General features: G+C 72.4%; 47 protein-coding genes and 1 pseudogene (1 of these 48 only partly in view). 35 read left to right on the top strand and 13 right to left on the bottom strand.

Annotated elements, in window-relative coordinates; genetic code table 11:
* A pseudogene (locus ACIO5D_RS00395) lies at positions 1 to 2,284 on the top strand (amino acid adenylation domain-containing protein) (its annotated part extends 197 nt beyond the left edge of the window); the annotation flags it as partial.
* 166 nt (positions 2,285 to 2,450) lie between these two features.
* Positions 2,451 to 2,687, top strand: a complete 237-nt coding sequence (locus ACIO5D_RS00390) for an acyl carrier protein (RefSeq protein ID WP_400651431.1) — start codon at positions 2,451 to 2,453, stop codon at positions 2,685 to 2,687.
* A gap of 60 nt (positions 2,688 to 2,747) precedes the next feature.
* On the opposite strand, the gene ACIO5D_RS00385 is transcribed toward ACIO5D_RS00390, so the two are convergent.
* Positions 2,748 to 3,605, bottom strand: a complete 858-nt coding sequence (locus tag ACIO5D_RS00385; RefSeq protein WP_363608163.1) for a sugar phosphate isomerase/epimerase family protein — start codon at positions 3,603 to 3,605, stop codon at positions 2,748 to 2,750.
* Between the two features lie 838 nt (positions 3,606 to 4,443).
* On the opposite strand from ACIO5D_RS00385, the gene ACIO5D_RS00380 reads away from it, so the two are divergent.
* The 4 genes from ACIO5D_RS00380 to ACIO5D_RS00365 all read left to right on the top strand — a co-directional run bounded on the left by ACIO5D_RS00380 (position 4,444) and on the right by ACIO5D_RS00365 (position 10,370).
* On the top strand, positions 4,444 to 5,904 hold the full coding sequence (locus ACIO5D_RS00380) for a helix-turn-helix domain-containing protein (protein ID WP_400651428.1): 1,461 nt from the start codon (positions 4,444 to 4,446) through the stop codon (positions 5,902 to 5,904).
* A gap of 46 nt (positions 5,905 to 5,950) precedes the next feature.
* On the top strand, positions 5,951 to 7,240 hold the full coding sequence (locus ACIO5D_RS00375) for an MFS transporter (RefSeq protein ID WP_400793384.1): 1,290 nt from the start codon (positions 5,951 to 5,953) through the stop codon (positions 7,238 to 7,240).
* Positions 7,241 to 7,310: 70 nt separating this feature from the next.
* The gene (locus ACIO5D_RS00370) at positions 7,311 to 9,077 is read left to right on the top strand and encodes a condensation domain-containing protein (RefSeq protein WP_400793382.1); all 1,767 of its coding nucleotides are present in this window, start codon (positions 7,311 to 7,313) and stop codon (positions 9,075 to 9,077) included.
* A gap of 3 nt (positions 9,078 to 9,080) precedes the next feature.
* Positions 9,081 to 10,370 carry a hypothetical protein gene (locus ACIO5D_RS00365; protein ID WP_363608167.1) on the top strand — a complete coding sequence of 430 codons (1,290 nt, stop codon included), beginning with the start codon at positions 9,081 to 9,083 and terminating at the stop codon, positions 10,368 to 10,370.
* A gap of 20 nt (positions 10,371 to 10,390) precedes the next feature.
* Here ACIO5D_RS00365 and glmS read toward each other — a convergent pair whose 3' ends face one another.
* Together glmS and ACIO5D_RS00355 are read right to left on the bottom strand one after the other, a co-directional pair.
* A complete protein-coding gene (gene glmS / locus ACIO5D_RS00360; protein ID WP_363608168.1) occupies positions 10,391 to 12,217 on the bottom strand; it encodes a glutamine--fructose-6-phosphate transaminase (isomerizing) in 1,827 nt (608 codons plus the stop codon).
* Between the two features lie 55 nt (positions 12,218 to 12,272).
* Positions 12,273 to 12,548 carry a hypothetical protein gene (locus tag ACIO5D_RS00355; protein WP_363608169.1) on the bottom strand — a complete coding sequence of 92 codons (276 nt, stop codon included), beginning with the start codon at positions 12,546 to 12,548 and terminating at the stop codon, positions 12,273 to 12,275.
* Between the two features lie 204 nt (positions 12,549 to 12,752).
* On the opposite strand from ACIO5D_RS00355, the gene asnB reads away from it, so the two are divergent.
* From asnB to ACIO5D_RS00300, 11 genes are all read left to right on the top strand, one after another.
* Complete coding sequence (asnB, locus tag ACIO5D_RS00350; protein ID WP_400793381.1) at positions 12,753 to 14,603, top strand: asparagine synthase (glutamine-hydrolyzing); 1,851 nt, start codon at positions 12,753 to 12,755, stop codon at positions 14,601 to 14,603.
* A 210-nt stretch (positions 14,604 to 14,813) separates the two neighbouring features.
* Positions 14,814 to 15,923 carry a hypothetical protein gene (locus tag ACIO5D_RS00345; RefSeq protein ID WP_363608171.1) on the top strand — a complete coding sequence of 370 codons (1,110 nt, stop codon included), beginning with the start codon at positions 14,814 to 14,816 and terminating at the stop codon, positions 15,921 to 15,923.
* A gap of 146 nt (positions 15,924 to 16,069) precedes the next feature.
* Entirely contained in the window at positions 16,070 to 17,509 is a 1,440-nt protein-coding gene (locus ACIO5D_RS00340) for a pyridoxal-dependent decarboxylase (protein ID WP_363608172.1), read from the top strand.
* Between the two features lie 89 nt (positions 17,510 to 17,598).
* The gene (locus ACIO5D_RS00335; RefSeq protein WP_400793378.1) at positions 17,599 to 19,038 is read left to right on the top strand and encodes a GNAT family N-acetyltransferase; all 1,440 of its coding nucleotides are present in this window, start codon (positions 17,599 to 17,601) and stop codon (positions 19,036 to 19,038) included.
* Positions 19,039 to 19,354: 316 nt separating this feature from the next.
* Entirely contained in the window at positions 19,355 to 20,617 is a 1,263-nt protein-coding gene (locus ACIO5D_RS00330) for a MurT ligase domain-containing protein (RefSeq protein WP_363608174.1), read from the top strand.
* Between the two features lie 49 nt (positions 20,618 to 20,666).
* On the top strand, positions 20,667 to 21,395 hold the full coding sequence (locus ACIO5D_RS00325; protein ID WP_363608175.1) for a glutamine amidotransferase: 729 nt from the start codon (positions 20,667 to 20,669) through the stop codon (positions 21,393 to 21,395).
* Positions 21,396 to 21,747: 352 nt separating this feature from the next.
* Positions 21,748 to 22,773: a 6-phosphofructokinase gene (locus ACIO5D_RS00320; RefSeq protein WP_363608176.1), complete on the top strand. Its 1,026-nt coding sequence runs from the start codon at positions 21,748 to 21,750 to the stop codon at positions 22,771 to 22,773.
* 175 nt (positions 22,774 to 22,948) lie between these two features.
* The gene (locus ACIO5D_RS00315) at positions 22,949 to 23,950 is read left to right on the top strand and encodes a 2-hydroxyacid dehydrogenase (protein WP_363608177.1); all 1,002 of its coding nucleotides are present in this window, start codon (positions 22,949 to 22,951) and stop codon (positions 23,948 to 23,950) included.
* Positions 23,951 to 24,097: 147 nt separating this feature from the next.
* Entirely contained in the window at positions 24,098 to 24,475 is a 378-nt protein-coding gene (locus tag ACIO5D_RS00310; protein WP_400756745.1) for an alkylmercury lyase, read from the top strand.
* A gap of 35 nt (positions 24,476 to 24,510) precedes the next feature.
* A complete protein-coding gene (locus tag ACIO5D_RS00305; protein WP_400793375.1) occupies positions 24,511 to 25,098 on the top strand; it encodes a DUF2975 domain-containing protein in 588 nt (195 codons plus the stop codon).
* A complete protein-coding gene (locus ACIO5D_RS00300) occupies positions 25,098 to 25,331 on the top strand; it encodes a helix-turn-helix transcriptional regulator (RefSeq protein WP_363608180.1) in 234 nt (77 codons plus the stop codon). Before ACIO5D_RS00305 ends, ACIO5D_RS00300 begins: the two co-directional genes overlap by 1 nt.
* 177 nt (positions 25,332 to 25,508) lie before the next feature.
* Here the strand turns inward: ACIO5D_RS00300 and arcA are convergent, their stop codons facing one another.
* Positions 25,509 to 26,771 (bottom strand): arginine deiminase, encoded by a 1,263-nt coding sequence (arcA, locus tag ACIO5D_RS00295; RefSeq protein ID WP_400793373.1) that lies wholly within the window; start codon positions 26,769 to 26,771, stop codon positions 25,509 to 25,511.
* A gap of 35 nt (positions 26,772 to 26,806) precedes the next feature.
* Positions 26,807 to 28,252 (bottom strand): basic amino acid/polyamine antiporter, encoded by a 1,446-nt coding sequence (locus ACIO5D_RS00290; RefSeq protein WP_363608182.1) that lies wholly within the window; start codon positions 28,250 to 28,252, stop codon positions 26,807 to 26,809.
* Positions 28,253 to 29,059: 807 nt separating this feature from the next.
* Between ACIO5D_RS00290 and ACIO5D_RS00285 the strand changes: the two genes are divergently transcribed.
* From ACIO5D_RS00285 to ACIO5D_RS00275, 3 genes are all read left to right on the top strand, one after another.
* Positions 29,060 to 30,484 carry a cellulose binding domain-containing protein gene (locus ACIO5D_RS00285; protein ID WP_400793371.1) on the top strand — a complete coding sequence of 475 codons (1,425 nt, stop codon included), beginning with the start codon at positions 29,060 to 29,062 and terminating at the stop codon, positions 30,482 to 30,484.
* Positions 30,485 to 30,676: 192 nt separating this feature from the next.
* Positions 30,677 to 31,177, top strand: a complete 501-nt coding sequence (locus ACIO5D_RS00280) for a ribosomal protein L7/L12 (protein ID WP_400651398.1) — start codon at positions 30,677 to 30,679, stop codon at positions 31,175 to 31,177.
* Positions 31,131 to 32,150 carry an ankyrin repeat domain-containing protein gene (locus tag ACIO5D_RS00275; RefSeq protein ID WP_400793369.1) on the top strand — a complete coding sequence of 340 codons (1,020 nt, stop codon included), beginning with the start codon at positions 31,131 to 31,133 and terminating at the stop codon, positions 32,148 to 32,150. The genes ACIO5D_RS00280 and ACIO5D_RS00275 overlap by 47 nt, the downstream gene beginning before the upstream one ends.
* 1,003 nt (positions 32,151 to 33,153) lie before the next feature.
* Here the strand turns inward: ACIO5D_RS00275 and ACIO5D_RS00270 are convergent.
* Together ACIO5D_RS00270 and ACIO5D_RS00265 are read right to left on the bottom strand one after the other, a co-directional pair.
* On the bottom strand, positions 33,154 to 33,816 hold the full coding sequence (locus tag ACIO5D_RS00270) for a hypothetical protein (protein WP_363614558.1): 663 nt from the start codon (positions 33,814 to 33,816) through the stop codon (positions 33,154 to 33,156).
* Positions 33,813 to 34,376: a sigma factor-like helix-turn-helix DNA-binding protein gene (locus tag ACIO5D_RS00265; RefSeq protein ID WP_400793367.1), complete on the bottom strand. Its 564-nt coding sequence runs from the start codon at positions 34,374 to 34,376 to the stop codon at positions 33,813 to 33,815. Before ACIO5D_RS00265 ends, ACIO5D_RS00270 begins: the two co-directional genes overlap by 4 nt.
* Positions 34,377 to 34,799: 423 nt before the next feature.
* Here ACIO5D_RS00265 and ACIO5D_RS00260 point away from each other — a divergent pair, with 423 nt between their 5' ends.
* Positions 34,800 to 35,648, top strand: a complete 849-nt coding sequence (locus ACIO5D_RS00260) for an SAM-dependent methyltransferase (RefSeq protein WP_363614554.1) — start codon at positions 34,800 to 34,802, stop codon at positions 35,646 to 35,648.
* 130 nt (positions 35,649 to 35,778) lie between these two features.
* Here ACIO5D_RS00260 and ACIO5D_RS00255 read toward each other — a convergent pair whose 3' ends face one another.
* The gene (locus tag ACIO5D_RS00255) at positions 35,779 to 38,109 is read right to left on the bottom strand and encodes a HelD family protein (RefSeq protein WP_400793365.1); all 2,331 of its coding nucleotides are present in this window, start codon (positions 38,107 to 38,109) and stop codon (positions 35,779 to 35,781) included.
* Between the two features lie 613 nt (positions 38,110 to 38,722).
* Between ACIO5D_RS00255 and ACIO5D_RS00250 the strand changes: the two genes are divergently transcribed.
* Complete coding sequence (locus tag ACIO5D_RS00250) at positions 38,723 to 39,697, top strand: cytochrome c oxidase assembly protein (protein ID WP_363614570.1); 975 nt, start codon at positions 38,723 to 38,725, stop codon at positions 39,695 to 39,697.
* A 189-nt stretch (positions 39,698 to 39,886) separates the two neighbouring features.
* Positions 39,887 to 40,885: a YdcF family protein gene (locus ACIO5D_RS00245; protein ID WP_363614550.1), complete on the top strand. Its 999-nt coding sequence runs from the start codon at positions 39,887 to 39,889 to the stop codon at positions 40,883 to 40,885.
* Positions 40,886 to 40,957: 72 nt separating this feature from the next.
* On the opposite strand, the gene ACIO5D_RS00240 is transcribed toward ACIO5D_RS00245, so the two are convergent.
* From ACIO5D_RS00240 to ACIO5D_RS00230, 3 genes are all read right to left on the bottom strand, one after another.
* Positions 40,958 to 43,177 (bottom strand): NADP-dependent isocitrate dehydrogenase, encoded by a 2,220-nt coding sequence (locus ACIO5D_RS00240; RefSeq protein WP_363614548.1) that lies wholly within the window; start codon positions 43,175 to 43,177, stop codon positions 40,958 to 40,960.
* 183 nt (positions 43,178 to 43,360) lie between these two features.
* Positions 43,361 to 43,717, bottom strand: a complete 357-nt coding sequence (locus ACIO5D_RS00235; RefSeq protein WP_400756765.1) for a DUF4180 domain-containing protein — start codon at positions 43,715 to 43,717, stop codon at positions 43,361 to 43,363.
* Positions 43,710 to 44,138, bottom strand: coding sequence for a helix-turn-helix domain-containing protein (locus tag ACIO5D_RS00230; protein WP_363614544.1), 429 nt, complete (start codon positions 44,136 to 44,138; stop codon positions 43,710 to 43,712). The genes ACIO5D_RS00235 and ACIO5D_RS00230 overlap by 8 nt, the downstream gene beginning before the upstream one ends.
* A gap of 235 nt (positions 44,139 to 44,373) precedes the next feature.
* On the opposite strand from ACIO5D_RS00230, the gene ACIO5D_RS00225 reads away from it, so the two are divergent.
* Positions 44,374 to 44,673, top strand: coding sequence for an SAV_915 family protein (locus tag ACIO5D_RS00225; protein WP_400793363.1), 300 nt, complete (start codon positions 44,374 to 44,376; stop codon positions 44,671 to 44,673).
* Complete coding sequence (locus ACIO5D_RS00220; RefSeq protein WP_363614540.1) at positions 44,670 to 44,999, top strand: hypothetical protein; 330 nt, start codon at positions 44,670 to 44,672, stop codon at positions 44,997 to 44,999. Before ACIO5D_RS00225 ends, ACIO5D_RS00220 begins: the two co-directional genes overlap by 4 nt.
* A 62-nt stretch (positions 45,000 to 45,061) precedes the next feature.
* Here ACIO5D_RS00220 and ACIO5D_RS00215 read toward each other — a convergent pair whose 3' ends face one another.
* On the bottom strand, positions 45,062 to 45,931 hold the full coding sequence (locus tag ACIO5D_RS00215) for an EamA family transporter (protein WP_400651385.1): 870 nt from the start codon (positions 45,929 to 45,931) through the stop codon (positions 45,062 to 45,064).
* Positions 45,932 to 46,227: 296 nt separating this feature from the next.
* On the opposite strand from ACIO5D_RS00215, the gene ACIO5D_RS00210 reads away from it, so the two are divergent.
* A complete protein-coding gene (locus tag ACIO5D_RS00210) occupies positions 46,228 to 47,163 on the top strand; it encodes a serine/threonine dehydratase (protein WP_400793734.1) in 936 nt (311 codons plus the stop codon).
* Positions 47,164 to 47,478: 315 nt separating this feature from the next.
* Positions 47,479 to 49,155, top strand: a complete 1,677-nt coding sequence (locus tag ACIO5D_RS00205; protein ID WP_400651382.1) for an APC family permease — start codon at positions 47,479 to 47,481, stop codon at positions 49,153 to 49,155.
* 79 nt (positions 49,156 to 49,234) lie between these two features.
* On the opposite strand, the gene ACIO5D_RS00200 is transcribed toward ACIO5D_RS00205, so the two are convergent.
* A complete protein-coding gene (locus ACIO5D_RS00200; protein WP_363614534.1) occupies positions 49,235 to 50,860 on the bottom strand; it encodes an FAD-dependent monooxygenase in 1,626 nt (541 codons plus the stop codon).
* A gap of 309 nt (positions 50,861 to 51,169) precedes the next feature.
* Here ACIO5D_RS00200 and ACIO5D_RS00195 point away from each other — a divergent pair, with 309 nt between their 5' ends.
* The 8 genes from ACIO5D_RS00195 to ACIO5D_RS00160 all read left to right on the top strand — a co-directional run bounded on the left by ACIO5D_RS00195 (position 51,170) and on the right by ACIO5D_RS00160 (position 57,348).
* Positions 51,170 to 52,336 (top strand): SchA/CurD-like domain-containing protein, encoded by a 1,167-nt coding sequence (locus ACIO5D_RS00195; RefSeq protein ID WP_400793361.1) that lies wholly within the window; start codon positions 51,170 to 51,172, stop codon positions 52,334 to 52,336.
* Between the two features lie 40 nt (positions 52,337 to 52,376).
* Positions 52,377 to 52,802, top strand: coding sequence for a cupin domain-containing protein (locus tag ACIO5D_RS00190; RefSeq protein ID WP_363614530.1), 426 nt, complete (start codon positions 52,377 to 52,379; stop codon positions 52,800 to 52,802).
* Positions 52,799 to 54,055, top strand: coding sequence for a beta-ketoacyl-[acyl-carrier-protein] synthase family protein (locus tag ACIO5D_RS00185; protein WP_363614528.1), 1,257 nt, complete (start codon positions 52,799 to 52,801; stop codon positions 54,053 to 54,055). The genes ACIO5D_RS00190 and ACIO5D_RS00185 overlap by 4 nt, the downstream gene beginning before the upstream one ends.
* Before the next feature lie 5 nt (positions 54,056 to 54,060).
* A complete protein-coding gene (locus tag ACIO5D_RS00180; RefSeq protein WP_363614526.1) occupies positions 54,061 to 55,302 on the top strand; it encodes a beta-ketoacyl synthase N-terminal-like domain-containing protein in 1,242 nt (413 codons plus the stop codon).
* 106 nt (positions 55,303 to 55,408) lie between these two features.
* A complete protein-coding gene (locus tag ACIO5D_RS00175; protein WP_363614524.1) occupies positions 55,409 to 55,669 on the top strand; it encodes an acyl carrier protein in 261 nt (86 codons plus the stop codon).
* A 1-nt stretch (position 55,670) separates the two neighbouring features.
* Positions 55,671 to 56,126, top strand: a complete 456-nt coding sequence (locus ACIO5D_RS00170) for an SRPBCC family protein (RefSeq protein ID WP_363614522.1) — start codon at positions 55,671 to 55,673, stop codon at positions 56,124 to 56,126.
* A 5-nt stretch (positions 56,127 to 56,131) separates the two neighbouring features.
* Positions 56,132 to 56,464: a TcmI family type II polyketide cyclase gene (locus ACIO5D_RS00165; RefSeq protein WP_363614520.1), complete on the top strand. Its 333-nt coding sequence runs from the start codon at positions 56,132 to 56,134 to the stop codon at positions 56,462 to 56,464.
* A gap of 218 nt (positions 56,465 to 56,682) precedes the next feature.
* The gene (locus ACIO5D_RS00160) at positions 56,683 to 57,348 is read left to right on the top strand and encodes a class F sortase (RefSeq protein WP_400793358.1); all 666 of its coding nucleotides are present in this window, start codon (positions 56,683 to 56,685) and stop codon (positions 57,346 to 57,348) included.
* Positions 57,349 to 57,542: the final 194 nt, after the last annotated feature.

Genomic DNA, 57,542 nt, shown 5'->3' with positions numbered 1-57,542 from the left:
CCCGCTCGCCGCCCGGCTGCGGCAGCGGGAGGCGGACCGTCCGCTGAGCCCCGACGACCCCGGGCTCCGGGTGGTGCTGATCCGCTACCCCGACGGCGCCGCCGACCTCGTCGTGGTGGCCCGCCGCGGTGTGCTCGACCACGCGGGCCTGCGGATCCTCGCGTACGCGCTGACGACGGCGGGCTGCGACGCGGTGGCGCTCGCGGGCAGGTTGCGGCGGTCGTCCGCGCCCGGCGCGACCGGCTGGTCGCCCGCGCCCGCACCGCCGTGGGGTCTGGCCGACGACCCGACCGGAGGGCCGGAGCAGGCCCTGCCGACGGGTGTGTTCGCCCCGGAGGTGGTGGTGGCCGCGACCGCCGTGGCGCTCTCCCGGTACGAGCGCGGCTCCACGGTGCGCCTCGCGGTGGTGTCCACCGAGCCGGCCGGGCTGAAGCCCGGCGCCAGGGTGATCCGGCTGACCCTCGGTGACGACCTGCCGCTGACCGGGCTGCTCGACCAGGTCCGGGCGGCGCTGGACGGCCCGGGCGAGCCGGCGGTGGGCGAGTTCCCGCCGGTCTGCCTCGTCCTGACCGGTCCGGACCCGGACGAGCGGTACGTCCCCCTCCCGCCGGACGCCGCGCCCCTCGTCCAGATCTGGCAGAGCCGTGCGGATCTGCTGTCCCTGTCGGGGCAGACCCACGACGCCCGGATCCATCCGGCCGTCGCGGACGCCTTCGCCCGGCACACGGCACGGCTGGCCGCGCAGGTGACCGCGGCATCGGCCGCCCGGCCGGCCGGCGGTCCGCCCGGGCGGACCGTCGGTGATCTCGCCCTGCTGGACGCTGCCGACACGGCCCTCGCACTGGATCTCGGCCGCGGCCCGCGCCGCACCCCGCCCCCCGGTGCCGCCGTCCACCAGGTGGTCGAACGGCTCGCCCGGGAACAACCCGACGCGGTCGCGGTCGGCGACGGCACCCGGAGCCTCACCTACCGGGAGCTCGACGAACTGGCGACCGCGTGGGCGCGCGTCCTCGTGGACCGCGGCGCGGGCCCCGGGCGGTTCGTCGGCGTGTGCCTGAAGCGCACCGTCGATCTGGTGACGGCGCTGCTCGCCGTCCTCAAGTCCGGTGCGGCCTATGTGCCGTTGGATCCGCAGTCCCCCGACGAACGCCTCCGCCACATCGCCGGGGACGCGGAACTCGCGCTGGTCGTCACCACTCTGTCGGGCTTTCCGGCCGGCGACGGCACCCCGGTGCTCGGGCCCGGGGCGCTCACCGCGGCGGCCCCGGCCTCCTCGGGCACCGAGCTCCCCGAGGTCGGGCCCGGCGACCAGGCCTACGCCGTCTACACCTCGGGGACGACCGGACGGCCGAAGGGGGTGGTGGTCGCCCACGGCAGCGTCCTGGCGCTGCTGGACGCGACCGCCGAGGACCTCTCCCTCGGCCCCGACGACGTGTGGACCTTCTTCCACTCCGCCGCCTTCGACTTCTCCGTGTGGGAGATCTGGGGCTGCCTGCTCACCGGGGGGCGCCTGGTCGTCGTGCCGTACCTGGTGTCCCGGTCCCCGGAGGAGTTCCACGCCCTGCTGCTGCGCGAGGGCGTCACGGTGCTGAGCCAGACGCCGTCGGCGTTCGCCGGGCTGCTCGACGCGGACGCGCGGGCCGCCGGTCCCGCCCCCCGGCTGATCGTGTTCGGCGGGGAGGCGTTCGACCCCCGCCTGGTGCGCGGCTGGTTCGGCCGGCACCCCGACAGCCGGTGCCGCCTGGTCAACATGTACGGGATCACCGAGACGACGGTGCACGTCACCGCCCGGACCGTGCGGTCCTGGGACCTGCACACCCGGACCCAGCGCGTCGGCCGGCCGATCGCCGGCTGGTCGGTGTCGGTCCGGGACGACCGGGGGCGGCCGCTGCCTCCGGGCGCCGTCGGCGAGATCTTCGTCGGTGGCGCGGGGCTCGCGCTGCGCTACCTCAACCGGCCGGAGCTGACCGGGGAACGGTTCCCCCTGGACCGTTTCAGCGGCGAGCGGGTCTACCGCAGTGGCGACCTGGGGCGGCTCCGGCTCGACGGCTCGCTGGACTGTGTGGGCCGGCTCGACGAGCAGGTCAAGATCCGCGGCTTCCGGATCGAGCTGGGCGAGGTCCGCTCGGTCCTGCTCGACGACGCCGGGGTGGTGGACGCCGCGGTGCTCGTCGAGGGGCAGGACGACGGGCCGGCGCACCTGCGCCTGGTGGGTTACCTGGTGCTCGCGGCGGGTGCGACGGCGGCCGAGGTACGCCGGCGGATCACCACGATCCTCCCGGACTACATGGTGCCGGCCGAGCTGCTCGCTCTTCCGTCACTGCCGCTGACCCTGAACGGCAAGCTGGACCGGTCCGCCCTGCCGCGCGCCCGCGGCCCGCTGCCGGGGGGGGGGGGGGGGGGGCCGCCCCCCCCCCCCCCCCCCCGGCCCCGCGGACCCGGCCGCGGCGATGCTGGCCGTCTGGCGCACGGTGATCGGCTCCGACCTCGGCCCGGACGACCACTTCTTCGAGGTCGGCGGCAACTCGCTGCTCGCCGTGCGGCTGCTCACGGCGGTGCGGGACGCGGGCTTCGGCTCGGTGAGCCTGCGGGAGTTGTACGCGCACCCCAGTCCGGCGGCCCTCGCCGCCGGTCTGAGCGCCCCGGCCACCCCGTCGGCCGCGTCCGGCCCCGCCGCCCGCGGGTGAGAACCGGTTCCGGCCCCGCCGCGCGTGCGGCGGGGCCGGACGGTTCCTCGGCAGGTCCCGTCAGCGGTGCCCGGACCGGGGGCCGGGCTCCCAGAGCCTGGCGAGGTAGTCGATACCGGCCTTCACGCTCTCGTTCCGGGTCTCGAAGGCGATGATGCCCTTCCAGTCCCGCGCCCGGATGGTGTCCGTGATCGCCCGCATCGACAGGGTGCCCTCGTCGAGGGCGAGATGCGCGTCCTGGTCCCCGCTGTTGTTGCTCAGCGACAGGGCCGCTATCGACGACGCGAACTGCTCGAACGCCGGCACCGCGAGCGACTGGTTGACGTTCGCATGGCCGACATCCAGGATGAATCTGATCCCGGGAATCGCGGCGAGGGCCGCGGCGAAATCGGACTCCCTGGTGAAGACGTACGAGAACGGACGGTATTTCGGGTAGTAGGAGAGGTTCTCCAGCCAGACCGTGACGCCGCGTTCGCCCGCTTCCCGGACGACCACGGAAAGCAGGGAGAGGAACCGCTCCAGTGCGGCATCGCGCTGTGCCTTCGTCGGCCGGGGCTCGACGAAGGCGCCCCCGTGCACGATCAGCGCGGTGGCCTCCAGGCGCGCCGCCAGGTCGATCTCGCGTCGCAGGTACTGCAGGCTCGCCGCCTGGATCTCCGGGATCTCCGAGGCCAGCGGTGCCCGGAAGTTTCCGTGCAGGAGGGGCGCGAGCCCGTGCTCCGCGGCGGCCGCCACCAGGTTCCGGGCACGGCTCTCGGACCAGTTGTGCGGCATGTCCGACAGCAGACTCGCATCGATGTACCAGTGGCTGCACCCCTCCTCGTGTGCCGCCGTCAGTCCGTCCTCGGCGGCCAGGTAGCGCTGGACGGCGACGCCGGCGACAAAGGGCAGGGACCGCGTTTCATGCGAGCTTTTCACATTGCACCCACCTCGGGAGAATCTGGCTTTTCTTGCGGGGCCACCCATTTCACATGCCCGGCCACCAACAAATGCGGCAGGAATGGGGAAAAACCGTGCCAGCAGTCTAAGCACGCCGATCGCCGGGGAGGCGGCACAACCAGCGGCAGATGAGGGGAAGTTCACCGCACCGCACCGCACCGCACCGCCCCGCCCCGCACCGCCCCGCACCGCACCGCCCCGCCCCGCCACCGCCGGGCCGCCGGGCCGGCCCCAACGGGCCGCCCGCCACCGACCGGTAGCCACCCGGACGATCAACTCCCAAGCCACCAAAGGAAAATACGTCGCTCACTCCCGCCACGACGGGCTACGGTGTAGCCTCCGACCACCAGGTGATCTCCGGTCTTCGCACACGGACGACACACGGCGGGGGGCCGCCGAACCACTCAAACGGGGGAGGGGTATTGGTTCCGCACGACGACGGGTTCATCGAGCACGGCCACAGCCCGGCCGGCCCGACGGCAGACCGCGGCCTACGCCTGCGCCTGCGCAGAGCGACGGCGGTCCGAAGAACGAGAGCGGCCCGGGCCTGCGCCCCGCGCGCGTGAGCGACCGCCGCGAACCCCCACCGGGCCGGCCCCAACACCCCCTCCCGGCCCCGGGATCCCGCTCGGCGCAGACCTCCCGCTCCCCCGTACCGACACGGCGCGGCGCCTCCCCGACCGGGAGCCCGCGCTCCGCCCGGGGCACACCGGCCCCAGCGGCCTCCCCACCTCCTGCACCCGGCGTTGGCACGTCAGGCGCCACCCGGCCGTCATCCACGACCATGACGGCCGGCCGACCAGAGAAGGACCCCCTGATGGAGCGATCGCGATCCGGCGTCGGTGGTGAGGACTTCGGACAACAGCTCCGGAAGTACCGTCAACGCTCCCGGCTCACCCAGACCGCGCTGTCCAACCTCTCCGCCGTCAGCGTGCGCGCCCTGCGCAATCTGGAGCAGAGTCAGGTGGCACTGCCACGCCCGGACACCGTGCGTCTGCTGGCGGACGCTCTGCGGCTGACCGCCCAGGAGCGCGTCTCGTTCGAGCTGGCGGCCGGCTGCGAAGCGGGCGGAGCGCTGTTCGAGGCGCTCGTCATGCCGGCCATCGCCAACGCGCGGCCGCTCCACGGGCGGGAGTGGGAGGTGAACACGATCGTCCGGCGGGTGCTGAGCGAGCACGAGCGCATCACCGCCGTGACCGGCTTCGGCGGCGTCGGCAAGACGCACCTGGCCGTGGCCGCGGCCCAGGCCCTCCACGCGCAGGCGGCCATGCCCACCGTCTGGGTGCCGCTGCGGCAGACGCCCGGCGGCCTCTCCGCGGGGGCGGCGACCCACCGCCGGGCCGGCAGTCCGCACCGGGCCCGGTCCCTCCGGGTGGAAGGGATGCTGACACGCGACGGCGAGAACCTCGACCAGCTCGTCCGGCTGGTCGAGGACCGGTCCGTCCTGCTGGTCCTCGACGGGAACGACGTGGGCCAGGTCCCGCGCGACACCCTGCGGACGCTGATGTGCGAATGTCCGAGACTGCAGATCCTGGAGACCGCGCGGACCCCGCAGGGATCGCCCGAGGAGTACCAGCTCGCACTGCGCCCGCTCACCCTCGCGGCGGCCACCGCACGCCCGGAGGAGATCACCACCGCGCCGGCCATGGCGCTGCTGCTCGAACTGATCACCGATCTCCAGCCCGGCTTCGACCCCGACACCACCACCCTGCGGATGCTCACCGAGATCTGCCACCGGCTGGACGGCCTGCCGAGAGCCCTGGAGGCGGCCGCCTCCTGGTTCACGATCGTCTCGGCGGACGAACTCCTCGGCATGGCCCGCAACGAGCCGCTGCTGCTCGCCACGCATCCCGGGGACCGCGCCGACGCGGTGGCGATGGTGCGGGACGCCGTGCTGGCGCAGCCGCTGCCCTACCGCAACCTCCTCACCCGCCTCTCGAACCGGCCCTGCCCGTGGACGGTCGAGACGGTGGTCGCGTACCTCGGCATGCCACGGGCACAGGCCGCACGCGCGGTCTACGCTCTGCTGCAGTGCGGGCTCATCACCAGAGTGACGTCACCCGTCGAACAGCGGGTGGGCTTCACCGTGCTCAACGCCGTCCGGGCCTATCTGCGGAGCATGCGCGAAACCGCCGGCCAGGCCACGGCGGGGCAGCGCAGATGGCCCCGGTCCAAGGACTGCTCGACGGCGAAAGCCCTGCCGCGGCTCCCGGACCGGCAGTTGAGCGGCAGTTCACCCGCGCCCGTCGAGGACCGACCCAGACAGCTGGCACTGTAGACCGCGAGCCCGGACAGGTGCCACCCGAACAAGGCAGGACGAATCAGTGACCCAGCCGGCAACACCGCAGGCCGTCATGGCAAGGCCGAAGGACTCGCTCTGGCGGAACAAGAACTTCATGCTGCTGTGGTTCGGGCAGGGAGCGGGAACACTCGGTCCACGGATCGCGATCATCGCCCTGCCTCTCCTGGCGCTCGACGTCCTGCATGCCAGCACCTTCCAGGTCTCCCTGCTGACGTCGCTGAGCTGGCTTCCCTTCGCGCTGTTCTCGTTGCCGGCCGGCGTGATCGCGGAGCGGCTGGACCAGCGGAAGATCATGATCTTCTGCGATGTCGCCCGCATGCTGCTGATCCTCTCGGTCCCCCTGGTCGCCCTGGCCGACCGGCTGAGCCTGTTCTACCTGTACGCCGTCACCAGCGTGTCCGGCGTGCTGACCGTCCTGTTCACGGTCGCCTACCGCACCCAGCTGCCGAAACTGGTGAAGAGCACCCAACTGGTCGACGGCAACGGCAAGCTCGGCATGTGCGAGTCCCTCGCGGAGCTGATCGGGCCCGGCCTGGGCGGCACGCTGGTCGGGCTGGTCGGCGCCTCGCGCACGCTGTTCGCCAACGTCCTGACGTACGCCCTCAGCGCCCTGACCCTGGGCATGATCCGCGTCCCGAAGTCCGCGTCCGACGCACCGGGCGGTTCGAACCGCGTGTCCTTCAAGTCGGCCATGGGCGAGGGGCTCACGTTCGTCCGCCGGGAGCCCGTCCTCCGCAGGCTGCTGATCTGCACCAGTGTGACCAACTTCTTCGTGACGGCGACGTACTCGATCGCGGTCACCTTCATGCTGCGCGGCCTGGACGCGTCCCCGGCCGCCGTCGGTCTGGTGTTCACCCTGGGTTCCGTCGGCGGCCTGCTCACCGGCGCCTTCGCCCGGCAGATCTCCGACCGGGTGGGCTCCGCGCGCATCATCTGGGTCGCCATGCTGGTACCCGGCCCGCTGTACCTGCTGATGCCGCTGGCGATGGCGGGCTGGGGCATCGTGCTGTACGCCGTCGGCCTGGCCGCCCTGTCGGCCAACTCCACCCTGTTCAACACCGCGTCGATCTCCTACCGGCAACTGGTCTGCCCGCCCGACCTGCTGAGCCGGGTGAGCGCGGTCTACCTCTGGATCGCCTACGGTGTCATCCCGCTCGGCTCCCTGTTCGGCGGGGCGCTCGGCGCCTCGATCGGGCTCCGGCCGACCCTGCTGGTCTGTGTTCTGGGGATGTGGAGCGCCTCGCTGTTCGTGGTGTTCTCGCCCCTTCGCACCATGCGTGACGTGCCGGTTCCCGTCACCGCGCTCAGCTAGCCACCGATCCTTCGGCCACGCTCCCGCCGCCGTTCCCCGTGGCATGACGCAGGCCGACTACCGAAGGGACATGACGGGCATGGCGGAACCGCCGAAGGACCTCGTCCGCACACCGCCGGCCGACTTCCCCGCGGCCGACTCCCCCGCGGCCGGACCGGTCGACCCGGCGGACCCGGCCGACATCCTGCTGGCCGTGTTCAAGGAGCATCTCGCCGTCGAGCAGATCGACCGGGACAGCAGGTTCTACGCCCTCGGCGGGGACTCGCTGATCGCGGTGCGTGTGGTCAACGCCGCGCGCGCCCGGGGAATCCCGGTCTCGCTACGGGATCTGATGGTCCATCAGACCGTTCGGGGCGTGATCGGCTCGCCCGCCGTGGTCGAGGCGCTGGCCGCCGGCGGCGGCGCCGACCGGAGCACCGCGGCGGAGACCGCCTTCTCCCTCCTCGACCCGGCGGACCGCTCCCTGGTCCCGGCGGGCGTGGTGGACGCCCTGCCCGCCTCGGCCCTCCAGGTCGGCATGCTCTATCTCTGCGAGACCAGCCAGGATCCGCTGCTCTACCACATCATGCACGGCTGGGAGGTGTGCGCGCCCTTCGACGAGAGCTGCTTCCGGACCGCCCTCGCGGAGCTCGGCCGCCGCCACCCGGCCCTGCGGACCTCCTTCGACCTCGGCGAACTCTCGGAACCGGCACAGCTGGTGTGGGAGCGGGCCGAACCGGCCCTGAGCGTCGACCGGGCCGCGGACGCCGGGAAGGCCGAGGCGCTGGTCCGCGACTGGCGTGACCGCCGGGCCGACACACCGCTCGACTGGCAGTCCCCGCCGCTGTTCCACTGCCAGGTGGTGGCCCTGCCGGCGTCCTTTCACGTCGCGCTCGCGGCACACCACGCCATTCTGGACGGCTGGAGTTTCAGCCGGCTGGCCGTGGAGCTGATGACCCTCTACCACCTCGGGCTCGGCGGTCAGGGCGTCGAACTGCCCGGGCTCGCACCGGACGTGCAGCGCGACTTCATCGCCGCCGAGCGCGCGACGGCGGGCTCGGCGGCGGCGGCCGACCACTGGTTCGGACAGGCGAACGTTCCCGCGCTGCTGTTCGGCGCGGCGGCCTCCGGCCGGGTCCCCGATCCGCGGGAGCGCTGCGAGACCGCCCTCGACCCGGAGCTCGTGGGCGCCCTGTCCGCCGTGGCCCGGATGCTCGGCGTCCCGGTGAAGTCCGTCGCGCTCGCCGCCCACGCCCGGGCCCTGGGGAGCTGGACCGGACGCGAGCACGACGTCGTCACCGGTGTCGTGTTCAACACCCGCCCGGAGAGCGCCGGTTCGGATCTGGCGGCCGGGCTCTTCCTCAACACCCTGCCGATCCGCTTCACGACGGTGGACGACACCTGGACGGGTCTCATCAGGGCGGCGGCCACCGCCGAGCGGGAGGGCGCCCCGTACCAGGCCTACCCCCAGGCCAGGGTCGTGGAGCGGCTCGGCCGCCCGGCCTTCGACGTCACCTTCAACTTCATGAACTTCCACGCCTACCAGGAGCTCGACCGCCTGGCGTCGCTGCCCACCCGCGGCTGGTGGCGCCGGGGCAAGCCCAGCTTCCCGTTCCACGTCAATGTCGAGATCACCGGCACCGACGGCCAGATACGGATCGGCTTCGACCCGGCCTTCGTGCCGCGGACCGCCGCGGAGGCCTACGCGGACCTCCTGCGGCAGTCACTGTCCGCGCTGGTGGCGAACCCGGTCAGCCCGGCCGCCCCGCCCGGGCCACCCAGGCCATCGGCGCCATCAGCGCCGTCTGCACCGCCCGCACCGCCCGCACCGCCCGCACCGAACGATCGGGGGATATGAGCGATGGCCGACGCCTCTCGGACCCGCTTCGCCGTGCTGTACGACGCGGGCGCGGTTCCCGCCGGGGAGATCGGTGCGGGCCTGGCCGACCTGGGCGACATCGTCTTCCTGGTGCCGCCGGAGTCCGCGCACGTGGACCAGCTCCGGCCGGTGATGGACCTGCTGGGCGAGGTCCGTACGCTCACCGGGGACACCGCGGCGGACACGGAGCTCGTACGGGAGATCGCTCCGGACGCGATCCTCACCTTCTGCGAGGAGATGATCCGCCCGGCCGCCGAACTCGCCGCCGCCGTAGGGCTTCCCGGTCAGTCGGTGCGGACCGCCCGGCTCTTCACCGACAAGGGCGGGCAACGCCGCGCCCTGAGGGAAGCGGGCGTCGACACCACACGCACCCACGTGGTGGAGGACCTCGCGGACTGGCCCACCGCCCTCGGGGCGGTGGGCCTGCCCGCGATCGTCAAACCGGTGACCGGTTCGCGAAGCCGGGACGCCTACGCCATGTGGTCACCGCAGGACGCCCGCACCGTCCGGTCCCGGCTCGCGGACCTCGCCGCCGGCGGGTCGTGGTCCCCCTTCATCATCGAGGAGTTCCTCCCGGGCCGGCCCAGCGAGCCGTTCGGCGACTACGTGTCGGTCGAGAGCGTCTGCACCTCCTCGGGCATCACCCACCTGGTCCTCACCGGCAAGACCCCGGTCATGCCACCGTTCCGGGGGACGGGGCGGATCTGGCCCAGCCACCTGCCGGGCACCGAGGAACAGGAGATCTTCGACCTCGTCACCCGGGCACTGGAGGCCGTGGGATCCGACTTCGGCTTCGCCCACACCGAGCTGAAGCTCACCCCCGAGGGGCCGCGCATCATCGAGCTCAACGGGCGGATCTCCGGCCATGTGAACATGATGGCCCGCGAGTCCTGCGGGCTGGATCTGGTGCGCGTCGGGGCGCTGCTGGCACTCGGCGAGAAGCCCTGGCTGCCGACCTTCGACTTCGGCGGCAGGGTCCACTTCCAGTACAACAACCTCGCACCGCTGCTCCCCTGCCGGCTGGACGCCGTCCACGGAGCCGAGACCGTCCGGGGGCTGCGGGGGGTGACCGCCTACCGCAACTTCGTCCGTCCGGGCGACCGACTGCCCGGCGGCTCGGCGACGCTGACCCTGGACACCATCTCGGGTGTGGGCGACAGCCATGCGGCGGTGGCGCGCACCATCGACGAAGCCCGCTCGGCGCTCACCTTCGAGTTCCGCTTCGCGGACGGCGTCCGCCGGATCAACGGCCTGGACCTGCCGCGACATTGAGACGGGCCGGGCACCGGGCGCTACTCCACGGTCACGCTCTTCGCCAGGTTGCGCGGCTTGTCGACGTCCCGCTTCAGCGCCACCGCCGCGTGGTACGCGAGCAGTTGGAGCGGGATGTTGAGGAGCAGCGGGTCGAGCTCGGGCTCGCTCCTGGGGACGAGGATGCAGTGGTCGGCGAGCTTCGCCTCGGGCCTGCGGTGGGCGACGGCCAGCACCCGGCCGGAGCGGGCCTTGATCTCACCGAGCGTGGTGAGGTTCTTGTCGAGCAGCTCGTCGTCGGGCACCAGGGCGACGGTCGGCAGCGCGGAGCTGATCAGGGCGAGCGGGCCGTGCTTCAACTCGCTCGCGGGGTACGCCTCGGCGTGGACGTAGGAGATCTCCTTGAGCTTCTGCGCGCCCTCCCGCGCGACGGGGTAGCCGCGGACCCGGCCGATGAACATCATGCCCTCGGACCGCGCGTACTCGGCGGCGAGTTCGGCGATGGCGTCGTTCTGCGTGAGGATCTCCCGGATCTGCCCGGGCAGCGCCTTCAGACCGGCCACGATGCGGCGGCCGTCGGCGGGCGAGAGGTCGTGGATGCGCCCGAAGTGCAGGGCGAGCAGCGCGAAGGCGACCACCGTCGAGGTGAAGGCCTTGGTCGAGGCGACCGAGATCTCCGGGCCCGCGTGCAGGTAGATGCCGCCGTCGCACTCGCGCGCGATGGCGCTGCCGACGGTGTTGACGACGCCCAGTACACGGCCGCCCTTGCGCTTGATCTCCTGGACGGCGGCCAGCGTGTCGTAGGTCTCGCCGGACTGGCTGACCGCGACGTACAGGGTGTCCGCCTCGATCACCGGGTTGCGGTAGCGGAACTCGGAGGCGGGCTCGCTGTGCGCGGGGATCCGGGCCAGCTCCTCGATCAGCTGGGCGCCCATCTCACCGGCGTAGTAGGCGGACCCGCAGCCGAGGATCTTGACCCGGCGGATCTCGCGCAGCTCGCGGGCGTCCAGGTTGAGGCCGCCGAGGTGGGCGGTGGCGAACCGCTCGTCGAGCCGGCCGCCGAGGGTGCGCTCGACCGAGCCGGGCTGCTCGTGGATCTCCTTGAGCAGGAAGTGCTCGTAGCCGCCGGTGTCGTAGGAGTCGGTCTCCCAGTCCACGGTGGACGGCTGGCGGTGCGTGGTGCGGGCGTCCTCGGTGAAGGTGCGGAAGCCGTCGGCGCGGACGGTGGCCAGCTCGCCGTCCTCCAGGTGGACGACCTGCCGGGTGTAGCGGACCAGCGCCGAGACGTCGGAGGCGGCGAACATCTCCTTCTCGCCGATGCCGAGGACGATCGGGCTGCCGTTGCGGGCGACCACGATGCGGTCGGGCTGGGCGGCGTCGAGCACGGCGATGCCGTAGGTGCCGACCACCCTGCCGAGCGCGGCGCGCACCGCGTCCTCCAGCTCGGCCCCGGCCGCGGCGTGGGCGGCGATCAGGTGGGCGAGCACCTCGGAGTCGGTCTCGGAACGGAAGACGGCGCCGTCGGCGGTGAGCCTGGCGCGCAGCTCGTCGGCGTTCTCGATGATGCCGTTGTGGACGACGGCGATCCGGTCGGCGTTGTCCAGGTGCGGGTGGGCGTTGGCGTCGCTGGGTTCGCCGTGGGTGGCCCAGCGGGTGTGGCCGATCCCGGTGGTGCCCTTGAACCGGGCGGGCACGGCGGCGGCGAGGTCGGCGACCCGGCCCTTGGTCTTGCGGACCTTCAGGCCGCCGGTGCGGCCGGTGACGGCGACGCCGGCCGAGTCGTAGCCGCGGTACTCCAGCCGGGCCAGCCCCTCCAGCAGAAAGGGGGTCGCGTCCTTGGGGCCGATGTAGGCCACGATTCCGCACATCTGGGTGGACTCCTTCACGAGGCGGGAAGAGGCGGGGGAAGCGGGCGGGCGGCGGTCAGCCGTAGACCATCCGGCGCAGCTGGCGGGCCGAGAGCCCGGGCGCGGCGACCCGCCTGGCGGGCAGTTCCTCGGCCAGCCGGGCGAAGATCCGCTCGTTGGTCAGGCCGCGCGCCTGCAGCTCACCGTGGCGGCGCCGGACGTACTCCTCGGTCGTCTCGGAGAAGTACGCCAGGACCTCCGCCACGACCCGCGCCGCCTCCCTGGGCCCGAGCGGGCTGGTCCGGGTGAGGTGGGCGAGCAGGTCTTCGTGAGGGTGCGGTGAGCTGGACACGAGCCAGGAGCCTAGGCCGCGCCCGGCGGCGAAACCAAAGATCTTGCCCGAATCCGGGCAGATCTCGGGGCTTTCGGCTCAATCGGGACCCGGAGTCGGTTCACCCCCTTCTCGCCCCACCCTTGTAGCGACCCCCGGTGGCGACGTAGCGTGATTCTCCGCATACGGATCGCAGACGCGTATCGGGAGACCGGAGGCTTGCAGATGTGCGGGATCACCGGATGGGTCGCCTTCGACCGCGACCTCACCGCCGAACGTCCGGTACTGGACGCGATGACGGCCACCCAGTTCTGCCGCGGCCCGGACGCCGGCGGAGTCCACCTGGAGCGGCACGCCGCACTGGGCCACCGCCGCCTCGCGGTGATCGACATCGAGGGCGGCACCCAGCCGATGACGGTCGAGCACGACGGCCGGGCCCTGGCCGTGCTCACCTACAGCGGCGAGGTCTACAACCACCGCGAGCTGCGCGCGGAGCTGGAGGCGACCGGGCACCGCTTCCACACCCGCAGCGACACCGAGGTCGTGCTGCACGCCTACCTCGAATGGGGCGAGGGCCTGGCCGAGCGGCTGAACGGCATGTTCGCCTTCGCCGTCTGGGACACCCGCAGCGAGGAGCTGCTGCTGGTCCGCGACCGGATGGGCATCAAGCCGCTGCACTACTGCCCCACCCCGGACGGCGTGATCTTCGGTTCCGAGGCCAAGGCCGTGCTCGCCCACCCGGCGGTCCGGCCGGTGGTGGACCTCGACGGCCTGCGCGAACTGCTCGCCGTCACCAGGACCCCGGGGCGGACGATCTACCGGGGCATCGCCGAGGTCCGGCCGGGCCATGTGGTCCGGATCCGCCGCACCGGGATCTCCGTCCGCCGCTACTGGGCCCTGGAGGCCCGCGAGCACACCCACAACCTGGAGACCACCGTCGCGACCGTCCGCGCCTTGCTGGACGACATCGTGCACCGCCAGCTGGAGGCGGACGTACCGCTCTGCTCGCTGCTCTCCGGCGGCCTCGACTCCAGCACCGTCACCGCGCTGGCCGCCAGGGCGCTGCGCGAGGCCGGCGCCGGCCCGGTGCGCTCCTTCGCGGTGGACTTCGTCGGCCAGACCGAGCACTTCCAGGCCGACGAGACCCGCCCGACCCCGGACCGGCCGTACGCCCGGCTGCTGGCCGACCACGTCGGCGCCGACCACAGCGTCATCGAACTGGACAGCGCCGCGCTCACCGACCCGGCGCAGCGGGCCGCCGTGCTGCGCGCCCGGGACGCGCCGGGCGGCTTCGGCGACATGGACACCTCCCTGCTGCTGCTCTTCCGCAGCGTGCGCCGGAAGTCGACGGTGGCGCTCTCCGGGGAGTCCGCCGACGAGCTGTTCGGCGGCTACCGCTGGTTCCACGACCCGGGGATCGTCGCCGCCGACGACTTCCCCTGGGCGGCCGCGGCGGTCCAGCTCGGCGGCAGGGGCGCCAGGCCGCGCGAACAGCTGCTGGATGGCGGTCTGCTCGACAGGCTCGATCTGGACGGCTACCGGCGGGCCCGCTACCGCGAGGCGCTGGCCGAGGTCCCGCACCTGCCCGGCGCCGACCCGGTCGAGCGGCGGATGCGGGAGATCTCCTACCTCCACCTCACCCGCTTCGTCTGCATCCTGCTGGACCGCAAGGACCGGATGAGCATGGCCAACGGCCTTGAGGTGCGGGTGCCGTTCTGCGACCACCGGCTGGTGCAGTACGTCTTCAACACCCCCTGGGCGATGAAGACCTTCGACGGCCGGGAGAAGAGCCTGCTGCGTGCCGCCGTCCGGGACGTGCTGCCGCAGGAGGTCGCCGACCGGGTGAAGAGCCCGTACCCGGCCGTGCAGGACCCGCACTACCCGGCGATGCTCCGTGACGAACTGGCCGAGCTCGCCACCGACCCGGCCGCCCCCGTGCTCGCCCTGCTGGACCGGCGGCGGCTCGCCGACGCGCTCGCCCCGGACACCGACCCGCAGACCGTCCGGCTCGGCGTCGATCTGGCGCTGGACATCAACGCCTGGCTGACGCGGTACCAGGTCTCCCTGGAGCTCTGACCGTTCCCCCGTACGGCGCGGCGGCCCCGCGCCATCCCGCTGCGCCGTACGGGTGGTGACCCCGGGCCATCCCGCGTCGTTGGGCAGGTGGGACGTGCGATAGCGTCGCCGACACCTCCCGAATGGCGGTCGAAAACGCGGAATCCCACCCCCCGTGCCGTCAGGATGGGAAGCGAACCGTCCGCCTCGATCCGCCGGGGGATCTCCGTCATGCAACCGCGAGCATTCGCGATTCTCACCGCTCTTCTGCTGGGGGTCCTGGGCCTGGGATCGGTGGCCGTCACCGACTGGACGCCCGCGCCCGCCGCCGCGGTGGGCGCCCCGGCCGCAGCGGGTGCGGCCGACGCCACCGGCCCGGCGGGCGTCGCGAGCGCCACCCCGACCGGCGACCCGGCGGTGTGGACCCGCTCGACGCTGCGCAACAAACTGATGACCGAGATGCAGGCCACCGACCCCGGGGTCGCGCTGGCCGACCTCGACCGGATCACCAAGCAGCTGCCGTACACCGTCCGGTTCTGCCACCCGATCGCCCACGAGCTCGGGCACGAGGCGGTGAAGCGGTTCAACGCGGACTTCCAGAAGGTCATCTCCTTCCCGCACGAGACCTGCGCGGCCGGCTATCTGCACGGCGCGGTCGAGGAGATGCTGAACGCCTCCCCGCAGCCCGAGGTGGACCTGCTGAAGCTCTGCGCGCCGACCAACATCGGGCCGTGCATCCACGGCGTCGGCCACGGCACCATGTTCGTCGCCAAGCAGGACGTGGCGGCCGCCCGGGCGCTGTGCGACAAGTTCCCCTCCGACCAGAACAAGATCCGGTGCTCGGAGGGGCTGTTCATGCAGCTCTTCGGCCCGGACGAGGAGGACGAGAAGGCGAAGGCCAACCTGCCCGCCGACAAGCTCGCCCAGGACCCGCTGTACCCGTGCAAGGACCAGCCGTCGCTGTTCCAGTCCGCCTGCTTCTTCTACGCGCCGACGTTCTACCTCTCGTCGCACGACTACCCGAACCACCCCGAGGTGTACGCCGACGCGCTGAAGTGGTGTCTGAGCGGCAAGGGCGCCGGCGGGGCCGTGGACTGCAGCCGGGGTGTCGGTTCGCGCACCATGAAGTACAACCTGGACCGCGAGGACTGGGCCGCCCAGCAGTGCGCGACGGCCGCCGACGGCTGGCAGCGCAAGGCCTGCGCCGAGGGCCTGGTCAGCTACTACACGGTCAACTACACCGACGGCGGCGCGGCCGGCCGGCTCTGCGCCAAGCTCACCGACAAGGAGATGCAGGGCTACTGCCGCTCGGCGAGCGGGCTCTCCGCCTCGCTCGACTGACGCCCTCCCCGACCGTTCCCCCCGGGGCCCGCGCCGCACGGCGCGGGCCCCTTCCGTAGGATCGGGCCCCTTCCGTAGGATCGGGCCTGATCACAGGTGCGCCGAGGACGCCGCGCCCCAGGCCCCCACCCGCTGGAGCAGCCCTCATGGACGGACCCGAGGACTTCCGCGCCGCCGCGCACGCCACCGCCGAGCTGGTCTCCGACTACCTCGCCGGGCTGCCCGACCGCCCGGTCTGGCAGCCGATGGACGACACCGCCCGGCAGGCCCTGCTGGACGCGCCGCTGCCCGAGGACGGCCGCCCGCTCGCCGAGCTCCTGGCCGTCATCGGCCAGGACGTCCTGCCGTACCCGATGGGCAACGGCAACCCGCGCTTCTTCGGCTGGGTGAACTCCGCCCCCGCCCCCGCCGGGGTGCTCGCCACCCTGGCCGCCGCCGCGATGAACCCCAGCTCGGCCGGCGGCGACCACGCCGACGTCCATCTGGAGCGCGCCGTGGTGCGCTGGATCGCCGAGCTGGTCGGTTTCCCGCACCCGGCCGGCGGCGGGCTGCTCACCTCCGGCACCTCGATGGCGACCATCGTCTGTCTGGCCGCCGCCCGCGACCGCGCCGCCCGGCAGGCCGGGTGGAACGTCCGGGAGGACGGCCTGGCGGGCCTGCCGCCGCTGGTCGGCTACGTCACCGGGGAGACCCACTCCTGTGTGCGCAAGGCCGCCGAACTGCTGGGCCTGGGCAGCAGGCAGTTGCGCACCGTCGCCACCGACCCGGACGGGCGGCTCGACCTCGCCGATCTGCGGGCGGCGATCGAGCGGGACCGGGCCGCCGGGCTGCTGCCGTTCCTGGTGGTCGCCTCGGCCGGCACGGTCGGCACCGGCGCCGTGGACGCCTTCGGCCCGATCGCCGACCTCTGCGCCGAACAGCGCCTCTGGCTGCACGTGGACGGCGCGTACGGGGCGTTCGGCGTGCTGGACCCGGTGATCGCCCACCGCTACGCCGGGCTGGAGCGCGCCGACTCGCTCGCCCTCGACCCGCACAAGTGGCTGGGCGTGCCGGTGGACTGCGGTTGCGCGCTGGTCCGCGACACCGAGGAACTGCGTGGCACCTTCAGCCTGGTGCCGTCCTATCTGCGCGACGAGGCGGCCGGCGCGCTCGGCTGGTTCTCCGAGTACGGCACCGAGCAGACCCGCCCGTTCCGCGCGCTCAAGGTGTGGGCCACCATCGCGCACCGGGGCCGGGCAGGGCTCGCCCAGGACATCGCCCGGTGCACCGAACTGGCCCGCCACCTCGGTGAACTCATCGAGGCCGACGAGGAGTTGGAGCTGCTGGCACCGGTGCAGACCTCGATCACGGCGTTCCGCCACCGGGCCGCCGGACTGGACGAGGCCGCCCTGGACGCGCTCAACCGGGAGCTCCCGGTGGCGGTGCAGCGGCGCGGGCGGGTCTTTGTCACCGGCGCCCGGCTGGCCGGCCGGGAGATGCTGCGCGCCTGCCTGCTCAACGCCGCGACCACCGAGGCGGATCTGGAGCTGCTGCTGGCCGAGGTGAAGGCGGCGGCGGCCGAACTCCTCGGGCGAACGGCCCGGTGACTGCGGCCCGCCACCGAGGCCCGGAGACATTTACCGACAGGTCACGGGGGATTCGTGATCGCGAAACACCGAGGCGGCAGATTGATGCCATGGAGCACCCGGAGAAGCTGACGACGACCGAACAGACCGGACAGGCCGGGCAGACCGGGCGGACCGGGACCCCGCCGCCGGCCCCCTCCCGTGCCCGGCGGCGCGGCGCCAGAGGCCACCGCTGGCGCCGCGACTCCGTGGAACTCGCCGCGGTCTTCCTCTCGGTGACCACCGCCGACCTGGTCGCCAAGATCGTCGTGGACGGTCCGGACGGCCCGGTGGTGCTCGCCGCCTCGGCCGCCGCCCTGCTCGCCACGGCGCTCTTCCACACCTGGTGGTCACAGCGCCACCAGCTGCACGGGCCACCGGGCCCGGACGATCCGGCGCCCTCCGCCACGCCCGGACCGCAGGGCCCCCTGGACGAGTTCGAGCCGACCGCGCTCTGGCGGGTGCGCACCACCGTGCCGGACTCCCCCGGCAGCCTGGCCCGGGTCTGCACGGCCTTCGCCGAGCGGCAGGTGAACATCGTCTCGATGCAGTCGCACCCGCTGCCCAGCGGCGCCGTGGACGAGTTCTTCGTCCGCGCGCCGCGCTCGCTCACCCGGGCCGGCCTGGCCGCACTGGTGGCGACCGCGGGCGGCCACGACATCTGGACCGACCCGGCCGACGCACACGATCTGGTGGACGTTCCCACGCATGTCCTGGCACTCGCCACCCGCACCGCGCTGGACGCCGCCGAGCTGCCGGTCGCGCTGCGGCAGTTGTTCGGGCAGTGCGCCATCCGGCAGTACCCGGGCGCGGGCGGGCGGTCCGGCGCCGGGGTGGACGGGCATGTGATGCGGCTGCCCGTGCCGTCCGGGGACCTGATCGAGCTCACCCGCCCGCACCTGCCGTTCACCCCGACCGAGTTCGCCCGCGCCCAGGCCCTGGTGGAGCTGGACACCCTGCTCGGCCCCCGGGTGCCGGACGTCCGGGCCCGGCTGACACTGCCGGCCGGGGCGGACCTGACCGTGCGGCGGGCGGACACCGGCGACAAGGAGGCGGCGCTGGCCATGCACCACCGCTGCTCCCCCGACACCCTGCGCAAGCGCTACCACGGCCCGGTCCGGGACGCCGACCGCTACCTGGACCACCTGCTGGACGCCCGGCACGGCCAGACGCTCGCGGTGGAGACCTCCGACGGGCGGATCGTCGCCCTCGGGCACCTGATGTGGGACGACGACGGCGCCGAGGTCGCGGTACTGGTCGAGGACGCCTGGCAGCGGCGCGGGCTCGGGCTCGACCTGATGCGGCGGATGGCGGCGCTGGCCCTGGAGGCCGGGGTGGAGACGGTGTACGCGGTCACCCAGTCCTCCAACACCGGTCTGATCACCACCATGCGCAAGCTCGCCGCGCCGCTGGACTACCAGGTCGAGGAGGGCACCCTGGTGATCACCGCGCACCTGGCGGAGGCCACCGAGGAGCTCCCCGTCCCCTGGCCCACCCGGCCGGGCGGGTAGCACCCGCCCCCGGATCTTCACCACACCCTCACCCGGGCCGGACGGCGACCTCGCCGCCCGGCCCGCGGCACTCCCCCGCCGGGAACCGGCCCGGCTCCGGGAGCGTCCCCACGGACGAACGGCCCGTTTGCCCACCACCCGTCCTGACGTGGCGTCAGGTGGCCCGCCACCCGGCCGTCACGGCCGTCGCAGCTGGCCGCACGGGGTCCGGAGGGCCGAGCCGGGCGGCGGAGTCGGTAGGCTGGCCCCGTCCCCGCCGTCCGACGGCCTGTTATCCGGTCCCGGGCGGTGCCGCAGCAAGGAGGAACCACTGAGCATGGCAGGCACCGAATCGGAGCCCACAGGCGCACGCGACGCCTCGCTGCCGGCCCGCGCCAAGATCGCGGTCACGGCCGGCCGGGTGGCCGCCGTCCTCTCGCAGAAGGCGGGCCGCGGCAGCGGCTCGGTGATCGGCGGCAAGATCGCCCTGAGGCTCGACCCCGATCTGCTCGCCACCCTCGCCGACCACCTGGACGTGGTGCTGGTCAGCGCCACCAACGGGAAGACGACGACGACCCGACTGATCGCCGAGGCGCTGCGCGCCGCCGGCCCGGTGGTCTCCAACGCCCTGGGCGCCAACATGCCGGCCGGCATCACCTCCGCCCTGGCCGGCGGCTCGGACGCCCGCTTCGGCGTCATCGAGGTGGACGAGAAGTACCTGGCCGGGGTCGCCCGCGACACCCGTCCCAAGGCGATCGCCCTGCTCAACCTCTCCCGCGACCAGCTCGACCGCGCCGCCGAGACCCGGATGATGGCCGAGAAGTGGCGCGAGGGCCTCCAGGACACCGAGGCCGTGGTGATCGCCAACGCGGACGACCCGCTGGTGACCTGGGCCGCCTCCTCCTGCAAGAAGGTGGTCTGGGTGGCCGCCGGGCAGGCGTGGAAGGAGGACGCCTGGTCCTGCCCCGCCTGCGGCGGTGTGATGCAGCGCCCCGGCGACGACTGGTTCTGCCAGGAGTGCGGCTTCCGGCGTCCCAACCCGCACTGGGCGCTCCAGGGCACCCACGTCATCGACCCCCAGCGCGGCGCCTGGCCGATCCAGCTCCAGCTGCCCGGCCGGGCCAACCTGGCCAACGCCACCAGCTCCGCCGCCGTCGCGGCCGTCTTCGGCGTCTCCCCGCAGGTGGCGCTGGAGCGCATGCGGTCGGTGACGGCCGTGGCCGGCCGCTACGACGTGGTCCAGTACCAGGGCCGCGACATCCGTCTGCTGCTGGCGAAGAACCCGGCCGGCTGGCTGGAGACCTTCTCGCTGATCGACGGCCCGCCGGCGCCGGTCATCCTCTCCGTCAACGCGCTCGACGCCGACGGCACCGACACCTCCTGGCTCTGGGACGTCGACTACGAGCGCCTCGCCGGGCACCCGGTGTTCGTGATGGGCCAGCGCAAGCTGGACCTCGCGGTCCGCCTGGAGGTCGCCGGGCTGCAGTTCCACGTGGTGGACTCGCTGGAGCAGGCCGTCCGGATGGCCCCGCCCGGCCGGATCGAGGCGATCGCCAACTACACCGCCTTCCAGCAGCTGCGGAAGGCCGTGGCCGGCTGATGCCGGCCCAGCAGCCCCATCGAGTGATCGTGACGGAAGGCCTTCGAGGATGAGTGAGAGCAGCCTGCGCGTGGTCTGGGTCTACCCGGACCTGCTCAGCACCTACGGCGACCGGGGCAACGCCCTGGTCGTGGAGCGCCGGGCCCGCCAGCGCCATCTCAATGTGACCAGGATCGACGTCCGCTCCGACCAGGCGGTGCCCACCAGCGGGGACATCTACCTGATCGGCGGCGGCGAGGACCGCCCGCAGCGACTGGCCGCCGAGCGGCTGCGCAACGACAGCGGGCTGGTCCGGGCGGCCGAGAACGGCGCGATCATCTTCGGCGTCTGCGCCGGCTTCCAGATCCTCGGCCACGAGTTCATCAACGACCTCGGCGCGCGCGAGCCGGGTCTCGGCCTGCTCGATGTCTGGACCACCCGCGGCGAGGGCGCCCGCTGCGTCGGCGACGTGCTCGCCGACGTCGACCCGCGCCTCGGTCTGCCGCAGCTGACCGGCTTCGAGAACCACCAGGGCATCACCCACCTCGGCCAGGGCGCCAAGCCGCTGGCCACCGTCACCGTCGGCCAGGGCAACGGCACCGGTGACGGCACCGAGGGCGCCTGGCGGGACACCGTGCTCGGCACCTACCTGCACGGCCCGGTGCTGGCCCGCAACCCCGCCCTGGCGGACCTGCTGCTCAAGCTGGCGCTGGACGTGAACGCCCTGCCGCCGGCCGACACCACCTGGTACGACGCGTTGCGCGCCGAGCGCATCGCGGCCACGTCGCGCCCCGCCTAGTCACTCCGTCCGCCCCGTCCCGGGTGCCCGCGATGCGGTCACCCGGTTCGCGGGCGGGTCCGGACGTACGACAATGGGGCTGCCAGCTGCACACCCTCCTCGGCAGCAGGCTGCACTTCCCCGCGGGGGCGCCGACGGCGCCGCTCCCGCGTCGGCTCCTGCCCGGCCGGACGCAGGGGCCGTATGCTCGACTTCACGGCCGTTTTCGGACGTTCTGTCCGGATCGACCGGTCCTTCACCCCTCGGTCATCTCCCCGCCATCTCGGCGTGGGGTCCGACCACTACGGTGACGGTCGTCGTCCCAGCCTGGTAGTCCGGCCGTTCCTCGGTTCTGCTCGGGAGTTGCAAAGCAATGCGTATTGGAGTGCTGACCAGCGGCGGTGACTGCCCCGGCCTGAACGCGGTGATCCGCTCCGTGGTTCACCGGGGGGTGGTCGACCACGGCGACGAGATCATCGGGTTCGAGGACGGCTGGCGCGGTTTCCTGGAGGGCGTCCACCGACCCCTGACCCTGGACTCGGTAAGCGGCATCCTGGCCCAGGGCGGCACCATCCTCGGCTCCTCCCGGGTGCAGCCGAGCCACCTGCGCGACGGCGTCGAACGGGCCAAGCGGTACTGCGCGGACCTCGGCCTCGACGCGGTGATCCCGATCGGCGGCGAGGGGACGCTCAAGGCCGCCAAGCTGATGAGCGACGCCGGCCTGCCGATCGTCGGCGTGCCGAAGACCATCGACAACGACATCGCCTGCACCGATGTCACCTTCGGCTTCGACACCGCCGTCTCGGTCGCCACCGAGGCCCTGGACCGGCTGAAGACCACCGCCGAGTCGCACCAGCGTGTGATGGTCGTCGAGGTCATGGGCCGGCACACCGGCTGGATCGCGCTCAACGCGGGCATGGCGGCCGGCGCCCACGCGATCGTCGTCCCGGAGCGCCCGTTCCACATCGACAAGCTCACCGCCGTCGTCCGCGAGCGCTTCGACCGGCAGAAGAAGTTCGCGATCGTGGTCTGCGCCGAGGGCGCCAAGCCCGAGCCCGGCACCATGCACTGGGAGGAGGGCACCAAGGACATCTACGGCCACGAGCGGTTCACCGGCATCGCCACCCAGCTCTCCCGCGAGCTGGAGCACCGGCTCGGCAAGGAGGCCCGCCCGGTGATCCTCGGCCACACCCAGCGCGGCGGCACCCCGACCGCGTACGACCGGGTGCTGGCCACCCGCTTCGGCTGGCACGCCATCGAGGCCGTCCACAAGGGCGCCTTCGGCCACATCACCGCTCTGCAGGGCACCAACATCAACCTGGTGCCGCTGGGCGAGGCCGTCGCCGAGCTGAAGACCGTCCCGCAGGAGCGTTACCTGGAGGCGGAGACGGTCATCTGACCGGCCCCCGACCTTCTTGCACCCGGCCCCCTGGCACCGCGCACCGTGCACCGCGCCAGGGGGCCGACGCGTACCGCCCGGGGCAGCGCGCCGCGCTGCCGGCCGACCTGCACGCCCGGTCAGCGTGACCGGGGTGCCCGCCGGCACCCCACTCACGACCGGAAGGGACCAACCGATGGAGATCCTCGCCTACGGTGTACAGGCCGACGAGCGGCCGCTGCTGGAGAAGGCTTTCGCCGGCCGCCACGGCCTCCGCTGCCTGGACGTCTTCCTCAACCGCGACACCGCCCCACTGGCCGCCGGCTACCCGGCCGTCAGCAGCAGCGTCAACGCCGTCCTGGACGCCGAGACGCTCACCGTCCTCGCCGCCGGCGGCACCCGGCTGATCGCCCAGCGCTCCACCGGCTTCAACAACATCGACCTGGACGCCGCCGCCGAACTGGGCCTCACCGTCGCCCGGGTCTCCTACTACAGCCCGTACGCGGTCGCCGAACACGCTTGGGCCCTCGCCCTGGCCGTCAACCGCCGACTCACCCGCGCCGCCAACCGCACCCGCGAGTTCGACTTCCGCCTCGACGGCCTGCTCGGCCGGGACATCCACGGCATGACCGTCGGTGTGATCGGCACCGGCAAGATCGGCGAATGCTTCACCCGGATCGCCGCCGGCTTCGGCACCGAACTCCTCGGCTGGGACATCGCCCCCAACCCCGCCTGCCTGGAACTCGGCATGACCTACACCGAACTGGACGACCTGCTCACCCGCGCCGACCTGATCAGCCTGCACGTCCCCCTGCTGCCCGCCACCCGCCACCTGATCGACGCCGCCGCCCTCACCCGGATGAAGGACGACGCCATCCTCGTCAACTCCAGCCGCGGCGGCCTCGTCGACAGCGCCGCCCTGGTCGAAACCCTCCGGGCCGGCCGCCTCTCCGGCGTCGGCCTCGACGTCTACGAGGAGGAGACCGGCGTCTTCTTCACCGACCGCTCCATCCACGGCATCACCGACGACGTCCTCGCCCGCCTCGTCACCTTCCCCCAAGTCCTCGTCACCAGCCACCAGGCCTACTTCACCCACACCGCCGTCGGCCAGATCATCGACGCCACCGCCCGCAACATCGACGACTACGAAGCCGGCCGCCGCAACGAGAACACCCTCGTCCCCACCGCGAACGCCTGACCCGCCAACAGTCAGACGCCGAGAACCCGGCACAGACAGCGCGCGTCGCCCCCGGAGTCCCGGCCCTGCCCACGACAAGATCATCAGGCTTCACCCCGCCGGACCGGAAGGTCCAGCGTGAACTGCGCGACCAGAAAGGTGCCGCCGATGCGCGTGGAGATGCTGCTCGTCCCGGACTGCCCGAACGGGCCGGTGCTCAAGGAACGGCTGGCGCTCGCCCTGGCCGGCCGCAGCGACGTGGAGGTTGCCGAGCGCGTCGTCGAGGACCAGGCGGAGGCCGAACGCCGGGGCATGCACGGCTCGCCGACGCTGCTGGTCGACGGCCGCGACCCGTTCGCCGCTCCCGGCACCGCGGCCAGTGTGTCCTGCCGGCTCTACCGCGGCGCGGACGGCCGGATCGGCGGAGCGCCGTCCGTCGAGGAACTGCGGCAGGTCCTCGGCACCACCGCCACCGCGGGCGCGGACCGGCCGCCAGGCCGGACCGGCGGGGATCCGCGACTTGTCGATTATCGATATGCCCCCTAGTCTGGGCATATCGATAATCGATGGGGAGGCATGTGGTGAACACGCGACTCACGAGGACCCTGGCCTCGGTGACTTTTGTGCTGGCGGTGTTCTGCGGACTCGCCTTCATCGGCAAGGGGGTCACGCACACGCTCGACAACGGGGCGGTCTGCATACAGACGGACTTCTGGCGCAATGCCTCACTGGCACCGGACAGCCTGCCGACCGGCAAGGGCCTGGAGGCGTCCAGCAGTGCCACGCGCCTCTGCCAGGACAGTCCCTCCGTGGGTCAGCGCGCCGCCGACCTCGGGGGCGAACTGCCCTGGCTGCTGTTCGGATCCCTCGCGCTGCTGCTCTTCTCCCGGCTGCTGAAGGCCGTCCTGCTGCAGGGACCGTTCACCGACGCGGTGTCGCAACGGCTCTCCGTTCTCGGCTGGTTCGTCGCCGTTGGTACGCCGCTGGCCGGCCTCGTCGTCGGCTGGTCGCAGTCCTGGCTCGTCGGGAGCATGGCGCCGGTCGTGGGTTCCGGGCCGACGGTCTCCGGGCCGCAGGTGCTCGTCCTCGCCGGCCTCGCCGCAGTGATCATGGGGAAGATCATGCGCGACGGCGTGCGCATGCGAGAGGACCTCGAAGGGACCATCTGATGCCCGAAGAGGAACTCCACACGATCCGGATCCACCTCGACCGGCTCCTCGCCGAGCGCGGCATGACGCTCACCGAACTGTCCGCGCAGGTGGGCATCACCGTCGTCAACCTGTCCGTGCTCAAGAACGGGCGGGCCAAGGCCATCCGTTTCTCGACCCTGTCGAGGATCTGCGACGTCCTCCGGTGTCAGCCAGGAGACCTGATCACCCATGATCCCGCCGAGTCGGCCTAGCCGGTCATCCCCGGCAGGGTCCACCGGGGAGTGGCCAGGCCGTTCCTCCGCGGCAACTCGTCGTCCGTCGTCCTCGTCGGCCGAGGGAGTTGAAGCACACCCGCTCGAACTCCTCCGCATCGGCGAAACCCGCTGCCGCCGGCTGGAAGCCTGAAACCCCACCGGCGAGGTCACCGGTCAGAAGTCGACCGGATCGCGGCTGATCGGGCAGGTCATGCAGTGGCCGCCGCCGCGGCCCCGGCCCAGTTCGGCGCCGACGATGGTGATGACCTCGACTCCCGCTTTGCGCAGGAGGGTGTTGGTCTGAGTGTTGCGGTCGTAGGTGACGACCACGCCCGGTTCCAGTGCGACGGCGTTGTTTCCGCTGTCCCACTGCTGACGCTCGGATGCGTAGACGTCGCCGCCGGTCTCGATCACCCGCAGCCCGGACAGCCCGAGTGCCCCGGCGACGACGTCGACGAAGGGGCGGGAGCCCTCGTCGGTGATCTCGACACCGGGGGCGGTGTCGCTGGGCCGCAGGGAGAACGTGTGGACGCCGTCCATGATGTTCGGGTAGAGCGTGACGATGTCGCGGTCGGCGAAGGTGAACACCGTGTCGAGGTGCATGGCGGCGCGGAGCTTGGGCATGCCGGCCACTACCACCTGCTCGGCCGCACCGTTGTTGAACAGTGCGGCCGCGACCTGGGTGATCGCCTGCCGCGAGGTGCGCTCGCTCATGCCCATCAGGACGACGCCGTTGCCGACCGGCATGATGTCGCCGCCTTCGAACGTCGCCTGCCGCCAGTCCTGTTCGGGGTCTCCCCACCACACCGTGGAGCCGGTGTAGTGCGGGTGGAACGTGTAGATGGCCTTCATCAGAAGGGTCTCGTCGTGTCTGGCCGGCCAGTACAGCGGGTTGAGGGTGACACCGCCGTAGATCCAGCAGGTTGTGTCGCGGGTGTAGAGGGTGTTCGGCAGGGGCGGCATGAGGTACTCGCGGATGCCCGTCGACTCACGGGCCAAGGCGATGTAGCCGGGGCGGAAATCGCCGGGGAGGTCGGATACGGCCAGGCCGCCGATCAGGTACCGCGCGAGTTGGCGCGGTTCCAGGGACTCCAGGAAGGCCCGCGTGCCGTCGATGAGTCCGATGCCGACCTCGTTCGCGATGATCTTGCGGTCGAGCAGCCACGACTTCGCTTCGGGGATCGCCATCGTCTGGGCGAGCAGGTCGTGCAGTTCGACGACGTCGATGCCGCGCTCGCGGAGCTTGTTGACGAAGTCGGCGTGGTCGCGCTGGGCGTTCTCCACCCACAGCACGTCGTCGAAGAGCAGTTCGTCGGCGTTGCTCGGAGTGAGCCTGCGGTGCGCGAGTCCTGGCGCGCAGACCAGGACCTTGCGCAGCTTGCCGACCTCGGAGTGGACGCCGTGCGCCGACGTGGCCGTGCTGGTCGGGTGTTCCATGGAGGGGCCTTTCCGTCTGGGGTGTGTCTTGGCGTTCACAGGCTGATCCAGCCGACTGCCAGGGCGATCACGCCGATGACCGCACCGGCGATCGAGACCGCGAGGATGACGAGTTCCGCGGGCGAGAACAGGCTTCTGCCCTGCTCGCGCCGGGCCATCACGAACAGGATCGTGGCGGGTGCGTAGATGATGAAGGACACCAGGAGGAACTTCGGACCGGCCGCGTAGAGCAGGAACGCCGTGTAAATGGTGGCGAGCGCGCTGACCACCAGGTCGCGGGAGAACCCTTCGCGGCGTTCCGTGCGGGAGTCCGGCTTCAGCACGATCTTGAGCGCGTAGGCCGCCGCGAGCAGGAACGGGATCAGGGACAGCGCGCTGGTCAGATCGAGAGCGAGGTTGAACGCGTCGTCGGAGAACAGGGTGACGATCAGGAAGACCTGGGACAGGGCCGTCGTCATCACCAGCGCCGGAACCGGAACGTCGCCGGCGCTGGAGCCGCGCAGGAACCGTGGCATGTCGTCGTCCTTCGCGGCGACGAACAGGACCTCGGCGGCCATCAGTGTCCAGGCGAGGTAGGCCCCGAGCACGGAGACGATCAGGCCGACGCTGATGAACACCATGCCCCAGGTGCCGACCGCCAGCTCCAGTACGCCCGCCATCGAGGGCTGGCGAAGCTGAGCGATCTCGCCCATCGGCGCGATGCCGTAGGACACGATGGTCACCGAGGCGAAGACGGCGAAGACGCTCAGGAAGCCCAGGACCGTGGCGCGCCCGACGTCCTCGCGCCGTTCCGCGTGCCGCGAATAGACGCTGGCACCCTCGACGCCCAGGAACACGAACACCGTGGCCAGCATGGTTCCCCGGACTTGGTGGAACAGGGAGCCCGCGTAGTCGGCGCCCGCGAAGTTCTCGGCGAACACGTGCGGTTTGAGATAGAACAGCGCCAGGACGATGAAGACCACGATCGGGACGACTTTGGCGACGGTCACGATCTTGTTGACCGCCGCCGCCTCCTTGACCCCGCGGCAGATGAGCAGGAAAAAAGCCCACAGGCCGACCGAGGACAGGGCCACGGCAAGCAGTGTGTCTCCGTCGCCGAGCGCCGGCGCGATCGCCCCGATGGTCGACATGATCAAAACCCAGTACGTCACGTTGCCGACGCACGCGCTGGCCCAGTACCCGAATGCTGCGAAGAAGCCGAGGTACTCGCCGAACCCGGCTTTGGCGTAGGCATAGACACCCGCGTCGAGATCGGGTTTGCGAACAGCGAGGGTCTGGAAGACGAAGGCGAGCATCAGCATGCCGGTACCGGCGACCGCCCAGGCGATCAGAGCACCTCCCACCCCGGTCTCCTGGGCGAAACGGCTCGGGAGCGAGAACACGCCGGCGCCCACCATCGAGCCGACGACCATCGCGGTCATGGTCGGCAACGAGAGTTTGGCAGCCGCCGGCGTCTCGGCAGGGGTGTCGGCGTTGGTCATCTCTTCTCTTCCCTACTCTGTGCGGCGTGGCGCAGGCACGGGCCGCCCTGCCGCTGAAGGTCGATCGGGGGCTCTGCCAGGGCCGGTTCGATCCTTCGCGGTCCTGAAACCGGTGATCGCGTCGGACACGCTCAGCACCGGGCCGGCGCGGCGGAAGACGCGGCACGGCGGCAACGACAGCACCGGCACGCCCGCAACGGCACCCGCGAAGGCGCCGCAGGAGCTCCACGGGACGGGCGGGGAGGTCGCCATGACCACGGGGATGACGGCATCCGCCAGGGCCGGCTCACGCTCAGGATGCCGCATCTCGGTCCCCGCATCTCCTGCCACGCCACCCGGCCCAGGCCCGTCCCGCGTGTCCCGGTCCCGGTCCCGGTCCCGCACGCTACCGACCGGCTGACCTGAATGCCCGCAATGACTGACGATGAGTCAATTGTGTCGAGTGAAAGGCACACGCCCTCCGACGTGGCGAAGGGCGGACACGGCAGTCTCCTGCGGCAGCGGCCGGACCCCGGGCGGCCGCCCGTGCTCCCGGCTGCCGCCGCAGGCCTCCGCGGTCGGCGTGCCGGAGACCTGTCGGCCGAGGGGTCGGACGAACCCGCGCCGGGGGTGGGCACTATCGGCCACTCCTGGGGGCCCGCGTCCGGTTCCGGCCTAATGGGTCCGACCGGGGTTGACGGCCAAATTGGTCTATGCCACTTTCTGATCGCGCGGCCCGCCGCCTCACCCCCACTGCTCCGCCTGAGGTCGACCGGGCTCCCCTCCGTCGGTGCCGCGCACCGTCCCCCACCACAGGAGAGGAACCCCATGAGCATCAGAACGACCGTCCGGCGCCCCCGGATCCGGGCGGCACTCGCCGCCGCCGTCACGACCGGGCTCGGCATCGGCGCGCTGACCGCCCTGCCGGCCGCCGCGGCGGGCGAAGCGGTCTCGGTGCAGTACCGCAACGGCGGCAGCGGCAGCTCACAGGCCTCGCCCTGGCTGAAGGTCGTCAACACCGGTGCCACGAACGTGGCGTTGAGCCAGGTGAAGGTGCGCTACTACTTCAAGGCCGACAGCGCCTCGGCCACCTACAGCTACTCCTGCGACTGGGCCGTGAAGGGCTGTGCCAACGTCACCGGTACGTTCGGCAGCATCGTCGAACCGGGCGCGGCCGCCGACCGCTACCTGGAGATCGGCTTCACCGCGGCCGCCGGCTCGCTGGCCCCCGGCACCGACACGGGAGACCTCCAGCTGCGCTTCAACCGCACCGGCTGGCTCCCCCTCGACCAGGGCGACGACTACTCCTTCGGGCCGGCCCAGAACACGTACACGGCCTGGTCCAAGGTCACGGCGAGTGTCGGCGGGGTCCCGGTCTGGGGCACGGCACCCAGCGGCAACACCCCGAACCCGACTCCCACGCCCTCCGGCCCGACCACGCCGCCTCCGGGCGCCGTGCTGTTCGACGACTTCGACTACACCGACCACACCGACCCGGCAATCGGCGCGCACGGCTGGAACGTTCGCTCCGGCGGCGGTGGCCCGGGCGTGTCCGGTGCCACCTGGGCGCCCGAGAACGTCTCCTTCGCCAAGGAGGGCGCGAACTCGGTGATGACCCTGCGGAGCACCACCGCCGGAACGGGCGACTCCACCCGGCAGGCCGAACTCAACACCCGGGCCATGAAGTTCAAGAACGGGACCTACGCCGCCCGGGTCCGGTTCTCCGACGCCCCGGTGAGCGGCCCGGACGGCGACCACCTCGTGCAGAGCTTCTTCGCGATCAACGACCTCAAGGCCCCGATGGCCGACGACTACTCCGAGTACGACTTCGAGTACCTTCCCAACGGAGGCTGGGGCGAGCCCGCCAACATCCTCTACAGCACCTCCTGGGAGACCTACGGCCCCGACGGCTCCGTCAACCAGCACACCGAGGCCCGGGCCGGGTACGAGGGCTGGCACGACCTCGTCATGACCATTGACGACACCGCCATCGTCTACTACGTCGACGGGGTCGAGTTCGCCCGCCACGACGCGCGCTTCCTGCCGGAGCGGCCCATGGAGATCCACTTCAACCAGTGGCTGATCGACTTCACCGGCCAGGCCTCCACGGCGCCGCGTACGTACGAGGAGAAGGTCGACTACGTCCTCCACGTCAAGGACCAGGTCCTGACCCCCGCCCAGGTCAACAGCGCCGTGGCTGCCTACCGCTCGGCGGGGACCACCTTCACCGACTCGGTCCCCGCCACCCCGTGACCGCGGCTCACGGCTGATCGGCCGCCGCCTGGAGGCGGGGCACCGCCGGGTGCCCCGCCCTCCGCCCCGGCCGCCGGTGCCCTCGGTGAGGTCGCCGGCCCGACTCCCAAGTGGAGCTCCGACGTCGCCGAGGGCCAGGTCATCGGATATGCGTTCTATGCTGCTGCCCAACCTGGAGCCCGAGGAGTCACGATGACGGGCAAGTACTTCTTGCTGATCTGCGACGACGTGCCCAATGCAGTGGTTCTGACCGACCCCGGACCCCATCCCGTCGAGGTCGTGAAGCTGCTTCGCCGGAGGACCGGGCTGAGCCTGTGGCACAGCAAGTCCCTCATCAGCCGCCTGCCGGCCACCATCCTCGAAGACGTACCGCAAGAGGTGGCTGAAGCCACGGTGCGCGAACTCCTCCTTCAGGGCGTCCTGCTGGTCGTTGAGGAGCCAGGTGGCGTCGGCGACCCCGGCGCGTGCGACGAACTTGCCGTACGGCGCGAAACCGTCGTGGTAGCCCGGGACGAACATCTCGTTCGGCAGCCACTCTTCTTCTTCACACCGGCTGCCCGGCCGGCGGCCCCGTCGGGACGTGACCGAACGTCGAAGCCGGCAGCCGAAGCGACAAGGGAGCGGAGCGTTGTCAGACCGTTGCGCGATGCTGGGCGTGCAGGTGGTTCGAGGGGTCGCCCGCACCGGCACTGAAGGGGGCATGGTGGCAGATCAGGATGACGGCTGGGCGGGCGTGGGCTGGGAGGGCTGGCAGGACTACGAGGGCATCCGGCGGCGTCTCGATCGGGGTGCCGATCCGGAGGTGTGGGGCGGGGGACGGCCTCTGCACCGGGCCTCGGTGTTCGGCTCGCCGGAGGTCGTCGCGGAACTGGCTCGGCGCGTGACGGATGTGGACGCGTTGGCGGGCGGGACGACCGCGTTGTGGGAGGCCGTCCTGTGCCGCAGGCCGGACAATGCGCGAGCCCTCGCCGCTGCGGGGGCCGATCCCTGGCGGCCCTTGGTCGGTGGCTGGTCGCCGGGGCGGCTCAGCCTGGCCGGACCGACGCCGGACCTGTTCGTCATGCCTGAGGAAGAACGCGGGCTGACCGAGGCGGAACGCACGGCGGCGCGGGAGGGCAGGCGGCTCGTCTCGGCGCTGGGAAAGCTGTACTACGACGGCACGGGGCTGGCGTGCGTAGCCGGGATCGACGCGGGGGACGCGATACGTCGCTTGGAGGCGACGCCGGCCGAAGGCGACGGCCTGGACGAACTACTGGAGGATCCCTACGCGTACGACATGGACGACAGCTTGAGAATTATCGGCGTGACGACTGTCCCGGGCGGCTGCGTCGTCACCCAGCCGTGGGGGTACGCACCGAAGGTGCCAGGCGTGCTGGCCCGGCTGTCCGTCGACACCGTCTGCTACGGCATGTACGCCAACCCCAAGAGCGGCAATCAGGGCAGCATCGCCCGCAACGGGACCATCGAAGCCTGGGACCTCCACCCGGGCGGCCCACCGCGCCCACAGGCCGGGTCCCAGGAAGTTCTGGCCTCCTGCCTCTACCAATCCAGCGCGGTGGCCTACTCGTGCGCCTTCGCAGGACTGCGCCTGGCCGACGCGCGCGCCATCGTCGGGCCACCCGACATGTGGGTCGAACTGCCGCAGCGCGACTATTGGGAGCGCTGACACGAGGAGGCTGCCACGACCAGTGGAGTGGCCTCGCCGTGCGAACCGATCAACTCGCCATTGCCTACCAGTCCGCACTCCACCTCGCGGCCATCCTCGGCCGGGCCCGCAGCTGGTCGAAGAGACGGAACCCAGTGCGGCGTGCAGGTGGGAACGAGGGCGTCCGGACGCGGGATCGGCGTGCCGGTCCTGACGGGTCGCAGGTCATGATCTGACCGGCCTCGTTTCGCGCACAGGTGCCGTCCGGGCCGGGATGGGGCTTGCTCTGGCAGTCGGTACAGGGCTGCGGCGGGATCTCCCAGGGCTTCGGCGTCGTGGGCGGGGCCGGCTCCACGGAGGGCGCCGGGCTCGCCGGAACCTCGTGAAGCCGTACGAGCGCCGGCCTCTCGCGCGGCTGCCGCTACGGGAGGACCGCATCCACAAGCGTCCGGAGCCCGAGCACCGCCAGGGCCGCCCCTGCGGCCGCTCCCGCGATCTGCACAATCACCGAGCGTCCTCACCGACTGCCGCCCTCACCCTTGCCCCGAAACCTACGGCAAGCCGAACCCCGGCCTCCTACGGCGGACCTGGCAGGCCCCCGACTGGAACGACCACGCCTCGGTGCTGCGCCGCGTCCTCCCCCAGCTCGCGGCCGCCGTAGCCGACAGCTCATCGGAGTCCTTCCGCTACCAGGACGAGATCGGTCTCTCGCTCGCCCGCGGCCGCTGGCAGGAATGGCCCCGGGAACAGGCCGCAGCGGTGCGGGAGTTCCTGCGCGCCTTCTGGGCACGCAGCCTCGTCGCTGCCGGGGTCCTCCGGCTCGCGCCGCGCCGCGGTGAGCACGTGGTGTGTGCCGGAGGGGGGAAAGTACTGGGCGCCGGTGAGATCGGCTTCCGCGTGGAGTCCGGGCGGTGGGCGGTCGATGAGGTCAGCAACCAGTCGACCGGCTACTGCCCGGGCGTCAGCTCGTGGCCGGCTGTCGCGGCGGCCCCGGCGACCGCAGAGAGCGCCGGAGCCGCCGCGTTCAGCCGGCTGCGGCCAGGTGGCGGACGAGGTGGGCCGATACCTGCGGGATCTCGCCGTACTCGTGGTCGCCGTCGTCGGCCGGGAGCTGGTGGATCACGGCGGCCAGGCGCGGGGGAAGCCGTACGTCGAGGCCGAACCGGCAGCGGCTGATGATCTCGTCGCGCACCTGGGCGGGCAGCAGTTCGTACGGTGAGTCCAGGATCCGCTGGGAAGGGCGGGGCGCGGCGCCCAGCGATTCGGCCTCGCGGCGCCAGACCTCCGCGTCCAGGACCTCCCCGAGGCTGCGGTGCAGCATGCTGAGGCAGGAGGCGGAGGTGTAGTTGCCGCCGCCGGCCGCGAACTTCCACCAGAACTCGGCGCCGTCGCGGTGTCCGACGGTGTAGAGGAGCGCGCCGAGGACCAGCGCGCCTTCGGGGTGGATACGCCGGTCGTTGATGAGCAGGTCCAGCGAGGGCGCCGCCGTCGGCACGGCGAGGATCATGGCGGTGACCAGGTCGAGTTCGTGGCCGGCCTGCTCGTGGTCGGCGGACATCGGCGCTGGGGCGGCCGCCAGCCGCTCCCAGGCCGAGCCCGCATTCGCCGCGTACTCGCCGTACGGCGGGCCGGCCGCCGCGGGCTGCGCGGGGTCGCCCCGCAGCAGGCGGTCCTGTCCGGTGGTCACCGCTGCCCTCCCCGCCGGCCACCGAGCGCGACGGCGAGCCGGTCCAGGGCCTGTGTGGCGGTGGAGCGGACGTTCGCCTCCGTCATCCCGAGGTAGTCCGCGATCACGCTGTCCGGCAGGTCGACCAGGTACCGCAGCACCACCACGTCGTGCCGGCGCTCGGACAGTCGCCGGATCGCCGCGTACAGCTCCTCGTGACTCCCCTGGGCCTCCACGAGGTCCAGGGTGCGCGCCGCCGAGCGCCGCACCGCCACCACCCACCCTGGGACGGTGGCGGGTCGGGGCCGGTACTCGGCTCTGATCATCGCCTCCGCCAGGGCCGCGCCGATCTCCTCCTTCAGCAGCGTCCAGGTGTGGAAAGCCGGTACCTGCTGGCGCAGGATCCAGGCCCACCGCTGCCACATCCGGTCCTTGGCGCGCTCGACAACGCGCCGGGCCTCGTCTTCGTCACCCAGGCGGGCCCGGGCGATCCCGCTCCAGGCCCGCTCGTGCGTGTCGCAGAACGCGTCGAACGTCAGGAGGCGGCTGCTCCGCCGCACCGCCCAGTCGCTCTCGTTCACGTTCCATTCCTCCCTGACGGCCACCCCGTTGGGTACCCGACCGACTGTAGGCCACCCTCGACCGACCGGCCGGCCCGGGCGTCTGGCGCGCCTGCTCACGTCGAGAACTTCCGCCCCCGACAGGAACATTGGAGCGCACGGCGCGCCCCCATGTTCAGCGGGGCGAGAGAATTCACTATCAGACATAAGAAGTGATGAACAATCAAATGACCTGTCCCATAGAGAAACACGGCCAGTCGGAATATGATCCTTTGCGGTCACTCCCCGGTGCGCTCGATTCACCCACCGTTCCGACCCGCGATTGCCGGGACGCGGGCCCGGGCATAGTGGGAGGGGCCGCGCCAGGGCCCCGCGCCGTGGGTGGTGCGGGTCGTCGCTCCGCCCTGTCGTAGGAGCTGGACGCCTATGAACCAGGGGGAACAGATGGCCGACGAAAGCACAGACGCCCGATCCGGCACCGAACCCGACGTGGCGGTCGAACTCGACATCCACGTGGCGCACTCCGCCCGGATGTACGACTACTACCTGGGCGGCACCACCAACTTCCCCGCCGACCGGGAGGCCGCGGGCCGGGCCCTGGCCGTCTTCCCACAGGCACCGGCCGCCGCACGCGCCAACCGCGGCTTCATGCACCGCACCACCCGCCACCTCGCCCGGGCCGGCATCCGCCAGTTCCTCGACATCGGCACCGGCATCCCCACCTCGCCGAACCTGCACGAGGTCGCCCAGCAGATCACCCCCGAGGCACGGGTCGTCTTCGCCGACAACGATCCCATCGTCCTCATCCACGCCGTCGCACTGCTGCGAGGCACCTCCCAGGGACTGACGACCTACGTCCAGGCCGACGTGCACGAGCCCGACACCGTGATCAGCGCCGCCCGGAAGGTCCTCGACTTCACCCAGCCGATCGCGCTGAGCATGAACGCCCTGCTGCACTTCGTCCCGGACGAAGCACACCGGATCACCGAACAGCTCAAATCCCAACTTCCCTCCGGCAGCGCCCTGGTGATCAGCCACCTCACGGCCGACTTCGCGCCGCAGGAGACCGCGCGCCTCATTCAGGTCTACCGAACCGCCGGCACCCCGGTAGCGGCGCTGCGCCGCGAGGAGTTCGGGGAGTTGTTCACCGGCTGGACCGTACTCGACCCCGGCATCGTCTCCACACCCCGCTGGCGCCCCGACCACACCCACGACTCCGCCACCGCCCACAACTCCGCCCCCGTCACCGACGCCGAGGCGTCCTGCTACGGTGCCGTCGCCATCCGGCCGTGAACCGGACCCTCACCGCCGCTCTGACAGCCCACCGCCCCCTGCGTTGAAGGCGCGTCCGACGACGCCGATGCCGATCGAGGCTTCAGACCAGAGCCCTGAAGCCTCGACCAGCGGCACCCGCCCCCTCCGGTCAGCGGGGGTCCAGGCCCTCCAGCATCTCCGGCAGCTCCCGGCTGTGGATGACCCCGAGGCTCTTCGTCGCGCGCGTGAGTGCGACATAGAGGTCGTTCACGCCGCGGGCGTGCGCCGCGAGTATCTCCGCGGGCTCCACCACGAGGACCGCGTCGAACTCGAGCCCCTTGGCCTGGGCCGCCGTCATCAGCACGACGGGCGAGTCCAGCGCCGAAGGACCGTCGATGACGGTGACGCCGTCCAACCCGGCCAGCCCGTTGATCAGTTCGGCCGGCCATGCCGGGGCGTGGATGATCGCCATCCGGCCGCCGTCCAGCGCCGCGATCTCCTTCTCGACGGCGGTGCGCAGCGCCCGTCCCCGGTCGGCTTCGGGGATCCGGAGGCTCCACGGACGGGTCCCGCCGCTGCGCACCGCGCTGGGGGCGGTGCGTGCCGGGTCGGCCGCCCGCAGGACGCCCTCGGTGACCCGCATGATCTCGGCCGGGGTCCGGTAGTTGATGGTGAGCTCCACCGTGCGCCAGCGTCCCGCCGTGTACTCGTCGAGCGCCTCACTCCAGGAGCTCAGCCCGGCCGGCGCGCCGGTCTGCGCCAGGTCGCCCACAATCGTCATGGAGCGGCCGGGGCAGCGGCGGGTCAGCAGCCGCCAGGCCATCGGGGAGAGTTCCTGCGCCTCGTCCACGATCACGTGCCCGAAGCCCCAGGTCCGGTCCTCGGCCGCGCGCTCGGCCAGGGGACGGAACTCCCCCTCGCCGCGGTACTGGCGCGTCAGCATCTCCGCGTCGATCTCGGCCAGCCCGGCGCCGAAGTCCTCGAGGACGACCTTGGCGAATTCCAGCTCCTCGGCCCCGGCGGCGGCATCGGCCCGGCGGGAGACGGCGCTGCCGGGCAGCGGGCCGAGCAGTTCGGCGGCCTCGTCGAGCAGCGGCACGTCGTCGGTGGTCCAGGGGGCGGCCTCCTGGTCCGGGCCCGGGTGTTCACGCAGCAGTGCGGCGCGTTCGGCCTCGGAGAAGTCCGGCATGGCCCTCGCCAGCAGCTCCGGGGAGCCGAACAGCGCGGTGAGCAACCGCTCCGGGGAGAGCAGCGGCCACAGCTTCTCGGCCAGGTCCTGGAAGTCACGCTCGACGACGAGCGCGTCGGCGAGGTCCACCACGTCGTCCAGGTCCATGGACCCGCCCCGGTCCCTGGCGATCCGCAGGGCCAGCTCCGAGGAGAGCCGCTCGACCAGGGCCGCTCGGGCCGCGTTGTGGGGTTCGCCGGTCCTGTGCGCGGCGGCGTGGGCCCGCTCGCAGAGGGCCCGACCGATCACGAGCTCCTCCTGGTGGGGCGAGCTTCGGCCCACGGTGATGGTCCATGACTCCTCCGGCAGCTGCCGGAGGCCGTCCAGCGCGGCGGCGAGTACCCCGGCCATCCGTGCGTCGCCCTTGACGGCGGCCGCCTCGGGCGTCTCCGTGTCGGTCCCGGTCACGCCCGGGTAGAGCGCGCCGATGCTGCTCAGTACGACCTCGCTCTCGCCGAGCGCGGGGAGTACCTGGTCGATGTAGCGCAGGAACGTCGTGTTCGGCCCGATGACCAGCACACCGCGCCTGGCCAGCCGGTCGCGGTGGGTGTAGAGCAGGTACGCGGCGCGGTGCAGGGCGACCACGGTCTTGCCGGTCCCCGGACCGCCCTGCACCACCAGGACGCCGCCGAGCTCGGAGCGGATGACCCGGTCCTGTTCGGCCTGGATGGTGGAGACGATGTCGCCCATCCGCCCGGTCCTGGCCGCCGTCAGTGAGGCGAGCAGGGCGGTCTCCCCACTGAGCTCGGCGCTGTCCCGGTCCTCCAGGGCACTCACGCCGAAGGCGTCGTCGTCGAAGCCGACGACCGTCCGGCCCTTGCTCCGCAGGTGCCGTCGCCCCACCACACCGCCGGGCACGGCTGGCGTCGCCCGGTAGAACGGCTCCGCGGCCGACGCCCGCCAGTCGGTCAGGAGCGGCTCGTGGTCGTCGTCCGCCAGGGCGATCCGGCCGATGTACCGCCGCTCGCCGTCGGCGCTTTCGATCCGGCCGAAGCAGAGCCCGTACTCGGCGGCGTACAGTTCCGACAGCCGGCGGGTGTGGTGGATCTCCAGCGTGTCCCGCTCCATCCGGGACTGGAAGGTTCCGCCCTTGTCCTGGAGATGGATCTCGCGCAGCCGAGCCGTCGCGAGTTCGCGCTGGGCTTCGAGGCGGTCGTACAGCTCACCGACGTATTCGTTCTCCGCTCGCAGCTCTCCGGTCCGCCGGTCGTCGGAGGGCTGAGCGCCGTCACCGCCCGGATTCGTCCCGTTTCCGGCTCCGGCGCTGACCACTGAATTGAGTTCGGACGAGGACGATGCCGATGACGCGGGGACCAAGGCTTGCTCCATTGACTCAGGACCCTCAATTGATCGAGCAATTGAGAGTGGCGGCGGAATCTCCGCTATTCACAGCACAAAAAACTGGGTCCAGGACCTGCGCGCACGCGACAGACCGGACCGGGCCCGCTCAGAACTCCTCACAGAATGGCCCTGGAAGCCAGGGCCGTTGCTCGCCGGTGAGTACGGCGCCGGAAACCTTCCGTAGCTCGACGATTCTGCAGCACGACCCGGGCCTTGCCGCAAGCCCCCCGGTGCGCTATAAGTTGGGAGTGGAAAGGAGTGGGTACTCCCCTTTCCCATTCATCGTCCGATATGAACGGACAAGCCCTCCGCCGACCAGATCCTTCCATGCCGGGGGCCTCCGCTGCGAGCCCGTTCGACGGCCGCCGATTCGGCGGCCCCGACGGCCTGTCCCACTTCCCGGCCGTCCGGGCGGGGGGCGGGGCGCGGGCCGGGGTAAGGCCCGCCTAGGCTGTGTCCCGAAGCAAAACGGGCGAACCGGACCCCTCCGGGGGACCGCGAGGACGGAAAGCAGGACCCGCCGATGGGCGACGGAATGTCAGGCATGCACCACCACGGCGGGATGACACAGCTGGGCCCCTTCTCCCTCTCCAACGTCTGGACCTGGTCCCCCGACTGGGTGTTCCTGATCGGCAGCCTGGTCGCGCTGGCGCTGTACGCGACCGGCGTGGTGCGGCTGTACCGGCGCGGCGACCGCTGGCCGATCGGCCGGAGCATCGGCTGGGCGGCGGGCGTCGGCACGGTGATCCTGGTCACCTGTACCGGGCTGAACGACTACGGCATGGCGCTGTTCAGCGCGCACATGATGCAGCACATGGTGCTCTCCATGCTGTCGCCGATCCTGTTGCTGCTCGGCGCGCCGATCACACTGGCGCTGCGCGCGCTGCGCCCGGCCGGCAAGGGCCGGCCACGCGGGCCGCGCGAGCTGCTGGTGGCGCTGCTGCACAGCACCTACGTCCGGGTGATCTCGCACCCGGCGTTCACCATCCCGCTGTTCATCGCAAGCCTGTACGGGGTCTACTTCACCCCGTTGTTCGACTTCCTGATGCAGTACCGGCTCGGGCACATCTTCATGATGGTGCACTTCCTGGCCACCGGACTGGCGTTCTTCTGGCCGATCATGGGCGTGGACCCGGGCCCGCACCGGCCCGGCCATGTGATGCGGATCATCGAACTGTTCATGGGCATGCCGTTCCACGCCTTCTTCGGCGTGGCGGTGATGATGGCCAGCCACCCGCTGGTGACCACCTTCACCGAGGCGGGCGCACCACCCGGCACCGACCTGCTGGAGGACCAGAAGCTGGCCGGCGGTATCACCTGGGCGTTCGGCGAGATCCCGACCGCGATCGTGCTGATCGCGCTGGTCTACCAGTGGATGGGCTCCGAGCAGCGCCAGGCCCGGCGCCGGGACCGTGCCGAGGACCGCAACGGCGACGCCGAGCTGACGGCGTACAACGCCTACCTGGCCTCGCTGGACAAGCGGAGCCAGCGCCCGGCCCCGGCGGCCGACGCCGGCTGACCGGCCCTCCCCGCCGCAGGCACCGCGGAACCCCCGCCCGATCCGGGCGGGGGTTCCGTCGTTTCCGGGGCCCGGCCCCTCCCGCGGCTGCCTGCGGGCTCAGACCGGACCGCCTCCGGCGGCTTCCTGCTCCCCCGCCGGACCCATCGGACCCGCCGGACCCGCCGGACCCGTCCTAGGATCCGGAACATGCAAGCGCTTCTCATGGCCGCCCTGCTCGCCGTGGTCCTGCTGTCCCGGATCCACGAGCCGAGACGGTTCGGCAACGGGGTGCTGATCGGGCTGATCGGGGTGTGCGTCGCGCTGGGGACGGTGAGCCTGGTCGGGCACGTCTCCGCCCCGGCGGGGCGCGCCGTCACGGCCGGGGCGGCCTCCGCGGTCTGGCTGAGCGGGCTGGTGACGGCCGGGCTGCTGGTGGCCAACGGGGTCACCATGGTCCGCCGCGAGGGCACCCGTCCGGCGAGCCTGCTGGCGCTGCTCACCGGCGCGGCCGTGCTCGCGCTGCTGGGGCTGCTGCTCTCCGCCACCTACCTCGACGTCCGCGCGCTGCGGGCGGCGGCCGGGGCCGCCCTGCTGATCGGCGGGTACGCGGCGTTCCTGCTGCTCTGCTTCCTCGGCTACACGCTGCTGTACCGGCGGGTGGTGGTCCGCCCCGGCTACGACTACCTGGTCGTCCTGGGCGCCGGGCTGGACGGCTGCGAGGTGCCGCCGCTGCTGGCGGCCCGCCTGGACCGCGCGCTGGAGCTCTACCGCGCCGCGGAGGCGGCCGGGCGGCCGCCCCTGGTGCTCGTCACCGGCGGCAAGGGCCCGGACGAGGGCTGCACCGAGGCCTCGGCGATGGCCGACTACCTGGTGGCCCGCGGCTGCCCGGCCGAACGGATCCGGCGGGAGGACCGGGCGACCAGCACCACCGAGAACTTCGCGTTCGGCCGGGAGCTCATGGAGCGCGAGCACCCCGGCTACCGCTGCACCGTCGTCACCAGCAGCTTCCATGTGCTGCGCTCGGCCGTCACGGCCCACCGGGCCGCCGTCCCGGGCCATGTCGTCGGCGCGCCGACCGCCGGGTACTACTGGCCCAGTGCCGCGCTGCGCGAGGCGGTCGCGACGGCCGCGCTGTATCCGCGGGTCAACGCCGCGGTCTGCCTGGTGCTCGCCGCGGCCGGAGCGGTGACCGGCTGGCGGTGGTGACCGGCCCGCCGCTGACGCGGAGAGGTCCCCGGGTCGTGGACCCGGGGACCTCCCTGTTCAGCTCGTCGACGGTCAGCCGAGGTTGGCCAGCGCCTCGTTGAAGGTCTTCGACGGACGCATCACGGCCGCGGCCTTGGCGGCGTCGGGCTGGTAGTAACCGCCGATGTCGACCGGCGAGCCCTGGACGGCGATCAGCTCCTCGACGATGACCGCCTCCTGGTCGGCCAGCGTCTTGGCGAGACCGGCGAACGCCTCGGCCAGCGCGGCGTCGGCGGTCTGCTGCGCCAGCTCCTGGGCCCAGTACAGGGCCAGGTAGAAGTGGCTGCCGCGGTTGTCGATGCCACCGAGGCGGCGGCTCGGCGACTTGTCCTCGTTGAGGAAGGTGCCGGTGGCGCGGTCGAGGGTGTCGGCCAGCACCTTGGCGCGGGGGTTGTCGGTGGTCTGGGCCAGGTGCTCGAAGCTGACCGCGAGGGCGAGGAACTCGCCCAGGCTGTCCCAGCGCAGGTAGTTCTCCTTGACCAGCTGCTGGACGTGCTTCGGGGCGGAGCCGCCGGCACCGGTCTCGAACAGGCCGCCGCCGTTCATCAGCGGGACGACCGACAGCATCTTGGCGCTGGTGCCCAGCTCCAGGATCGGGAACAGGTCGGTCAGGTAGTCACGCAGCACGTTGCCGGTGACCGAGATGGTGTCCTCACCGCGGCGGATGCGCTCCAGCGAGAACTTGGTGGCCTCGACCGGGGACTTGATCTCGATCTGCAGGCCGGCGGTGTCGTGCTCCGGCAGGTAGGTCTTGACCTTCTCGATCAGGACGGCGTCGTGCGCGCGGGTCTCGTCCAGCCAGAAGACGGCCGGGTTGCCGGTGGCGCGGGCGCGGGAGACCGCCAGCTTGACCCAGTCCTGGATCGGCAGGTCCTTGGTCTGGCAGGCACGGAAGATGTCGCCGGGCCGGACGGCCTGCTCCAGCACCACGTTGCCCTCGGTGTCGACCAGCCGGACGGTGCCGGCGGTGGCGATCTCGAAGGTCTTGTCGTGGCTGCCGTACTCCTCGGCCTTCTGCGCCATCAGGCCGACGTTCGGCACCGAGCCGATGGTCGCCGGGTCCAGGGCGCCGTGGGCGCGGCAGTCGTCGATGACGGCCTGGTACACGCCGGAGTAGCTGCTGTCCGGCAGGACGGCCAGGGTGTCGGCCTCCTTGCCGTCCGGGCCCCACATGTGGCCGGAGGTGCGGATCATGGCCGGCATCGAGGCGTCGACGATGACGTCGGACGGCACGTGCAGGTTGGTGATGCCACGGTCCGAGTCGACCATGGCCAGGGCCGGGCCCTCGGCCAGCTCGGCGTCGAACGAGGCCTTGATCTCGGCGCCGTTCGGGAGCGCGTCCAGGCCCTTGAGGATGGCGCCGAGGCCGTCGTTCGGGCTCAGGCCGGCGGCGGCGAGCGCCTCGCCGTACTGGGCGAAGGTCTTCGGGAAGAAGACGCGGACCACGTGGCCGAAGACGATCGGGTCGGAGACCTTCATCATGGTGGCCTTGAGGTGCACCGAGAACAGCACGCCCTCGGCCTTGGCCCGGGCGATCTGGGCGGCCAGGAACTCGTTCAGGGCGGCGGCGCGCAGCACCGAGGCGTCCACGACCTCGCCCGCGAGCACCGGCACCGACGGGCGCAGCACGGTGGTGGCGCCGTCCTCGGCCACCAGCTCGATGCGCAGCGAGCCGTCCGCGGCGATCACGGCGGACTTCTCGGTGGAGCGGAAGTCGTCGGCGCCCATGGTGGCGACGTTGGTCTTGGAGTCGGCCGTCCAGGCGCCCATGCGGTGCGGGTGCGCCTTGGCGTAGTTCTTGACCGAGGCGGGGGCGCGGCGGTCGGAGTTGCCCTCACGCAGGACGGGGTTGACGGCGCTGCCCTTGACCTTGTCGTAACGGGCGCGGACGTCCTTGTCCTCGTCGGTCTGCGGGTCGTCCGGGTAGTCCGGCAGCGCGTAGCCCTGCTGCTGCAGCTCGGCGACGGCCGCCTTCAGCTGCGGGATGGAAGCCGAGATGTTCGGCAGCTTGATGATGTTGGCGCCCGGGGTCTTGGCGAGTTCGCCCAGCTCGGCGAGGGCGTCCTCGATCCGCTGGCCCTCCTCGAGACGCTCCGGGAAGCTCGCGATGATCCGCCCGGCCAGGGAGATGTCGCGAGTCTCCACCTGTACGCCGGCCGTCGAGGCGTAGGCCTGGACCACGGGCAGGAACGAATACGTTGCCAGGGCAGGCGCCTCGTCGGTGTGCGTATAGATGATGGTCGAGTCAGTCATCGGTACTCCGCTTCACGTCTCCAACGTCTTGATGTCAAGATATCTCGTGATTGCCCCTTCGCTCCACCTCCCCCCGCTCCGGAGCGCACGCCGGGCGCCCGGTGGGCTCGTCGGGAGTCAGCTCCACCGTCGTCCCGGGGCGGGCCCGGGGCAAACGGAGCACCGCCGGAACCGGCCCAAGACCTAGGACTGTCCGGCCAGGCGCCGGTCGAACTCGGCGGTGTCGGACACGAACCAGAGCTGGCGGCCGCCGTTGCTCTCGCGGACGAAGTCCCGCAGGGCGCCGCTGGCGGCGGTGTGCCGGGAGATGTCGCCGACGACGGCCAGGCCCAGGCGGTAGTTGGCGAACTTCTGGACGATCCCGCCGGCGATCCGGGTGCTCAGCCGGAAGAAGTCGTCCTCGAGGCGGGCCACCGGGACGACGACCCAGGTGGCGCCCTGCCCGAAGGCGTCGCCGATCACGTCGGTCGCGTCGTGCTCGTCGCGCAGCGGCGGGCCGTCGGCGGGCAGCCACAGGACGGTGGCGGTGGGCTCAGACATGGCGGTTCTCCCCGATCAGCGCGTTGACGATGGCGAGCAGCTCCGCGGTGTCGGCGAGCCCGCCCAGAATGATCACCTTGAGCGCCGACCGCTCCTCGTGGTGGACGGTCTCGACGAACAGCCGGCCGCCGGCCGCCCGGGGGCCGGCGATCGCGGCCATGACCGTGTTGCTCAGGCGCGCGGCCTCCTCGACGCCGACGCCGTCGATCCGGACGACCGTGGACGCCTCGGCGTGCCGCCGCTCCGGCTCGGGGGCCGGGGCCGGGGTGCCGGTGAACGCCTCCAGGTCGGAGCGGGTGATCCGGTACTGCTTGCCGATCCGCGTCGCCTTCAGCCGACCGTCCCGGACGTAGCCGCGGACGGTGCGGACGTGCAGGCCCAGCAGTTCGGCCACCTGTTCCACCGAGTAGTACTGCGACACCGACCGCCACTCCCTTCCCATTTCCCTATACTTACGCAAACTACCATTCGGATGGTCCTTATAGGTAACGATAGTGACGGTTCACGGGCAGGCCGCCGGGCCGAACGTCAAGAGTCCGTCAACGCACCGCTTCATTCGGTCAACGCCGCGTCAGGACGGGCGCCGCCGGGCGGAACGCGGCCTAGCGTCGAGGAAGCAGTTCCGGCAGGCCCCTCCACCACTCGGGAGCACCCGCATGGCCCGCGTCGTCTGGCACGTCCCGGTCACCGTCACCGGACGCACCACCGTCCTCCGCCTCTTCCGCCTGTGCGACGGCCGCCGCCGCGCGGTCGGCTTCAGCTCCGCCGAGGCGCCGGCCGCCCTCCTCGGGCCGGCCCGGTCCGCCACCGAACCCGGTGAACCGGCCCTGCGCGGGCTGACCACCCCGCTCGGCGTCGACACGCTGGTGCTCGACCCCCGACTGGTGGCGCCGCCGGTCGCCGGCACCGCCGCCCGTCCGACACCCGCCGCGGCCGCACAGCTCCAGCACCGGTGACGGCTCTCCAGCTGCTCCCCGGAGACCGGCAGCCCGAACGGGCCAGGACACTGCATGCCCTGGCCCGGATCCGCTTCGGCCCGGTGCCGCTCGACTTCGACCGGCTCGCCGCCGAGTTCCCCGCCGTCCAGAGCGGTCTCGCCCTCGCCGGCGAGGCCGACCTGGAGCTCCGTCTCGCCTGCACCGGCCCCGAGGAGTTACGCGCCATCTCCACCGCGCTGCTCCGCGCGGGCGCCGCACGCGTCAGGATCGACCTCGTCCTGCGCGCGCTGGCGCCCGCCGCGCCCGCGCTGCGGTCACTGCCCGCGCCCGCCCGGAGCCGCTGACCGGGGAACCCGGTCCGCCCGCCGCCCCCGAGGGTGCGACGGGCGGACCGGCCCGGGGCCGCTCAGCCGGACTCGCGGGCGAGGGCGGCGACGGCGGTGAGCAGCAGGGCGGAGCCGGCCAGGAGCGCGGGGGTCACCTCCTCGTCGAAGAGGGCGGTCGCGATCAGCGCCGCCGTGGCGGGTTCGAGCAGGACGAGGACCGAGGCGGTGGCGCCGGGGACGACGGTGAGACCGGCGAAGTACCAGCGGTAGGCGAGCAGGGTCGGCACCGTGCCGAGGAAGAGCAGGGCGCCGGCCGTCAGGGCGAGGTCGCCCGCGGTGGGCAGGACACCGGCGGCCGCGGCCGCCGGCAGCAGGCAGAGCGTGCCGGTCGCGAACGCGCCCGCCGTGGCCCCCGTCGAGCCGCCGCCGCGCGCCCAGAGGGTCAGTCCGCTCTGCACCGCGCCCGCCAGCACGGCGAGCGCGACACCGAGCGCCGGGCGCGGGCCGGCCGCCGGGGCGGCGACCAGCAGCGCCAGCCCGGCCAGTGCCAGGGCGATCGCGGACACCGCCCGTACGGTGAGGCGCTCGCCGAGCAGCAGATGGGCGCCCAGGCTGGTCAGGACGGGCCCCGCGCCGATGGTGATCAGGGTGCCCAGCCCGAGGCCCGCGTACTGCACCGAGCCGAAGTAGGCGGCCTGGCTGACGGCCAGCCCGAGCCCGGTGAGGACGGCGGCCCCGCGCCGGCCGGGCGTGGCGCGGCGCCGGCCGGACGGCAGGAGGGTCAGACAGGCGGCGGCAACGGCCAGGCGCCAGAAGCAGACGGACACCGGGCCCAGTCCGCTGGTGCGCAGCAGCAGCGCCGCCGCCGCTCCGCCCACGCCCCAGGCGACCGCGGCGGCCGAGATGGACAACAGGCCGCGCCGGAACGGCACGGCGGTGTGCGAGGTCATGCGTCGGTTCTCCACGATGAGATGCCGGATGAGGTCCGCGGGTGGTGCGGGCGGCAGCTATCGACCCGGTGGCGGCAGGGCCGCCGGGCAGGGAGTCGTGGAGTGTGCCGCCCGCTATCGGACGGGCGGCGGCAGGATCACAGGACGCATACGGGTCAGGGTACGCGGCCGGGCCGTCGACGACGGCCCGGGCCCGGGCCGCCCGCGGCCTTCTCATCGTTCGCTTGCGCAACGTACGGTCGGGCCGGGACATGGTGGAGGTCGGCCTCCGCCCCCGGGCGGAGGAGAGCAGCGGCGTGGACCACCTGACATACGACGAGGTCAAGGCGGCCGGGGAGCGGATCGCGGGCCGGGTACGGCCGGTGGCGGTGGCGCCGGGGGACGACGGCGGACGGGTCTGGCTGGCGCTGGAGTTCCTGCAGCACACCGGGAGCTTCAAGGCGCGCGGGGCGCAGAACTTCCTGCTGGCGCACGCCGAGGCGGGCGGCCTGCCGGCGGCCGGGGTGACCATCGCGTCGGGCGGGAACGCGGGGCTGGCCTGCGCCTGGGCGGCGCGTGAACTCGGCGTGCGGGCCACGGTGTTCCTGCCGGAGACGGCACCGGCGGTGAAGCTGGCCCGGCTGCGCTCGTACGGTGCCGAGGTGCGGCTCGCGGGCTCCGAGTACGCGGAGGCGCTGGCCGCCTGCGCGGAGTTCGCGGCGGAGAGCGGCGCGCTGACCTCGCACGCGTACGACCACCCGCTGATCGCGGCCGGGGCGGGCACCGTCCTGGAGGAGATCCGGGCCCAACTGCCGGGCCTGGACACGGTGGTGGTGTCGGTGGGTGGCGGCGGGCTGTTCGCGGGCGTGGCGGCCGCCGCCCGGGAGCACGGCGTCCGGGTGGTGGCGGTGGAGCCGGAGCGCAGCCGGGCGCTGAACGCGGCGCTGGCGGCGGGTCACCCGGTGGACGTCACGGTGGAGTCGGTCGCCGCCGACGCACTGGGGGCCCGCCGGGCCACCGCGCTCGCCGTGCACGCCGCCCAGCACGACGGTGTGCGTTCGGTGCTGGTCCCGGACACCGCCATCGTCCGGGCCCGGCAGGGGCTGTGGGACGAGCGCCGGATCGCGGTGGAGTACGCGGCCGCCACCGCCCTCGCCGCCGTGGAGGCGGGGGAGGCCGCGGAGGGCGAGCGGGTCGCCGTGCTGCTCTGCGGCGCCAACACCGACCCGTCGGACCTGGCGGCAACCCGCTAGCGGGCGGAGGAAGTTCGTACCCGCCCGCCCCTGGAAGGCGCCGCATCACCATGCGGCGCCTTCCATTTCCATAAGCGCGTCGGCCGTTCACAATGCCACCCTCGGGGGCATTCTCAATTCCCGCTCAAATCCCCGGACCTACTGATCGGTCACGTAACGAGTCCGCGACCGCACCACCCCCTACCAGCGCGTATATCCAGAAAAGTACGTAAACATTCAGTAACGGAATCTGTGCAGGCGCCTCTGCATGCGCCTACTGTGTGGCAACTCTCCTTGCTCCGACCACCGGGGCCCCCACACACAGAGAGACGACGAATGGTTTCCCTCAACCAGCTGTCCTCGCCGGGCACGGGCACCGGCTCCGATTCCCCCACCGGAGCCCCCAGTCCCTCCCACCGCTCGTTGCGCCGCGAGGTCGGCCTGATCGGCCTGCTATGGGCTTCGGTCGGCTCCATCATCGGCTCCGGCTGGCTGTTCGGCGCCAAGAACGCCGTCGTGGTGGCGGGCCCGGCGGCTGTCGTCTCCTGGGGCATCGGCGCGGTCGCGATCGTCCTGCTCGCGCTGGTGCACGCCGAGCTCGGCGGGCTCTTCCCGGTCTCCGGCGGCACCGCGCGCTACCCGCACTACGCCTTCGGCGGCCTGGCCGGCATGTCGTTCGGCTGGTTCACCTGGCTGCAGGCCGCGACGGTGGCGCCGATCGAGGTCGAGGCGATGATCGGCTACGCCGGGCACTGGGAGATCGCGCGGAGCCTGCTCAACGACAACGGCACGCTCACCGCGAGCGGTTTCGTGGTGGCGACCTTCCTGATGGCGATCTTCGTCGCCGTCAACTTCCTCGGTGTGCGGGTGCTGGCCCACACCAACAGCGTCGCGACCTGGCTGAAGATCTTCGTCCCGCTGTTCGCCATCTTCGTGCTCGCCGTGACCAACTTCCACGGCTCCAACTTCACCTCGCACGGCTTCGCGCCGTTCGGCGTCAAGGGCGTGCTGGCCGCGATCAGCTCCAGCGGTGTGATCTTCGCCCTGCTCGGCTTCGAGCAGGCGATCCAGATCTCCGGTGAGAGCCGCAACCCCAAGCGCGACATCCCCCGCGCGGTGCTCGGCTCGGTGGCCGTCGGCACCCTGATCTACACCCTGCTCCAGGTCGTCTTCATCGGCGCGCTGCCCGCCACCTCCTTCGCGGGCGGCTGGGGCAACCTCGACTTCCCCGGCATCGAGGGCCCGTTCGCCGGCCTCGCCACCCTGATCGGCCTCGGCTGGCTCGCCTGGGTGCTCTACTTCGACGCCATCGTCTCCCCCGGCGGCACCGGCCTGATCTACACCACCTCGACCTCCCGGATCTCGCTCGGCCTGAGCAAGAACGGCTACGCGCCGCAGCTCTTCGAGCGGCTGGACAAGCGCGGGGTGCCGTGGTTCGGGCTGATCACCTCCTTCGTCACCGGGGTGATCTGCTTCCTGCCCTTCCCCAGCTGGCAGGAGCTGGTCGGCTTCATCACCTCCGCCAGCGTGCTGATGTACGCCGGTGCCCCGCTGGCCTTCGGCGCGCTGCGGCGCCGGCTGCCCGAGCGTGAGCGCTCCTACCGGCTGCCGCTGGGCGGGCTGATCTCCCCGGCCGCGTTCGTGGTCTCCAGCCTGATCATCTACTGGTCCGGCTGGCACACCCTGTCCCGCCTGGGCGTCGCGATCCTGATCGGCTACGCCCTGCTCGGCGGCTACGCCGCGTACGCGATCCGCAAGGGCCTGCCGAACGCGCCCCGGCTGGAGTGGCGCGCCGCCCAGTGGCTGCCGGTCTACCTGGTCGGCCTCGGGATCATCTCCTGGCAGGGCGGCTTCGGCGACGGCCTGGGCAACCTGCCGATGTGGTGGGACATCGCCGTGGTCGCCGTCTTCTCGCTCGTGGTCTACTTCTGGGCGATCCGGGTCGCCCTGCCCACCGACGCGATCGAGCGCAACATCGAGGACGTCGAGGTGGTCGACGAGGGCGGCCACTGACCCTCCGCGCCACCCGCGTGTGGGCCCGCCGATCCGGCGGGCCCACACGTCGTCCGAGGCACGTCCGACGGCTCCCGCCCTACAGCTTCAGCACCGCCCGCAGCGCCGCCGCCACGGCCGCCTCCGGATCGTCCACGGCCCCCTCCGAGCGCCAGGCGACGAAGCCGTCCGGGCGGACCAGCACCGCGCCGTCCCGCCGGACACCGTGCAGCTCGGCGAAGTCCGCGCCCGGCTCGGGCGCCAGGTCGTCCTCCGCGCCGGTGCCGATCCGGTAGCCGTCCAGCGGCACGGCCAGCCGGTCGGCGGCCCGCCGGGCGCCCTCCTGCCAGGCCGTCCCCTCGGGGCCGGTGAGCAGCACCATCGTCTGCTCGTACAGGTCCAGGGTGGAGAGCCGGACCCCGGCCCGCAGCAGCCACTGGTGCGGCGCCCGGCTGCCGGGCTCGCCCGCCGACTCGAACCGCTCCGGCACCACCGCACCGGCCGGGTCCGCCCCCGCCACCGCGCCCACCGGGTAGCGGTAGCCGAGCGCCACCGCCAGCACCCCGGCCTGCCGGCCGGCCCCCGGGACCACCGAGTACCCGGGGTGGCTGTGCTCGGCGGACCGGGCCGAGGCCCGCGCGCTGGTGACCTCGGCGACCGGGCGGCGCTCCTGACCGTACGTCTCCAGCAGCTCCGGGCCGGCCCAGCCGCAGAGCACCGCGGCCAGCTTCCAGGCCAGGTTGTGCGCGTCCTGGATGCCGGTGTTGGAGCCGAACGCGCCGGTCGGCGACATCTCGTGCGCCGAGTCCCCGGCCAGGAAGACCCGCCCGCCGGAGTAGCGCTCCGCCACCCGCTCCGCCGCGTGCCAGGGCGCCCGGCCGGTCACCTCCACGTCCAGGTCCGGCATACCGATGGCGGCCCGGATGTGCCGCACGCACCGCTCGTCGGTGAACGCCTCCAGCGGCTCGCCGTCCTCGGGGTGCCAGGGCGCGTGGAAGACCCACTCCTCCTGGTTGTCCACCGGCAGCAGCGCGCCGTCGGCCGTCGGGTTGGTCAGGTAGCAGGCGATGAAGTGGCGGTCGCCCACCACCTCGGCCAGCCGCTTGGCCCGGAAGGTGATGCTGACGTTGTGGAACAGCTCGCCCTTGCCGGTCTGGCCGATGCCCAGCCGCTCCCGGACCGGGCTGCGCGGACCGTCCGCCGCCAGCAGGTACCGCGCCAGCACCCGCCGCTCCTCGCCGGTCTCCCGGCTGCGCAGCAGCGCCGTCACCCCGTCGGCGTCCTGTTCGAAGGAGACCAGCTCGGTGCTGAAGCGGACGTCCCCGCCCAGCTCGCGGGCCGACCGCAGCAGCACCGGCTCCAGGTCGTTCTGGCTGCACAGGCACCACGAGCTGGGGCTGAACCGGGCCAGCCGGCCGCCGGGGTCGATCTCCCGGAACAGCCACTCCTGCTCCTCACCGGTCAGCGAGGGGGCCTGCAGGATGCCGTGGTTCGCGGCGAGCACCGAGGCCGCCTCACGGATCGCCGGCTCGATGCCGGCCACCCGGTAGAGCTCCATCGTGCGGACGTTGTTGCCTCGGCCACGCGGGTGATGCGAGGTGTCCGCGTGCTTCTCGACCAACAGGTGTCTGACACCCAGTCGGCCCAGGAAGAGGGAGGCCGACAGCCCGACCAGCGAGCCGCCGACGATCAGGACCGGCACCCGGTCGTCAACTTTCGGATTCATCAGTTGCTCCAGCCTGTAAGGGGATCCGCGGCACCGCCGCGGTGGCCCATGCCGCCCTCCGCGGGGCCGGCGTGGACGGCCCCCGTCCTTCCATCCCCCGCGCCGACGGCCTTCTGCCGCCCCTTCGCCCGGATGGCCCGCATATCTCGCGCCGTCCGTGGGCTCCGCGCACGATCGACCTCAGGCCTGGCGCCGACCGCCCGGGCCGAACGCCTCCGCCCGCCGCACCGCCCGCCGTCCCACCCGAGATCCCCGCCGGACGCCGCCCACCGCGGCCCGCGGCGAGCGGCCCAGAGCAGAAAGTGGATCATGACGACTCTGTCAGAACCTCAGGCGCGGCAGCACGCCGACTCCGACACCCGGCTCCGGGTGGTGCTGATGCTGGAGATCCAGGACGGCGCCCAGCAACGCTTCCTCGACGTCTACGAGAACCTCCGCCACCAGGTGGCCTCGGTTCCCGGCCACGTCAGCGACCAGCTCTGCCAGTCGATCAACGACCCGCGGCAGTGGCTCATCACCAGCGAGTGGCGGGACCAGGAGACCTTCCTGAAGTGGGTGGAAAGCCCGGCGCACCGCGAGATGGTCAAGCCGATGCACGGCTGCGTCAGCGACACCTTCCGCTCGATGCGCTACACCATCCTCCGGGAGACCTCCGTGGCCGGGGCCACCGGCACCGCCCGCCCCGTCGAGGTGCCGCCCGGCCTGCCGCGCACCACGCCCGCCGGACACGTCGGCCCGCCGAAGGCCGACCCCGGCCCGGACGGCGTCGTCCGGCACGCCCTCACCTTCACCGTCAAGCCCGGCAGCGAACACGAGGTGGCCCGGATCCTGTCCGGCTACACCTCGCCCAAGGCCGAGGTGGACGAGACCACCCGGCTGCGCCGCACCTCGCTGTTCATGCACGGCAACCGGGTGGTCCGGGCCGTCGAGGTGATCGGCAACCTCGGCGACGCGCTGCGCCATGTCGCGATGCAGCCCGAGGTGCGGAGCGTCGAGGCGGAGCTCAACCCCCATCTGGAGGAGGCCCGCCAGCTCGGTGACCCGCAGTCCGCGCGCGCCTTCTTCGCCCGCGCCGCGCTGCCCGCCGGACACCAGGCGGTCGCCGGCTCCCCCACCGCCGGCCGGCTGCACCGGCACGCCGTGCTCTACCCGGTGAAGCCCGGCAGCGGGCAGGCGGTCGCCGACCTGCTCGCGGCGTACGACGACGAGGCCACCGCCGACCCGACCGGGCCGGTCGTGACCGGCACCGTCTTCCACCGGGACGACACCGTGGTCCGCCTGGTGGACCTCCGGGTGCCCGCCGAGGCCGACCCGGCGGCGGCGCTCGGCGTGGCGGGCGAGCGCGAGGCCGCCGCCCTCGGCCGGCTGCTCGACCTCGGCCCCGGGGGCGACCTGCGCACCGTCGCCGGGCTCAGCCGCTTCCTCGCCGCCCGGGCCATGAGCCCGGTCACCGACCGCAGCTCGCAGGACAGCTGACCAACCACCCGATCCCAGCCCAGCCCCGGAGGAAGAAACCATGTCCACGCAGTACCCACGGATCGTGCACGTCGACGAGGCGCCGGAGAACCGTCGGCGCGGAGGCGATCTGCGCGCCATGCTCACCCCGACCACCTGCGGCGCCACCAGCGGGTTCATGGGCCTGGCCATCGTGCAGCCCGGCGAGCGGATCGGCGAGCACTACCACCCGTACTCCGAGGAGTTCGTGTTCGTGGTCTCCGGCGACCTGGAGGTGGACCTGGACGGCGTCACCCGCACGCTCAAGCCCGACCACGGCCTGATGATCCCGCTCAACATGCGCCACCGCTTCCGCAACGTCGGCGACACCGAGGCCCGGATGGTCTTCCACCTCGGCCCGCTGGCACCGCGCCCGGAACTCGGCCACGTCGACACCGAGGAGACCGCGACGTCCGGCCCGCCGGAACACGCCAAGGCGGCTTCGTGACCAGGCGTGTCGCCGTCACCGGAATCGGCGTGGTCGCACCCGGAGGCGTGGGCGTGCCGGCCTTCTGGCGGCTGCTCACCTCCGGCCGGACGGCGACCCGGGGCATCACGCTCTTCGACCCCGCCGGATTCCGTTCCCGGATCGCCGCCGAGTGCGACTTCGACCCGGCGGCCCACGGGCTGAGCCAACATGACGTCCAACGAGCCGACCGCTACGTGCAGTTCGCGATGGTGGCGGCGGACGAGGCGATCGCCGACGCGGGCCTGGACCTGGCCGCGGAGGACCCGTGGCGGATCGGCGTCTCGCTCGGCACCGCCGTCGGCGGCACCACCCGGCTGGAGCACGACTACGCCCTGGTCAGCGCCGGCGGCGCGCGCTGGGACGTCGACCACCTGCGGGCCGAGCCCCAGCTGCACCGGGCCTTCGCGCCCAGCACCCTCGCCTCGACCGTCGCCGAACGGGTCGGCGCCCACGGCCCGGTGCAGACGGTCTCCACCGGCTGTACCTCGGGGCTGGACGCGATCGGCTACGCCTTCCAGGCGGTCGAGGAGGGGCGCACCGACATCTGCGTCGCCGGTGCCTCCGACTCACCGATCTCCCCGATCACCGTCGCCTGTTTCGACGCCATCAAGGCCACCAGCGAGCGCAACGACGACCCGGAGCACGCCTCCCGCCCCTTCGACGCCCACCGGGACGGCTTCGTGCTCGGCGAGGGCGGCGCCGTCCTGGTGCTGGAGGAGCTGGAGCACGCCCGCCGTCGCGGCGCCCGGATCTACGGCGAGATCGGCGGCTTCGCCACCTTCGGCAACGCCTACCACATGACCGGCCTCACCCAGGAGGGGCTGGAGATGTCCCGGGCGATCGACGACGCCCTCGACCACGCCCGGGTGGACCGCACCGGCGTCGACTACGTCAACGCGCACGGCTCGGGCACCAAGCAGAACGACCGGCACGAGACGGCGGCCGTCAAACGTTCCCTCGGCGGGCACGCGTACAAGACGCCGATGAGCTCGATCAAGTCGATGGTCGGGCACTCGCTCGGCGCGATCGGCGCGATCGAGCTGGTCGCCTGCACCCTCGCGCTGGCCCACGGCGTGGTACCGCCGACCGCCAACTACGAGACTCCGGACCCGGAGTGCGACCTCGACTACGTACCGCGCACGGCGCGGGAGCTGCCACTCCGTCACATCCTGTCGGTCGGCAGCGGATTCGGCGGATTCCAGTCCGCCGTTGTGCTCAACAGAACGGGGTGAGATCCATGACGTCACGTCAACAGGGCCGCCGGTCAGCGGTCACCGGCCTGGGCGTGGTGGCGCCGAACGGCGTGGGGGCCGACGCCTTCTGGAAGGCCACCAGGCAGGGCGTGAGCGTCCTCGACCGGATTTCCCGCGAGGGCTGCGCGGATCTTCCGCTGCGCGTCGCGGGCCAGGTGCGGGACTTCGACCCGCAGGCCGTGATCGACGGCCGCTACCTCGTACAGACCGACCGCTTCACGCACTACGCGATGGCGGCCGCCGACCTCGCTGTGGCGGACGCCGGGTTCAGCCCCGACCCCAAGGATCCGTTCACGGTCGGCGTGGTGACCGCGGCCGGCTCGGGCGGCGGCGAGTTCGGCCAGCGCGAACTCCAGCAACTCTGGGGTCAGGGGCCGAAGTTCGTCGGCCCCTACCAGTCCATCGCCTGGTTCTACGCGGCCAGCACCGGCCAGATCTCGATCCGCGGCGGCTACAAGGGCCCCTGCGGGGTGGTCGCCAGCGACGAGGCCGGCGGCCTGGACGCGCTCGCGCACGCCGCCCGCGCGATCGAGCGCGGCACCGACGCGGTGGTGGTCGGCGCCGCCGAGGCCCCGCTGGCGCCGTACTCGATGGTCTGCCAGCTCGGCTACCCCGAACTCAGCCTCGCCGAGCACCCGGACCGGGCCTATCTGCCGTTCTCCCCCGCCGCCAACGGCTTCGCCCCCGCCGAGGGCGGCGCGATGCTGCTGCTGGAGGACGAGGAGGCCGCCCGCCGGCGCGGCGCCACCGTCCGTGCCCTGCTGGTGGGACACGGCGCCACGTTCACCGGCGCCTCCCGCTGGGAGGATTCCCGCGAGGGTCTGGCCAACGCCATCCGGATAGCGATGAACGACGCGCGGATCGCCGCGGAGGAGATCGACGTGGTCTTCGCCGACGCCCTCGGTGTCCCGGCCGCCGACCGAGCCGAGGCCCTCGCCCTGGCCGACGCCCTCGGCCCGTACGCCGAACGCGTCCCGGTGACAGCACCCAAGACCGGCACCGGACGCGCCTACTGCGGCGCGCCGATGCTGGACACGGCCGCCGCCGTCCTCGCGATGGAGGACGGCGTCCTGCCGCCCACCCCCAACGTCACCGAGGTCTGCCATGAGCTCGCCCTGGTGACCGGCCATGCCCGACCGGCCGAACTGCGCACCGCGCTGGTGCTCAGCCGCGGGCTGATGGGCTCCAACGCCGCGCTGGTGCTCCGGCGCGGCCGGCTGGACTGACCGGGCCCGACCGTTCCCCCGGTCCGGCTCGGCTCGGCTCCCGATCGCCTGTCGGCCCGCCTGTTGATCCGTCTGTTGATCCGCTCTTGTTTTGAAGGGACATCCCGTGAACAACACCCTCAGCTATCCCGAACTGGCCGCCCTGATCCAGGCCCGGGCCGGCGTCGTGGTCAACCCGCTCGACCTGGAGCGCCCGGGCGCGAGCTTCGACCAGTTCGGCGTGGACTCCCTCGGTCTGCTCGGCGTGGTCGGCGAGCTGGAGAACCGGCACGGACTCAAGGTCGCGTCCGGCGCGGAGTCGTCCAAGACCCCGGCCGAGTTCGTGGAACTGGTCAACGCCTCGCTCTCCACCACGGCAGGTGCCTGAGATGCCCGGACACACGGACAACGAGATCGTCATCGCCGCGCCGCTCGACCTGGTCTGGGAGATCACCAACGACCTGGAGAACTGGCCGCAGCTGTTCAGCGAGTACGCCTCGGTCGAGGTGCTGGAGCGGGAGGGCGACAGCGTGCGCTTCCGGCTCACCATGCACCCCGACGAGAACGGCCAGGTCTGGAGCTGGGTCTCCGAGCGCACCACCGACCGGGCCTCGCTCGCGGTGCGCGCCCGCCGGGTCGAGCCCGGGCCGTTCGAGTTCATGGACATCCGCTGGGAGTACGCGGAGGTCCCGGCCGGCACCCGGATGCGCTGGATCCAGGACTTCGCGATGAAGCCCACCGCGCCGGTCGACGACAAGGGCATGGTCAACCACATCAACCGCAACTCGCGGGTCCAGATGCAGCTGATCCGCGAGAAGGTCGAGAAGCAGGCCGGGGAGGTGTGAACGGGATGCACCGCGCACTGATCGTCGCCCGGATGAAGCCGGACGCGGCCCAGGGCATCGCCGACGTGTTCGCCGAGTCGGACCGGGGCGAACTGCCGCACCTGATCGGCGTCACCGGCCGCAGCCTGTTCCAGTTCGGCGACGTCTACCTGCACCTGATCGAGGCCGACCGCCCGCCCGGCCCGGCCGTCGCCAAGGTGATCGGCCACCCGGAGTTCCGGCAGGTCAGCGACCGTCTCACGGCCTACGTGCAGGCGTACGACCCGGCCACCTGGCGGGAGCCCAAGGACGCCATGGCGCGTGAGTTCTACCGCTGGGAGCGCGGCGGGCCCAACTGACCTGCCCCGCCCTCCGTGGAACCGCCCCCGGCCCGCGCCGGGGGCGGTCCACAAGACCGAGGAGAAGACGCCGCACAGCGGCGCGCACACCGGCGGTGGCGGCCTGGCGCTGCCCGGCGGCGGGCTCGCCTCCCCGCCACGGCCACCGCCTCCCGCACCGGCCCCGGCGACGGCACCCGGAGCGGCGCACCCGACATTGATGCCGAAGGAGTGGAGTGATGGCCGGTCCCGTCCCTGGTACGTCCCGGCTGCTGCGCACGGGTATGGGCGCGATGGCGGCCGGTCTGCTGCTGATCTACAACTCGGTCGGCGCGAAGCCCTCGTCCGGACCGGTGCTGGGCCTGGCCGCTCCCCCGGCCGCCATCGGGGCCGCCGGGGCCGGTCCGGGTTCGGCCGCCGCACCGGGGGCGCCGGCGCTGAAGCCGGCCATTCCGACCCGGCTGCGGATCCCGCAGATCGCCGTGGACGCGCCGTTCACCGAGCTCACCCTGGACGCGGCCGGCCAGCTCAACGCGCCGCCCCTGGACGACAAGAACCTGGTCGGCTGGTACCGGGACGGCGCCACCCCCGGCGAGCGCGGCAGCGCGGTGGTGGCCGGGCACGTGGACACCGCCAAGGGTCCGTCGGTGTTCCTGCTGCTCAGCCTGCTGCTGCCGGGCAACAGGGTCGAGGTGACGCGCGCGGACGGCACGGTCGCCGTCTTCTCGGTGGACTCCGTGGAGACCTTCGCCAAGAACGCCTTCCCCGACCAGAAGGTGTACGGGAACACGCCGGACGCGCAGCTGCGGCTGATCACCTGCGGCGGTACGTACGACCGCACGCGCCACGACTACCTGGACAACGTGGTGGTCTTCGCGCACCTGGAGTCCTCGCACAAGGCCTGACGGGCGCGCTGACACGGGGCTCGGCTCCTGGTCCGGTGTACGGCTGGACGCGCGGCCCGGGCTGCGGGACCCGGCCATGGCGGCGGGGGGGGGGGGGGCCCCCCCCGCCGCCCGGGGCCCGCGGCCGGGGGGCGCGCGCGGGGGCGCCGCCCCGGGGGCGGCGGGCGGCCGCGCGGGGGGGGGGGGGGGGGGCC

Source organism: Kitasatospora sp. NPDC087315 (assembly GCF_044744345.1).
GTDB lineage: Bacteria > Actinomycetota > Actinomycetes > Streptomycetales > Streptomycetaceae > Kitasatospora.
This window is presented reverse-complemented; position numbering and strand designations above follow the sequence as displayed.

Bases quoted from the DNA above. Each gene is read 5' to 3' on its own strand.
- ACIO5D_RS00390 (WP_400651431.1), top strand. From the start codon at position 2,451: ATGCTGGCCGTCTGGCGCACGGTGATCGGCTCCGACCTCGGCCCGGAC.
- ACIO5D_RS00380 (WP_400651428.1), top strand. From the start codon at position 4,444: ATGGAGCGATCGCGATCCGGCGTCGGTGGTGAGGACTTCGGACAACAG.
- ACIO5D_RS00370 (WP_400793382.1), top strand. From the start codon at position 7,311: ATGACGGGCATGGCGGAACCGCCGAAGGACCTCGTCCGCACACCGCCG.
- ACIO5D_RS00365 (WP_363608167.1), top strand. From the start codon at position 9,081: ATGGCCGACGCCTCTCGGACCCGCTTCGCCGTGCTGTACGACGCGGGC.
- glmS (WP_363608168.1), bottom strand. From the start codon at position 12,217: ATGTGCGGAATCGTGGCCTACATCGGCCCCAAGGACGCGACCCCCTTT.
- asnB (WP_400793381.1), top strand. From the start codon at position 12,753: ATGTGCGGGATCACCGGATGGGTCGCCTTCGACCGCGACCTCACCGCC.
- ACIO5D_RS00345 (WP_363608171.1), top strand. From the start codon at position 14,814: ATGCAACCGCGAGCATTCGCGATTCTCACCGCTCTTCTGCTGGGGGTC.
- ACIO5D_RS00340 (WP_363608172.1), top strand. From the start codon at position 16,070: ATGGACGGACCCGAGGACTTCCGCGCCGCCGCGCACGCCACCGCCGAG.
- ACIO5D_RS00335 (WP_400793378.1), top strand. From the start codon at position 17,599: ATGGAGCACCCGGAGAAGCTGACGACGACCGAACAGACCGGACAGGCC.
- ACIO5D_RS00330 (WP_363608174.1), top strand. From the start codon at position 19,355: ATGGCAGGCACCGAATCGGAGCCCACAGGCGCACGCGACGCCTCGCTG.
- ACIO5D_RS00325 (WP_363608175.1), top strand. From the start codon at position 20,667: ATGAGTGAGAGCAGCCTGCGCGTGGTCTGGGTCTACCCGGACCTGCTC.
- ACIO5D_RS00320 (WP_363608176.1), top strand. From the start codon at position 21,748: ATGCGTATTGGAGTGCTGACCAGCGGCGGTGACTGCCCCGGCCTGAAC.
- ACIO5D_RS00315 (WP_363608177.1), top strand. From the start codon at position 22,949: ATGGAGATCCTCGCCTACGGTGTACAGGCCGACGAGCGGCCGCTGCTG.
- ACIO5D_RS00310 (WP_400756745.1), top strand. From the start codon at position 24,098: ATGCGCGTGGAGATGCTGCTCGTCCCGGACTGCCCGAACGGGCCGGTG.
- ACIO5D_RS00300 (WP_363608180.1), top strand. From the start codon at position 25,098: ATGCCCGAAGAGGAACTCCACACGATCCGGATCCACCTCGACCGGCTC.
- arcA (WP_400793373.1), bottom strand. From the start codon at position 26,771: ATGGAACACCCGACCAGCACGGCCACGTCGGCGCACGGCGTCCACTCC.
- ACIO5D_RS00290 (WP_363608182.1), bottom strand. From the start codon at position 28,252: ATGACCAACGCCGACACCCCTGCCGAGACGCCGGCGGCTGCCAAACTC.
- ACIO5D_RS00285 (WP_400793371.1), top strand. From the start codon at position 29,060: ATGAGCATCAGAACGACCGTCCGGCGCCCCCGGATCCGGGCGGCACTC.
- ACIO5D_RS00280 (WP_400651398.1), top strand. From the start codon at position 30,677: ATGACGGGCAAGTACTTCTTGCTGATCTGCGACGACGTGCCCAATGCA.
- ACIO5D_RS00275 (WP_400793369.1), top strand. From the start codon at position 31,131: ATGCTGGGCGTGCAGGTGGTTCGAGGGGTCGCCCGCACCGGCACTGAA.
- ACIO5D_RS00260 (WP_363614554.1), top strand. From the start codon at position 34,800: ATGGCCGACGAAAGCACAGACGCCCGATCCGGCACCGAACCCGACGTG.
- ACIO5D_RS00250 (WP_363614570.1), top strand. From the start codon at position 38,723: ATGCACCACCACGGCGGGATGACACAGCTGGGCCCCTTCTCCCTCTCC.
- ACIO5D_RS00245 (WP_363614550.1), top strand. From the start codon at position 39,887: ATGCAAGCGCTTCTCATGGCCGCCCTGCTCGCCGTGGTCCTGCTGTCC.
- ACIO5D_RS00240 (WP_363614548.1), bottom strand. From the start codon at position 43,177: ATGACTGACTCGACCATCATCTATACGCACACCGACGAGGCGCCTGCC.
- ACIO5D_RS00235 (WP_400756765.1), bottom strand. From the start codon at position 43,717: ATGTCTGAGCCCACCGCCACCGTCCTGTGGCTGCCCGCCGACGGCCCG.
- ACIO5D_RS00225 (WP_400793363.1), top strand. From the start codon at position 44,374: ATGGCCCGCGTCGTCTGGCACGTCCCGGTCACCGTCACCGGACGCACC.
- ACIO5D_RS00215 (WP_400651385.1), bottom strand. From the start codon at position 45,931: ATGACCTCGCACACCGCCGTGCCGTTCCGGCGCGGCCTGTTGTCCATC.
- ACIO5D_RS00205 (WP_400651382.1), top strand. From the start codon at position 47,479: ATGGTTTCCCTCAACCAGCTGTCCTCGCCGGGCACGGGCACCGGCTCC.
- ACIO5D_RS00200 (WP_363614534.1), bottom strand. From the start codon at position 50,860: ATGAATCCGAAAGTTGACGACCGGGTGCCGGTCCTGATCGTCGGCGGC.
- ACIO5D_RS00195 (WP_400793361.1), top strand. From the start codon at position 51,170: ATGACGACTCTGTCAGAACCTCAGGCGCGGCAGCACGCCGACTCCGAC.
- ACIO5D_RS00190 (WP_363614530.1), top strand. From the start codon at position 52,377: ATGTCCACGCAGTACCCACGGATCGTGCACGTCGACGAGGCGCCGGAG.
- ACIO5D_RS00180 (WP_363614526.1), top strand. From the start codon at position 54,061: ATGACGTCACGTCAACAGGGCCGCCGGTCAGCGGTCACCGGCCTGGGC.
- ACIO5D_RS00170 (WP_363614522.1), top strand. From the start codon at position 55,671: ATGCCCGGACACACGGACAACGAGATCGTCATCGCCGCGCCGCTCGAC.
- ACIO5D_RS00165 (WP_363614520.1), top strand. From the start codon at position 56,132: ATGCACCGCGCACTGATCGTCGCCCGGATGAAGCCGGACGCGGCCCAG.
- ACIO5D_RS00160 (WP_400793358.1), top strand. From the start codon at position 56,683: ATGGCCGGTCCCGTCCCTGGTACGTCCCGGCTGCTGCGCACGGGTATG.